Origin of the sequence: Acinetobacter sp. 197, assembly GCF_048148385.1 — a bacterium.
GTDB lineage: Bacteria > Pseudomonadota > Gammaproteobacteria > Pseudomonadales > Moraxellaceae > Acinetobacter > Acinetobacter pecorum.
Genome location: NZ_JAYWZK010000003.1, coordinates 1 through 57,671 on the forward strand (window position 1 = coordinate 1; position 57,671 = coordinate 57,671).

51 protein-coding genes and 1 tRNA gene (1 of these 52 running past the window's edge) are annotated in these 57,671 nt (G+C 44.8%); 29 read left to right on the forward strand and 23 right to left on the reverse strand.

What is annotated here, in order from left to right; translation table 11 throughout:
- Position 1: 1 nt before the first annotated feature.
- From VXQ11_RS04065 to VXQ11_RS04075, 3 genes are all read right to left on the reverse strand, one after another.
- Positions 2-77 (reverse strand) — tRNA-Lys (locus tag VXQ11_RS04065).
- A 195-nt stretch (positions 78-272) separates the two neighbouring features.
- Entirely contained in the window at positions 273-2,114 is a 1,842-nt protein-coding gene (locus VXQ11_RS04070) for a long-chain-acyl-CoA synthetase (RefSeq protein ID WP_416705490.1), read from the reverse strand.
- 173 nt (positions 2,115-2,287) lie between these two features.
- Positions 2,288-5,791 carry an Rne/Rng family ribonuclease gene (locus VXQ11_RS04075; RefSeq protein ID WP_064102214.1) on the reverse strand — a complete coding sequence of 1,168 codons (3,504 nt, stop codon included), beginning with the start codon at positions 5,789-5,791 and terminating at the stop codon, positions 2,288-2,290.
- A gap of 765 nt (positions 5,792-6,556) precedes the next feature.
- Here VXQ11_RS04075 and VXQ11_RS04080 point away from each other — a divergent pair.
- The 7 genes from VXQ11_RS04080 to VXQ11_RS04110 all read left to right on the forward strand — a co-directional run bounded on the left by VXQ11_RS04080 (position 6,557) and on the right by VXQ11_RS04110 (position 14,890).
- Positions 6,557-7,528 carry an RluA family pseudouridine synthase gene (locus tag VXQ11_RS04080; protein ID WP_064102215.1) on the forward strand — a complete coding sequence of 324 codons (972 nt, stop codon included), beginning with the start codon at positions 6,557-6,559 and terminating at the stop codon, positions 7,526-7,528.
- A 326-nt stretch (positions 7,529-7,854) separates the two neighbouring features.
- Complete coding sequence (locus VXQ11_RS04085) at positions 7,855-8,523, forward strand: HAD-IA family hydrolase (RefSeq protein WP_064102216.1); 669 nt, start codon at positions 7,855-7,857, stop codon at positions 8,521-8,523.
- 407 nt (positions 8,524-8,930) lie between these two features.
- Positions 8,931-9,728, forward strand: a complete 798-nt coding sequence (locus VXQ11_RS04090) for a 2-keto-4-pentenoate hydratase (protein ID WP_064102217.1) — start codon at positions 8,931-8,933, stop codon at positions 9,726-9,728.
- A gap of 21 nt (positions 9,729-9,749) precedes the next feature.
- Positions 9,750-10,646 carry an acetaldehyde dehydrogenase (acetylating) gene (locus tag VXQ11_RS04095; RefSeq protein WP_064102218.1) on the forward strand — a complete coding sequence of 299 codons (897 nt, stop codon included), beginning with the start codon at positions 9,750-9,752 and terminating at the stop codon, positions 10,644-10,646.
- A gap of 11 nt (positions 10,647-10,657) precedes the next feature.
- Entirely contained in the window at positions 10,658-11,677 is a 1,020-nt protein-coding gene (gene dmpG, locus VXQ11_RS04100; RefSeq protein WP_144724180.1) for a 4-hydroxy-2-oxovalerate aldolase, read from the forward strand.
- 802 nt (positions 11,678-12,479) lie between these two features.
- Positions 12,480-13,751, forward strand: coding sequence for an OprD family outer membrane porin (locus tag VXQ11_RS04105; protein WP_191730339.1), 1,272 nt, complete (start codon positions 12,480-12,482; stop codon positions 13,749-13,751).
- Positions 13,752-14,029: 278 nt separating this feature from the next.
- Positions 14,030-14,890, forward strand: a complete 861-nt coding sequence (locus tag VXQ11_RS04110) for an alpha/beta fold hydrolase (protein WP_144724178.1) — start codon at positions 14,030-14,032, stop codon at positions 14,888-14,890.
- A gap of 375 nt (positions 14,891-15,265) precedes the next feature.
- Here VXQ11_RS04110 and hcaR read toward each other — a convergent pair whose 3' ends face one another.
- Positions 15,266-16,174, reverse strand: a complete 909-nt coding sequence (gene hcaR / locus VXQ11_RS04115; protein ID WP_064094894.1) for a DNA-binding transcriptional regulator HcaR — start codon at positions 16,172-16,174, stop codon at positions 15,266-15,268.
- Between the two features lie 278 nt (positions 16,175-16,452).
- Between hcaR and hcaE the strand changes: the two genes are divergently transcribed.
- The 9 genes from hcaE to VXQ11_RS04160 all read left to right on the forward strand — a co-directional run bounded on the left by hcaE (position 16,453) and on the right by VXQ11_RS04160 (position 25,542).
- Positions 16,453-17,820 carry a 3-phenylpropionate/cinnamic acid dioxygenase subunit alpha gene (hcaE, locus tag VXQ11_RS04120; RefSeq protein WP_064094893.1) on the forward strand — a complete coding sequence of 456 codons (1,368 nt, stop codon included), beginning with the start codon at positions 16,453-16,455 and terminating at the stop codon, positions 17,818-17,820.
- The gene (gene hcaF, locus VXQ11_RS04125) at positions 17,817-18,335 is read left to right on the forward strand and encodes a 3-phenylpropionate/cinnamic acid dioxygenase subunit beta (RefSeq protein WP_064094892.1); all 519 of its coding nucleotides are present in this window, start codon (positions 17,817-17,819) and stop codon (positions 18,333-18,335) included. Before hcaE ends, hcaF begins: the two co-directional genes overlap by 4 nt.
- A complete protein-coding gene (gene hcaC / locus VXQ11_RS04130; protein ID WP_064094891.1) occupies positions 18,335-18,661 on the forward strand; it encodes a 3-phenylpropionate/cinnamic acid dioxygenase ferredoxin subunit in 327 nt (108 codons plus the stop codon). Before hcaF ends, hcaC begins: the two co-directional genes overlap by 1 nt.
- A 2-nt stretch (positions 18,662-18,663) precedes the next feature.
- Positions 18,664-19,479, forward strand: a complete 816-nt coding sequence (gene hcaB / locus VXQ11_RS04135; protein ID WP_064094890.1) for a 3-phenylpropionate-dihydrodiol/cinnamic acid-dihydrodiol dehydrogenase — start codon at positions 18,664-18,666, stop codon at positions 19,477-19,479.
- Positions 19,480-19,549: 70 nt separating this feature from the next.
- Positions 19,550-20,515 carry a 3-carboxyethylcatechol 2,3-dioxygenase gene (locus VXQ11_RS04140; RefSeq protein WP_416680487.1) on the forward strand — a complete coding sequence of 322 codons (966 nt, stop codon included), beginning with the start codon at positions 19,550-19,552 and terminating at the stop codon, positions 20,513-20,515.
- Positions 20,516-20,519: 4 nt separating this feature from the next.
- Positions 20,520-21,749: a 3-phenylpropionate/cinnamic acid dioxygenase ferredoxin--NAD(+) reductase subunit gene (hcaD, locus tag VXQ11_RS04145; RefSeq protein ID WP_416705491.1), complete on the forward strand. Its 1,230-nt coding sequence runs from the start codon at positions 20,520-20,522 to the stop codon at positions 21,747-21,749.
- Positions 21,750-22,039: 290 nt separating this feature from the next.
- Positions 22,040-22,948 carry a DMT family transporter gene (locus tag VXQ11_RS04150; RefSeq protein WP_064094887.1) on the forward strand — a complete coding sequence of 303 codons (909 nt, stop codon included), beginning with the start codon at positions 22,040-22,042 and terminating at the stop codon, positions 22,946-22,948.
- Positions 22,949-23,133: 185 nt separating this feature from the next.
- The gene (locus tag VXQ11_RS04155) at positions 23,134-24,069 is read left to right on the forward strand and encodes a cation diffusion facilitator family transporter (protein WP_416705492.1); all 936 of its coding nucleotides are present in this window, start codon (positions 23,134-23,136) and stop codon (positions 24,067-24,069) included.
- Positions 24,070-24,486: 417 nt separating this feature from the next.
- Complete coding sequence (locus VXQ11_RS04160; protein ID WP_064094885.1) at positions 24,487-25,542, forward strand: MBL fold metallo-hydrolase; 1,056 nt, start codon at positions 24,487-24,489, stop codon at positions 25,540-25,542.
- Between the two features lie 3 nt (positions 25,543-25,545).
- Here VXQ11_RS04160 and VXQ11_RS04165 read toward each other — a convergent pair whose 3' ends face one another.
- The 3 genes from VXQ11_RS04165 to VXQ11_RS04175 form a co-directional block, all read right to left on the reverse strand.
- Positions 25,546-25,950, reverse strand: a complete 405-nt coding sequence (locus VXQ11_RS04165; protein ID WP_416705493.1) for a DoxX-like family protein — start codon at positions 25,948-25,950, stop codon at positions 25,546-25,548.
- The gene (locus VXQ11_RS04170) at positions 25,931-26,374 is read right to left on the reverse strand and encodes a DCC1-like thiol-disulfide oxidoreductase family protein (protein ID WP_144724174.1); all 444 of its coding nucleotides are present in this window, start codon (positions 26,372-26,374) and stop codon (positions 25,931-25,933) included. Before VXQ11_RS04170 ends, VXQ11_RS04165 begins: the two co-directional genes overlap by 20 nt.
- Positions 26,375-26,471: 97 nt before the next feature.
- Positions 26,472-27,992, reverse strand: coding sequence for a catalase (locus VXQ11_RS04175; protein WP_416705494.1), 1,521 nt, complete (start codon positions 27,990-27,992; stop codon positions 26,472-26,474).
- Between the two features lie 622 nt (positions 27,993-28,614).
- On the opposite strand from VXQ11_RS04175, the gene VXQ11_RS04180 reads away from it, so the two are divergent.
- Positions 28,615-28,794, forward strand: a complete 180-nt coding sequence (locus VXQ11_RS04180; RefSeq protein ID WP_004729442.1) for a DUF7230 family protein — start codon at positions 28,615-28,617, stop codon at positions 28,792-28,794.
- Here VXQ11_RS04180 and VXQ11_RS04185 read toward each other — a convergent pair.
- The 3 genes from VXQ11_RS04185 to VXQ11_RS04195 form a co-directional block, all read right to left on the reverse strand.
- Positions 28,791-29,291, reverse strand: coding sequence for a hypothetical protein (locus tag VXQ11_RS04185; RefSeq protein ID WP_064094881.1), 501 nt, complete (start codon positions 29,289-29,291; stop codon positions 28,791-28,793). The two genes, VXQ11_RS04180 and VXQ11_RS04185, sit on opposite strands and share 4 nt — an antisense overlap.
- A gap of 48 nt (positions 29,292-29,339) precedes the next feature.
- On the reverse strand, positions 29,340-31,637 hold the full coding sequence (gene ptsP / locus VXQ11_RS04190; protein WP_416705495.1) for a phosphoenolpyruvate--protein phosphotransferase: 2,298 nt from the start codon (positions 31,635-31,637) through the stop codon (positions 29,340-29,342).
- Between the two features lie 89 nt (positions 31,638-31,726).
- Positions 31,727-32,209: an RNA pyrophosphohydrolase gene (locus VXQ11_RS04195; protein ID WP_064094879.1), complete on the reverse strand. Its 483-nt coding sequence runs from the start codon at positions 32,207-32,209 to the stop codon at positions 31,727-31,729.
- A 182-nt stretch (positions 32,210-32,391) separates the two neighbouring features.
- Here VXQ11_RS04195 and VXQ11_RS04200 point away from each other — a divergent pair, with 182 nt between their 5' ends.
- Entirely contained in the window at positions 32,392-33,042 is a 651-nt protein-coding gene (locus VXQ11_RS04200; protein ID WP_064094878.1) for an HAD family hydrolase, read from the forward strand.
- A gap of 161 nt (positions 33,043-33,203) precedes the next feature.
- A complete protein-coding gene (locus VXQ11_RS04205) occupies positions 33,204-33,452 on the forward strand; it encodes a DUF2789 family protein (RefSeq protein WP_064094877.1) in 249 nt (82 codons plus the stop codon).
- 43 nt (positions 33,453-33,495) lie between these two features.
- Here the strand turns inward: VXQ11_RS04205 and ovoA are convergent, their stop codons facing one another.
- The 3 genes from ovoA to VXQ11_RS04220 form a co-directional block, all read right to left on the reverse strand.
- On the reverse strand, positions 33,496-35,670 hold the full coding sequence (gene ovoA, locus VXQ11_RS04210; RefSeq protein ID WP_416705496.1) for a 5-histidylcysteine sulfoxide synthase: 2,175 nt from the start codon (positions 35,668-35,670) through the stop codon (positions 33,496-33,498).
- Positions 35,671-35,834: 164 nt separating this feature from the next.
- Positions 35,835-36,710 carry a LysR family transcriptional regulator gene (locus tag VXQ11_RS04215; protein ID WP_064094875.1) on the reverse strand — a complete coding sequence of 292 codons (876 nt, stop codon included), beginning with the start codon at positions 36,708-36,710 and terminating at the stop codon, positions 35,835-35,837.
- 193 nt (positions 36,711-36,903) lie between these two features.
- Positions 36,904-37,140, reverse strand: coding sequence for a DUF2061 domain-containing protein (locus tag VXQ11_RS04220; RefSeq protein ID WP_005107971.1), 237 nt, complete (start codon positions 37,138-37,140; stop codon positions 36,904-36,906).
- 272 nt (positions 37,141-37,412) lie between these two features.
- On the opposite strand from VXQ11_RS04220, the gene leuC reads away from it, so the two are divergent.
- The 4 genes from leuC to leuB all read left to right on the forward strand — a co-directional run bounded on the left by leuC (position 37,413) and on the right by leuB (position 41,306).
- Complete coding sequence (leuC, locus tag VXQ11_RS04225; protein WP_064094874.1) at positions 37,413-38,861, forward strand: 3-isopropylmalate dehydratase large subunit; 1,449 nt, start codon at positions 37,413-37,415, stop codon at positions 38,859-38,861.
- Positions 38,862-38,882: 21 nt separating this feature from the next.
- A complete protein-coding gene (gene leuD / locus VXQ11_RS04230; RefSeq protein ID WP_416680482.1) occupies positions 38,883-39,533 on the forward strand; it encodes a 3-isopropylmalate dehydratase small subunit in 651 nt (216 codons plus the stop codon).
- An 87-nt stretch (positions 39,534-39,620) separates the two neighbouring features.
- Positions 39,621-40,184 (forward strand): hypothetical protein, encoded by a 564-nt coding sequence (locus tag VXQ11_RS04235; protein WP_416680481.1) that lies wholly within the window; start codon positions 39,621-39,623, stop codon positions 40,182-40,184.
- Positions 40,185-40,226: 42 nt separating this feature from the next.
- Positions 40,227-41,306 (forward strand): 3-isopropylmalate dehydrogenase, encoded by a 1,080-nt coding sequence (leuB, locus tag VXQ11_RS04240; protein ID WP_311204565.1) that lies wholly within the window; start codon positions 40,227-40,229, stop codon positions 41,304-41,306.
- 71 nt (positions 41,307-41,377) lie between these two features.
- Here the strand turns inward: leuB and VXQ11_RS04245 are convergent, their stop codons facing one another.
- The 3 genes from VXQ11_RS04245 to infA all read right to left on the reverse strand — a co-directional run bounded on the left by VXQ11_RS04245 (position 41,378) and on the right by infA (position 42,652).
- The gene (locus VXQ11_RS04245) at positions 41,378-41,767 is read right to left on the reverse strand and encodes a hypothetical protein (protein WP_416680480.1); all 390 of its coding nucleotides are present in this window, start codon (positions 41,765-41,767) and stop codon (positions 41,378-41,380) included.
- Between the two features lie 152 nt (positions 41,768-41,919).
- Positions 41,920-42,300 carry a hypothetical protein gene (locus VXQ11_RS04250; protein WP_416705497.1) on the reverse strand — a complete coding sequence of 127 codons (381 nt, stop codon included), beginning with the start codon at positions 42,298-42,300 and terminating at the stop codon, positions 41,920-41,922.
- A gap of 130 nt (positions 42,301-42,430) precedes the next feature.
- Positions 42,431-42,652, reverse strand: coding sequence for a translation initiation factor IF-1 (infA, locus tag VXQ11_RS04255; protein WP_001284370.1), 222 nt, complete (start codon positions 42,650-42,652; stop codon positions 42,431-42,433).
- 230 nt (positions 42,653-42,882) lie between these two features.
- Between infA and VXQ11_RS04260 the strand changes: the two genes are divergently transcribed.
- Entirely contained in the window at positions 42,883-43,890 is a 1,008-nt protein-coding gene (locus VXQ11_RS04260) for an AraC family transcriptional regulator (RefSeq protein ID WP_064094868.1), read from the forward strand.
- A 91-nt stretch (positions 43,891-43,981) separates the two neighbouring features.
- On the opposite strand, the gene truA is transcribed toward VXQ11_RS04260, so the two are convergent.
- From truA to asd, 5 genes are all read right to left on the reverse strand, one after another.
- Positions 43,982-44,779, reverse strand: coding sequence for a tRNA pseudouridine(38-40) synthase TruA (gene truA / locus VXQ11_RS04265; protein WP_416680475.1), 798 nt, complete (start codon positions 44,777-44,779; stop codon positions 43,982-43,984).
- A 14-nt stretch (positions 44,780-44,793) separates the two neighbouring features.
- Positions 44,794-45,762, reverse strand: coding sequence for an asparaginase domain-containing protein (locus VXQ11_RS04270; protein WP_416705498.1), 969 nt, complete (start codon positions 45,760-45,762; stop codon positions 44,794-44,796).
- Positions 45,763-45,809: 47 nt separating this feature from the next.
- Positions 45,810-47,105: a fimbrial protein FimV gene (locus VXQ11_RS04275; protein ID WP_416680470.1), complete on the reverse strand. Its 1,296-nt coding sequence runs from the start codon at positions 47,103-47,105 to the stop codon at positions 45,810-45,812.
- 66 nt (positions 47,106-47,171) lie between these two features.
- On the reverse strand, positions 47,172-48,683 hold the full coding sequence (locus tag VXQ11_RS04280; protein ID WP_416705499.1) for a hypothetical protein: 1,512 nt from the start codon (positions 48,681-48,683) through the stop codon (positions 47,172-47,174).
- Positions 48,684-48,821: 138 nt separating this feature from the next.
- Positions 48,822-49,940: an aspartate-semialdehyde dehydrogenase gene (asd, locus tag VXQ11_RS04285; protein WP_144724520.1), complete on the reverse strand. Its 1,119-nt coding sequence runs from the start codon at positions 49,938-49,940 to the stop codon at positions 48,822-48,824.
- Between the two features lie 188 nt (positions 49,941-50,128).
- Here asd and VXQ11_RS04290 point away from each other — a divergent pair, with 188 nt between their 5' ends.
- Entirely contained in the window at positions 50,129-51,259 is a 1,131-nt protein-coding gene (locus VXQ11_RS04290; RefSeq protein WP_416680466.1) for an endonuclease/exonuclease/phosphatase family protein, read from the forward strand.
- Positions 51,260-51,748: 489 nt separating this feature from the next.
- Here the strand turns inward: VXQ11_RS04290 and VXQ11_RS04295 are convergent, their stop codons facing one another.
- The gene (locus VXQ11_RS04295) at positions 51,749-52,684 is read right to left on the reverse strand and encodes a lauroyl acyltransferase (RefSeq protein WP_416680465.1); all 936 of its coding nucleotides are present in this window, start codon (positions 52,682-52,684) and stop codon (positions 51,749-51,751) included.
- A 107-nt stretch (positions 52,685-52,791) separates the two neighbouring features.
- Positions 52,792-54,696, reverse strand: a complete 1,905-nt coding sequence (locus VXQ11_RS04300) for an ATP-binding cassette domain-containing protein (RefSeq protein ID WP_416705500.1) — start codon at positions 54,694-54,696, stop codon at positions 52,792-52,794.
- Positions 54,697-54,730: 34 nt separating this feature from the next.
- Between VXQ11_RS04300 and VXQ11_RS04305 the strand changes: the two genes are divergently transcribed.
- The 4 genes from VXQ11_RS04305 to topA all read left to right on the forward strand — a co-directional run.
- The gene (locus VXQ11_RS04305) at positions 54,731-54,976 is read left to right on the forward strand and encodes a SlyX family protein (protein ID WP_064094860.1); all 246 of its coding nucleotides are present in this window, start codon (positions 54,731-54,733) and stop codon (positions 54,974-54,976) included.
- Positions 54,977-55,359: 383 nt separating this feature from the next.
- Complete coding sequence (locus tag VXQ11_RS04310) at positions 55,360-56,364, forward strand: hypothetical protein (protein WP_416705501.1); 1,005 nt, start codon at positions 55,360-55,362, stop codon at positions 56,362-56,364.
- 70 nt (positions 56,365-56,434) lie between these two features.
- On the forward strand, positions 56,435-56,884 hold the full coding sequence (locus VXQ11_RS04315; RefSeq protein WP_144724526.1) for an ammonium transporter: 450 nt from the start codon (positions 56,435-56,437) through the stop codon (positions 56,882-56,884).
- A 30-nt stretch (positions 56,885-56,914) separates the two neighbouring features.
- Positions 56,915-57,671, forward strand: the 5' portion of a protein-coding gene (gene topA / locus VXQ11_RS04320; RefSeq protein WP_416705502.1) for a type I DNA topoisomerase. It continues 1,886 nt past the right edge of the window; the window shows 757 of its 2,643 coding nt (coding positions 1-757); it begins with the start codon at positions 56,915-56,917; the stop codon falls past the right edge of the window.

Consider the following 57,671-nt stretch of genomic DNA (forward strand, 5'->3'; position numbering starts at 1 on the left):
ATGGTGGGCCGTCCGCGACTCGAACGCGGGACCAATGGATTAAAAGTCCACTGCTCTACCAACTGAGCTAACGGCCCTGAACCAGTATTCAAACTAGGTTTGAATATGCAGTGCAAGTCAAGCTAAATAGCTCAAAGCACCACTTTGTTTGATGGAGCGTATTGTAGCAAGATCTCATTGCAGCGCAAGTAAAAAATAACAAAGTTGCCCATGTTTGATTATAAATACAACAATTATGCTTTATCTAAACAAAAAACAGGCAACTTCAGTACTTAGAAGCGATATTGATAGGCCTGGATATTGGAAAAAACCTCTGCTGTAAGCTCCGAATATGCAGTTGCACCTGGCAATAAAACCAGCAGGCGTTCATCGGTTTTACTTGGATCAAATGCTTGCTCTTTCAATTTATTTTTCTGGTATTTGAAGGTGCCTGTAGTTTCAACCTGCTGTTGTATACGCAGAAATACAGGTACCGCATAAGCCGGTAAGCATTTTTTAAAACAAGCAGCCATGGCGGCTAAATCTGCATCATTTAATTCTACATCGGGCTTCAGGGTAATCGCAGCCATACCGGCACGACCATTGGTATTTGGAATTTCTACACCATAAACTACGGCTTCAACGATTTTGTCATACTCAGTCAGCATGTTTTCCACTTCAGTTGTAGAAACATTTTCACCTTTCCAACGGAAAGTATCACCTAAACGATCGACAAACTGGGCATGACGGAAGCCGATATTGCGTACCAGATCTCCGGTATTGAAATAAGCATCACCTTTGCTAAATACATCCTGCATGATGACTGACTTGTTTTTTTCAGGGTCGGTATAACCATCAAAAGGTGAACGACGGGTAATTTTACCAATCAGTAAACCAGTTTCACCTTTTTTCACCCGCTTGCAGTGTCCTTTGGCATCCCGTACCGGCTCGTGTTTATCTTTATCAAAAGCAATAATGGCATAAGGTGTCGGGGAGAAACCGACGGTATTGTCAAAATTGAAAATATTGCTAAAACCGACATTGCCTTCACTGGACGCATACAGTTCCAGCACTTCCTGAATGCCAAAACGGGATTTAAATTTGTCCCAGATATTCGGACGCATCCCGTTACCAATCATCTTGGTCACGCGGTGGCCTTTCTCCAGTTCAGATGGGGGAGCGTCCATCAAATAGCGGCATAACTCACCGACATAGCCAATCGCAGAGGCATCAAATTTTTTCACATCCTTCCAGAAAGAGGAGGTTGAAAATTTACGCCGAATGGCCAGGGTGCTGCTCCCTGCAATGACACCACACCAGCACACGACCATGCCAGTAGCGTGATAAAGTGGCAGGGTACAGTACATGACATCATCTTTATGGAGATTCAGCACATGCCCATAGGTGCCATAAGCGAGGGTCCAGCGACCATTGGTAAAAATGACCGCTTTGGGCAGGCCGGTAGTGCCTGAGGTATAAATATAGAACAGCCCGTCTTTGCCTTGTACTGAATGGGTAGTCGGCGGATTGAATTTTGGAGCAAGATCAATTTTTTCAGCCAGGTTAACGAAGCCTTCCGGTGCCTGACCCGGATCGGTTTGAGTATTCTGATCTGCAAACCAGTGCAGGCGTTCACCACTAATATTCAGGTCATTACGAATTTCATTCACAGCCTCACCGCACTCTTCACCGACGATCAGGGCAATTGGTTTGACCAGATTAATACTATGTGCCAATACCTTGCCTACTTGTGAGGTATTGACCAAAGCGCTCGTCACACCCAGTTTAGCCAGACCAATCACACTGGCAATCAGTTCAGGTCGGTTCTCGATCATTACAGCTACGACATCACCTTTCTTGGCACCCAAAGACAGATAGAAATGTGCAATCTGGTTGGCCCAGGCATTGAGAGTGGCATAGCTGTAGCTTTGGTCTTCAAAATGCAAGGCGATGCCGTCCGGGTTGCGCTTGGTTGCTTTTTCAAAAGCCAGACCCAGCCCGGCCGGTGTATTCGGAGTACGTAAATACGCCTGTCTTAGACCGGTAAGTAAATGGGGTACTTTGGTCAAGAAAGTCGGGAGCTTGGCAGCAACATCTGCAATACCAATAAGATCATGTGGTTTCATTTGGGTCATGAGAATCCTATTTATTTTTCATATCCGATACGTTCGATTTATATACAGTAGGCGAGCTATCCATCTTTTAGCGTTAAAAAGCTAGTGCAATCAACCTATTCTGACTAAATCTAGCAAAAAAAACCTAGTCACCGAAATGACTAGGTTTTTTTATATGACTGCAATTGAGCAAATTATGATTCAGTTGCAGTATTTGCTTTTTTCGGTGGACGACCACGTGGACGACGTGGGCGAGCGGCCTGCTTCTCCACTTTTTCAGCTTCGCTGGTTTCAGTTTTCTCTGCCTCTACTTCGGCCTGGCCTTGGGTCTCTACCACAAGTGCTTCTGATTCAGATACTTCTGACTCAGTATTTGCTTCAACTGGGGTAGTATCTTCAGCCTGAGTTTCGGTAACTACCACTTCAGTTTCAGGAGCAGCCTCCACTTGTGCCGTGGTTTCAGTCGCCTGTTCAGCTGGCTGAGTATTTACGGTTTCTTCAGCAGTTACTTCCTGTACTGCAGCTTCAGTTACCACAGGTTGGGCAGGCTCTGCTTGCGCTTCAGTTGCTACAGGCGCAGTTTCAACCACCGGAGCTGTTTCTGTTTTAGCCTGTTTGGCTTGTTGTAAGGCTTGTTCAGCAGCCAGTTTAGCCAGACGGCGGCGCTCACGTGGATCATTTGCGACACGTTTGTCCGACACCGGTTTTGGTGGTGTCAGATCCAGAACTGGAGCTGGTTCTACTTCCACCTTGGCTACTGTCACCTGAACATCACGAGTGACTGGCTTTTTCTCTGCGGCAGGCGTTGCTGCCCGCACCAGACTCGCGTTGTACTCTTTTGTGAACTTATCTAAAGCGCGGTTGAACGTTGGCAACAAACCAAACTGCTCAATCAGCACCGAGCAGTCTTCACCATAGACATGGCGAATCAGGCTGCCAATGGTGAACTGGCCCAGAGTTGGCACTTGTGACGGGGTCAACTGCTGAACTGCCGGCTGTTGAGAGTGTCGTTCACGTTGCTGGCGACGACGCTGACGCGGATCGTTGCTGGCACGTGGTTTTTCAGCACTGATTTCAGCTGGCACAGCTTTCTCGTCGACTGCTGTTAGTGTAGCTTCCACCACATTTTCAGCAGCGGCTTCTTCAACTGGCGCATCTGCTGGAGCAGTAACTTCAACCGCTGGCGTTACAACTGCAGCATTGTCATTCAATGCCACGATTTCGCTTTTCGCCTGGTCAATATTTACCACCATGGCTGTTGGCATCACGTCTTGACGTGGCGCATCGACCAATTCAACACGAAGCTGTTTGTCATCGACTGCTGGAGCCTCAACAACAGCAGGTACAGTTTGTGATGCCTGCTCATTCAGCACGCTTGGATCGCGGTGGCGATTTGGACGTTCCTGACGTGGCTGGTTACGGCGATCGCGACGTGGTACAGCCTGTTGTGACTGTTCATTGTTCTGAACATCATTTTGCTGAGTTGGCTCGTTGTGATGCTGACGGCGAGAATTACGCTTGTTTTCACGTGCTTCATGACGTTGCTCTTGACGAGATACCTGAACGACTTCTTCATGCACCTGGTGTTGCTGAGGAGCAGAGGCTTCAGACTGAACCTGCTCACGCGGCTCTCTGTGCTTCGGATTGCGCGGCTTTTTATTGTTGTGACGAGGCGTTCTTTCCTCACGCTCTGCTGGTTTTTCTGTAGCATCACGTTCCTGCTTATGGGCTACTGTTGATGGTACCAAATAAGCATTGTTCGCAGGTGCTACAACTTGTTGTTGTACAGGTGGCTGTACATGGTTTTGTACCTGTTGTGCAGCGGGCTGTGCCACAGGTGCTGCGACGTGACCGAACTGACCACGACTTACTGCACCGCCATTGATCATCTGTTCAATCGCTGCTGCTGCATTGTTGGCGGTACGCGATTGATCAACAGTCGTAGCTTGCTTTTGTACAAACAGGTTTTCTAACCATGCACATGGGCTGGTTGCAGGTGCAGCAACTTGCGCTTGGACAGGAGCCGGTTGAACAACAGGTGCTTGCTGTACATTTGGATTTTGCTGATTATTACGGCGTTTATTGTTTCTGCCGTTATTTTGCTGTGGGGCAGGCGCTGGCGCAGCAGCATGCGTATGTTGTTCTTCTTCTAAATGCCATTCAGACGACTCATAACCCAGCTCTTTTTCACTTGAACGAGTTGCTTCAGTACGTTCATAGCTGGTTGGTGCAAAGCCTTCGGCATTATAGGTAATTTCATAATGCGGTGTTTCCAGATGCGGATGCGGCAACACAGTAACACGCACATTTGACGTCTGTTCCAAATATACCAGGGTATGACGCTTTTCATTCAATAAGAAAGCTGCGATTTCGACTGGAACTTCGACTTGAACTTCACCATGACGTTCACGCAGGGCAATCTCTTCCACTTTACGCATAATCGAAAGGGATAAAGAACGAAGATCACGTACCATACCGGTACCATGGCAGCGTGGGCAAACGTAGCCAGTCGCTTCTTCCAGAGAAGGACGCAGACGTTGACGGCTCATTTCCATTAAACCAAAACGTGATAATTGACCGAATTGGATACGGGCACGGTCACTTTGAGTGGCTTCACGAAGTTTCGCTTCAACCATGCGCTGGTTACGATCTTTGGTCATGTCGATAAAGTCGATCACTACCAGACCGCCGATATCGCGTAAACGCAACTGACGCGCGATTTCTTCTGCTGCTTCAATATTGGTGTTCAACGCAGTATCTTCAACGTCGCTACCGCGGGTCGATTTTGCTGAGTTAATGTCAATTGACACCAAAGCTTCAGTCTGGTCAATCACGATCGAACCACCAGAAGGAAGTTTCACCTCACGTTCATAAGCCGTTTGGATCTGGCTTTCGATACCGAAGTGAGCGAATAGAGGCTCATTTAAGGTATAAGTTTTTAATTTGTCTAATTGAAGTGGCATCACCGCTTTTACGAAGTTATAGGCTTCGTTATAAGCTTGCTCAGAGTCAATCAGGATTTCTGCAACGTCATCACGTAAGTAATCACGAATGGCACGTGTTACCACGCCCGCTTCCTGATGCACCAACATTGGAGAAGGGCCAGAACTTGCTGTTTTCTGGATTTGTGCCCAAAGGTCGAGCAAGTGTTGCAAGTCGAGTTGCAGTTCTTCCTGTGAACGACCGATCCCGGCTGTACGCACGATGACGCTCATGCCGCGTGGCACGTTTAAAGAAGCCAGCATTTCTTTCAGTTCTTCACGCACTGAACCCGAGATCTGACGGCTGATACCACCACCTTTCGGATTGTTTGGCATCAAGACCAAATAACGGCCGGCGAGAGAGATAAAGGTAGACAGGGCAGCGCCTTTGTTGCCACGCTCTTCTTTTTCCACCTGAACCAGAAGCTCGGTGCCTTCAGTGATCAGTTCACGGATATTTGAAGTCTGGCGAGGGTCGGCTTTGTAATAAGAATTTGCGATTTCACGCATTGACAGGAAGCCTTGACGACCTGCACCGTATTCAACGAATACAGCTTCTAAAGACGGTTCAACGCGAGTCACGTGACCTTTGTAAATATTGGATTTTTTTTGTTCACGGGTACGATTTTCTAAATCAAAATCGTAAAGACGCTGACCAGTGACAAGTGCAACGCGAATTTCTTCGGCATGTGTTGCATTAATCAACATACGTTTCATGGGTGTAACACCTTATAGTGATACACAGCAAAAAATCGCTATACACGTAGCAAACATCACACATCACGGATCAATGGCTCAAATCTGCAATGAATTTCATTGTGGTTTGAGTCTTTTATGACCGAGCTCTATTTAATATAGATGGGCTTCGGTTTTGATTCACGTATTGATGATGGCAATACGGCTTCAATCTTTAAACGGATTAAAGTCACCTGAACGCTTCACTGGCGGACGAGCGGTACATTGGATGTGTGTAACTTTCACTGTCACATTGCTCGAAGATCATCCCTTCTTTATAGAAAGTGTCTTGATACGGAATTGTCGTCGTATCTTTACAAACTGTGCAGATCCAATGCATCAACGCTGTAGCCTGAAGTCGTCTTCAGGTTGCGACTAATCTGATGTGTATCAGTTTACGTTTAAAAACCAACTAGGTTGGCGACATATTTTTTAAGACAAACTGATTTATGTACCTGAGGTACAATTAAACGCAACAGTTTGCTTTGTTTGCCGATATAATAAGCCTTCGGCGTGGCATAATTCTTTGGGGACCTTCTCGTATCATGTGAGTCTTTAATTGAACAATCAAGTTCAGAAAAATCTGAAATGATTTAATTTTTACTCACAAACGATGGTTTCCGTGCGCTGACTATATCAAACCTTGCATCATCTGCCTATGGGCTAAGCTTATGTTTCTTGTGTAAAGCATAACCTAAATGATCAGTTTTTAATCAATTTTAGTATTTTTTAGGTCATAGTAACTGTATGAATTCTACGCAACAATGGCAAAACGTCACTTGGTTTGAAGTGGATGAACATCAAGATGGACAACGTATCGATAATTTTCTGTTTAGTCGTCTGAAAGGTGTGCCAAAAAGTCGTATCTATCGTCTGATTCGTGAAGGCCAGGTTCGCGTCAATAAAAAACGCATTAAAGCAGAAACCAAACTCGCAATCGGCGATCAGATTCGCGTTGCACCGATCCGCTATGAGCAGAAAGACGAAACCGCGGCCCCTGTTTCGGACAAGGTCGCACAAGGCCTGCTTGCTCGCGTGATTTATGAAGATGAGGGCCTGATGGTCGTCAACAAACCATCAGGAATTGCCGTGCATGGCGGTAGCGGTGTAGCCTATGGCCTGATTGAAGGCTTGCGTGCCGCAACCGGTAAAAAATATCTGGAACTGATTCATCGGATTGACCGTGATACTTCCGGTCTGGTGATGATTTCCAAAAAGCGCAGTGTGCTTAAAACTCTGCAAGACATGCTGCGTGAACATAAGATCAAAAAAACCTATGCAGCGGTGGTAAAAGGGCAGGTCACTTTAGACAAGCAGCTGATTGATGCGCCTTTACATCGTTATGAGCTGGCCAACGGCGAGCGCCGGGTCTGCGTGTCACCGAAAGAAGGCAAGGAGTCTAAAACCCAGTGGAACGTGCAAGAACGTTTTATGCATGCCACATTGGTTTATGCATCTCCACTTTCTGGTCGTACCCATCAGATTCGTGTACACGGTTTGAGTATTGGTCATCCGTTGGTCGGTGATGAAAAGTATGGACATGAAACCGAATATCGTGGCCCAAAACCACGCCGTCTGTGTCTGCATGCCATGCGTTTAGAGATTCCGGGTTATCCGACCATTGAAGCGCCATTGCCAGAAGATATGCAAAGTCTGGTGGCGCAGTTAAGAGCGCAGAAGGCAGATAAGGTTGTCATTGCTACGGAAGATGATGAGTAATTTTTTAGCTTTTTAATGAATCCTCTTTGATGCCCTACTTTTTCAAGAGGAGTGAGGGGGATTTGAAAAGTTATCGCAATGTGAAATTAAGGTAATGCTGCAATAGGTATTTGTTTTATTCGAAGCATTGTGTGGGCGTTGGCTTACTTTTCAGAGATGAAAAGTAACAAAAATCTTTTGTAGATATGATGGCGCGTCCTTGCGCCACAGATCTACAGCGACATCCATGTCGCAATCGAGTAGCGAATACCTGTATGCCGTTCTCCCTCCTTTTTTAAAGGAGGATCGGGGTGGATTTAGACTGAATCAAATATTAGGAACCTTAGATGAACTCACCTGTAAAACTGGTCATTTTTGATTGGGATGGCACTTTATTTGATTCTGTCGGTCAGATTGTGGCAAGCCTGCAATTTGCCGCACAGCAATTTCAGCAACCTTTAACCGCTGCAGATGCGAAGAGTATTATTGGGCTGGGTTTACCTGAAGTTGCACAGCGACTTTTTCCAGGTGTGCCAGAACTACATAGCGATATTTTACAGGCCTATTCAGAACACTATGTCGCGAACTCGGTTGAGGATGCTTGGTTTGAGGGCGTATCTGAAATGTTATATGCATTAAAAGATCAAGGTATCAAGCTGGCAGTGGCCACAGGAAAAAGCCGTAAAGGTCTGGATCGTGTATTAAGACAGACCAACAGTGAGGCCCTGTTTATCAGCACGCGTGCTGCGAGTGAGACCCGTTCCAAACCTCATCCACTTATGCTGCAGGAAATTCTGGCTGAAACCGGTGTAGAGACACATGAAGCGATCATGGTTGGCGATACTTCCTATGATCTGGAAATGGCCATGAATATCGCCATGCCAAGTATCGGCGTAAGTTATGGCGTGCATCAGCCTGAACTTCTGGCGCAATTTAATCCGGCCAGTATCGTGGACGATGTGGCTGATTTACATAAAGAACTATTGGCTAAAGTCCAATGGAAACAGGCCGTTTAATTTATTATCTTAGTTACAGCAAAAAGGACTGATTTCCCGGGTTTAAATTGGCTGGGGGAACGCTGCAGATTTAAGCATTTATTCTTATCTTTTAGTCTAAGACCATAATTATACTGATTTTGTGGAATCAGGTTATGGTCACTATTCTGCTAAATAATGATTTAATCTAAGATTTAAGATTTTGTTTTATATTAATTTTTATAATTGGTCCTTATAGATAATAGCTATAGCAAAAAATAAAATAACTATTGGCACAAATGCCGGATTTTTCCCATCCTAAAACCGTTTACTCCTATGCTCACTCTGATAAAGGTAGGTCATGCACGTGATCGGCCTGATTATGTGCATATTTTCTGTCCTGTCAGATTCCAGCATAAGCCTAATTTTTGCAGTTTAAGGAAACATTGATGTCGAATTCTGCTGTCGTTGAATCAGTTGCACAAGCACTGCGTAGCGCTGAATTATCACAAACCGCGATCACACCAATTCGCCCGGAACTTGGCGGTGAAAGTGCTGACGTAGATATCGCCTATGCCGTTCAGGAAGTGAATACCGAACGTGCTTTGTCTGAAGGTCGCCGTCTGGTCGGTCGTAAAATTGGTTTGACTTCTAAAGTCGTTCAAGCACAACTGGGTGTAGATCAGCCTGATTTTGGTATGTTGTTCGCGGATATGGCATACGGTGACGGTGAAGCGATTCCGGCCGGCCTTCTGATTCAGCCGAAAGTTGAAGCAGAAATTGCATTGGTGATCAAAGCAGATCTAACCAAAGAAAAACACACTTATGCAGACATTATCAGTGCAACCGACTATGCACTTCCTGCAGTAGAAGTCGTGGATAGCCGTATTGAAAACTGGAAAATCAGTCTAATCGATACGGTTGCTGATAACGCATCTTCAGCGGCTTTCGTATTGGGTTCACGTCCTGTGAAACTTGACAATCTTGACCTTGTAAATTGCAAAATGACCATGACTCGCGGTGAAGAAGTCGTGTCTCAAGGTATAGGTAAAGCTTGTCTTGCAAACCCATTAAATGCCGCAGTTTGGTTGGCTGACGAAATGGTACGCCGTGGTCGTCCATTACTTGCAGGTGACATCATTTTGACTGGTGCGCTTGGTCCAATGGTTGTAGCCCACGCAGGCGACGAATTCGTTGTTGAGATTGAAGGCTTTGGTTCAGTAACAGCTGCATTTGCTGCTGAATAAGAAAATATTGAGAGTACATTCATGAAAAAGATTAAATGTGCAATGATCGGTCCAGGTAATATTGGTACGGATCTGCTTTACAAATTACAACGCAGCGAATGGTTAGAACCAGTATGGATGGTGGGGATTGACCCAACTTCTGAAGGTCTTGCGCGTGCAGCGAAAATGGGTTTAAAAACGACTGCTGAAGGTGTAGATGGTCTTCTTCCTCACGTTCTTGAAGATGACATTAAAATTGCATTTGATGCAACTTCTGCATACGTACATGCTGAAAACAGCCGCAAGTTAAATGAACTTGGCGTGTTAATGATTGACTTAACACCTGCTGCAATCGGTCCATTCTGCGTACCACCTGTAAACCTTGAAGCATTGCTTGAACAAGGTGAAGTGCCAAACGTAAACATGGTGACATGTGGTGGTCAGGCAACAATTCCGATGGTTGCTGCAATTTCACGTGTTCAACCTGTTGAATATGGTGAAATCATTGCAACTGTATCTACAAAATCTGTAGGTCCAGGTACACGTAAAAACATCGACGAATTCACACGTACAACTGCTGACGCAATTGAACAAGTGGGTGGCGCGAAACAAGGTAAAGCGATCATCATTATTAACCCGGCTGAGCCACCGTTAATGATGCGTGACACTGTTCACTGTCTCGTTGAAGGCGAGCCGGATCAAGCAGCGATTACTGAATCTGTTCACTCGATGATCCTCGAGGTTCAAAAATATGTACCAGGTTACAAACTTGTGAATGGTCCAGTATTTGATGGTAACCGTGTTTCTATCTTCCTAGAAGTAGAAGGTTTAGGTGACTTCTTACCTAAATATGCAGGTAACCTTGACATTATGACTGCAGCAGCTGCACGTACAGCAGAAATGTTTGCAGAACGTGTTTTAAACGCAGCTGAAGCTTAAGGAGTTACCACATGTCTAAAATTATTATTAATGATATGACTTTACGTGATGGTATGCATCCAATGCGCCATCAAACTACACCTGAGCAAATGGTTGCGATTGCAACTGCACTTGATGAAGCGGGTGTACCGTTAATCGAAGTGACACATGGTGATGGTCTTGGCGGTAACTCTGTAAACTACGGTTTTGCAGCAGCAACTGACGAAGAATACCTGAAAGCGGTGATTCCAAACCTTAAACAAGCGAAAGTATCTGCACTTTTACTTCCTGGTATTGGTACAGTTGATCATTTGAAAATGGCACATGACGTTGGTGTAGCAACGATTCGTGTTGCAACACATTCAACTGAAGCAGATGTATCTGAACAGCATATTACTGCTGCACGTAAATTGGGTATGGACACTGTGGGCTTCTTGATGATGGCGCACATGGCTTCTCCAGAAAAATTGCTTGAAGAAGCACAAAAAATGGTGTCATACGGTGCAAACTGTGTGTATGTAACTGACTCTGCAGGTTACATGTTGCCACAAGACGTGACTGATCGCGTTGGTATTCTACGTGAAAACCTTGGTTCTGATATCGAAATCGGTTTCCACGGTCACCATAACCTAGGTATGGGTGTTGCGAACTCTGTTTCAGCAGTACAAGCAGGTGCAACTCGTGTTGACTTGGCCTCAGCAGGTCTTGGCGCAGGTGCGGGTAACACGCCACTTGAATTGTTTGTTGCGGTAGCGAACCGTATGCAACTTGAAACAGGTGTTGACTTGTTTAAGGTGCAGGACGTTGCAGAAGACCTCATCATTCCAATGATGACGCATCAAATTCGTGCGGACCGTGATGCGGCGACTTTAGGTTATGCGGGTGTTTATTCTTCATTCCTATTGTTTGCAAAACGTGCTGAAGCGAAATATGGCGTATCTGCGCGTGAAATCCTGATGGAACTTGGTCGCCGTGGTACGGTTGGCGGTCAGGAAGACATGATTGAAGATTTAGCTTTGACGATGTCTAAAGCACGTGAATTACAAGCTTAATGGCTTGAAGTTGATGTGAAAAAAAGCGTCCGAAAGGGCGCTTTTTTATTGCTTCCAGCATTGCCATCCCTAAGAGTTGGATGATTATTGGAGAACTTTTTCTTCAATGAGCGGTGATGCCTATGCCGCGGTCAAATGAGATGGCCGGTCGAAGTTTAAGTAAATCCATACTGGTTCAGCAAGGCTCAATAATGCCATCAGTAAAGAATAGCCAGCCTTGAACTCAAAAGTAGGAATGCTATAGCCAGGACCACAACAGCTAAATGTCGTTTGAGATGCAATAAGGTAAGTCCTCATTCATGTTTTTATTATAAATTTTGAGCTGTATTGATATCTTTGTTGAACTTGGCATGAAGAAGAAACATTCGTAGATAAAATATTTATTTTTGGATATTTAAATCAAAATGTTGAGGAGTTGAAAGAGAGATCTAGCGAGTTATATTTGGATATTAGTAATATATTAAAACGATAGCATGAGATATTATTTTTATTAAACTTTATTTATTAAAAATAATTCTGATAATTTCCTTAAACATAAAAACGATAAATAAAAACTGATATTTTAAAGTTTTTTAAAAATTTGCTCTTATTAATAGAAGAAACAAAAAATTGAATTAAATGTCTGGTCAAATTTTTATTTTTATTAATCGCTTTAAAATCTAAGAGATTTATCGCTTAAATAGGACTCGGTAATATGAAGAGTCAAAGGGGGAAAACTTTAATACTGTGGTCGGATTTTTTATTGAAATTGACTTACGCATGATGGCGGCATGGATTTTATCTGCTGAATGGGGAACTCATCATGCATCGTCACAATTTATGGATAGCAATACTTGCTGCGACAGCAACTTTAGGGACAACTGCAACGAATGCAGATTTTATTGACGACAGCAATGTTCAACTGAAGTTTAAAAATTTCTATTTAGACCGCCAATATCAGGATAATTATTCGGCACGTAACTGGGGTTCATGGTCGCAAGGTATAACGCTGGATGCCAAGTCTGGCTATCATGATATCGGTGCGGGGGTGCAGGTCGGGGCTGACGTTCTGGTTCAGCATGCAGTCAAACTTAAAGCTCGTGATCGCAATCCAGACTGGGTTTTACCGCATGATGGCAAGAAATCAAAAGACCATTTCGGTAAAATTGGTGCAACGTTGAAAGCCAGAATTTCACAGACTGAATTAAAAGTAGGGGAGTTACTTCCGGTATCTCCTGTTCTGGTATTCGATCCATCGCGTCAGTTATTAACGACTTATAACGGTGCCTGGTTAGAATCCAAAGAGATTAAAGATACTAAACTGACTTTGGCGTATGTGGATAAAATCAATAACCGTTACGACAATCAGTTCCGTGATTTAACCTTGTTTGCGCCTGCTAGAGGCAAAAACTATTACGATAATGGTGAAGCTTCTGACGGTATGTGGATTGCAGGTGTAGACCATCAGCTCAGCAAAGAAGTGGGCGCAAGTTACTGGTATGCCGATGTTCAGGACATTTACCAGCAGCATTATCTGGGCCTGAGTTATAAAACCCAGTTGGGTGAAAAAACCAGATTAGACAGCAATGTCCGTTATTTCAATAACTCTGAATCTGGCGATAAGCTATATGGTGAGATCGACAATCAGGCCTTATCTGCAGCTGCAAAAGTGAATCATGGTGCACATACCGTCGGTGTGGGTTACCAGCAAATGTTTGGTAATAGCGCATTCCCGACGTTAGGTGGCTGGGTGCCACAGCCTTATCTGGCGAACTGGGGAGTAGCAACCTTTACTGCACCAGAAGAAAAATCATGGAACGTTTCTTATGGCTATGACTTCTCTGAAGTCGGTTTGAAGGGCCTGAATGCTACAGCGATTTATTTTAAAGGATACGATCAGAAAGGTACTGGGGCCTATCAAGGTCAGAACTTCAATACCGATGAGGTGAATGCGATCATCAACTACACTGTGCCAGAAGGTAAGTTAAAAGGTTTAGGCGTACAGGGGATGTATATTGATGTGAATTTTGCCAATCCGGCAAAACCAGATCTGCAGGAATACCGCGTGGCCACCACTTATACCTATAAATTCTAATATCAGCGTATTTTCAAGGCAGTCAGTTTTCTGGCTGCCTTTAATGTTTAAGAAACCAATTAAAGCCTTAAATTTAGTAGGGTTTATTTTAAATTAATAATTAAAACAATGACTTAAATTATATCTATTTTATAGGGTGCAATCGAAATTTTGTATCAGTTGATTGCAGTTGAGCGGTTAATATAAGGGTGTACACAAGTCATTTTAATGAGTCAACTTGACGTGGCGTTCTTGAAAATAGAGGGACACGCAAGCTAAAGACTGTAAGAGGAAGCAATATGAGCACTGTTCAAATCCCTGACTATCAAACAGATCCATTCTTTGGCTTAGAAGACAAATGGATTGAAACCGCTGAAGGTGAGTTGACCCATTACCACGAAATTGGTGAAGGTACACCAATTCTGTTTTTGCACGGTTCAGGTACAGGTGTATCGGCTGCAGCGAACTGGTGGTTGAACCTGCCTTCAATTGGTGAACAAGCACGTTGTATCGCAATTGACACGATTGGCTATGGTCAGACAGTGGTTGCTCCAGGTACACAATATGGTATCCGCGCATGGGTAGACCATGCGATCCGGACTTTAGATGCGTTAGGTATCGAAAAAACCTGGCTGGTGGGTAACTCTTTAGGTGGCTGGTTGGCATTCCAGTTGGCACTGGATTATCCAGAGCGTGTACTCGGTATCGTATCTATGGGTACGGGCGGCGCAAAACAGACTGCTGCATTGAAAGCACATGCAAACCCAGTTCTTACAGAAGAAGGGATCAAGAAAACCCTGTCTATGTTCGTAGTGAACAAAGACCTGATTACAGATGAACTGGTAAAAGTACGTTTTGCTTCAGCAGCAAATGACTATGCTTCAAACCGTTTGATGGATGTGGTAGGCGCACGTGACCGTGACCGTTTTGAATTCCCGCTCGACTTTGAGAAAATGAAAGACATCACTGTGCCAGTACTATTGATTCACGGTACGCAAGACGTAGTAATTCCAGTATCACGTACATGGGATATCTTGAATGTGGTACCAAATGCTGATGCGCACATCTTCAGCCAATGTGGTCACTGGTCTCAAGTTGAAAAAGCAGATGAGTTCAATACTGTAATCAAAAACTACCTGGCTGTTCACGGCGTAAAATAAGTTTGATACAGTTTTAAAAAAAGGATGGCTCGGCCATCCTTTTTTATACGTTATATATTCAACGCACCGTATATAAATGAATATGATTCTCATTCACCAAAGTGGGTTCGAAAAAATCATGATTTTTAGATACTTGTTGAATTTAAACCGAGAAAAACCTGAATTAAGTTTTATTAGACTTAAGTTGTAAACGGAGCACATTTAGAGTGAAAAAGATGCATGATTGGACGGGGCTAAACTATAAACTTAAGTACTCGCCAAGCAGTCCTTATCAAAAAATAGAATTAAAAATAAATCTTTAAGCAAAAAATAATAAAACGAAAAAAGCATATGTCTACCAAAATTCGAATGACATATGCTTAACCAGGAAGGAGTTTAATTCTGTTCGTTGCGGTTAATATCGAGATAGAACACCCGGGTCAGAAGCTCAAGAAATTTGCTGACTGCATAGGATTTATTGTTTTTGTGGTAACTGACATACAGGTCCAAATATGGCAGCTCTACGTCCAGAGGGCGAATCACAGTATTTTCCATAGTCAGCGGTGCGATATAACCAGGTAAAATCGTGCACCCCAATCCGATACCGATCGAGTTGATATTAAACAGGATATTGTCAGCTTTTTGGACAATATTAAGTTCAATGCCGTTAGCCTTGGCAAAATCCAAAATTGTATGGTGCAAGGTAAAAGACTGCTCTGCTGATGGAATGATAAAATCAATACCATTCAATGCCTTAACTGGAATACGGTCATATTTTGCCAGCGGATGGTCTTTGGGTAGCAGGAAAATCAGCGGTTCACGAATCACGAACTGACTTTCAATTTCATCGCTATTGAAATTATGACGGGTAAAGGTCAGATCCAGATCACCTTTTTTTAACAGGCGCATTTGCTCATTGTTGTTCAGACTGAGCAGTTCAATTTTTAAATCCGGATTCTGCACCCGCAGATTAGGCAAGATATACGGGAAAATTTTCATTTCGGCTACTGGAACAAAGCCAATCCGGAGCATTTGCTGCTTGGCCTGTGACACCTGACGCGCCATGGCAACGGCCTTGTCTGCTTGTGCCAGGGTCAGGCGAGCCTGTTCCAGGAATACGGCACCTTCTTCGGTCAGCTCCACTTTACGTTTGGTTCGGTTCAACAGCTTTACGCCGACGTCTTCTTCCAGGTCCTTGATTTGCTGGCTAAGAGAGGGTTGAGCCGTATAAAGTTTAAGTGCGGCCTTGCTAAAGTTCAGTTCTTCAGCAACGGTAATAAAGTAGCGGAGGTGTCGTAATTCCATGTCATCAACCCAAAGAGTAATCCAAAAAATGTCTTACTATAATTTCATCAAAGTATAATCTATAAATAACTATGTCGTGAAGATTATTTTGCCATTCATAAACTAAATGCTCTGAAAGGATTAATGGATGTTTTAATATAAAAATCCACGTCCTTAATAATTGCTTTAAGCTATTAATTGAAACAAAAAAAATATTTCCCCAAATCCCGCCTAAAATCCATTATCCATTCGAATTGAGTCTATTTACTTTGTGCCTTGATGGGTCACAGGAGATTTTCATGAGTGGAAAAATTGATGTGCGTGAAATCGACGCTTTAGTCGATGCACAAAATGGACGTATCACTCCATCTATTTATACAGATCCAGATATTTACGAATTAGAACTTGAACGCGTTTTCGGCCGTACCTGGTTGTTCCTTTGTCATGAGAGCCAGATTCCTAAGGCTGGTGACTTTTTCAACACCTACATGGGTGAAGATCCGATCATCGTGGCACGTCAAAAAGATGGCTCAATCAAAGCATTCTTAAACCAGTGCCGTCACCGCTCAATGCGTGTGAGCTTCGCAGACTGTGGGAATACACGTGCATTCACATGCCCGTACCACGGCTGGTCTTACGGTATTGACGGTTCTTTAAAAGACATCCCGCTTGAAGAGCGTGCTTACCCACAAGGCGCATGTAAAGAGCAATGGGGTCTGGTGGAAGTTAACCGTGTTAAATCATACAAAGGCCTGATATTCGGATGCTGGGATGAAACAACTCCAGATCTAGAAGAATACATGGGCGATATCGCCTGGTACCTAGATGGCGTTGTTGACCGTCGTCCAGGGGGTACAGAAATCATCGGTGGTGTCCACAAGTGGGAAATCGAGTGTAACTGGAAATTTGCAGCTGAACAGTTTGCATCTGACCAATACCACGCATTGTTCTCTCATGCATCTGCAATTCAAGTGCTTGGTGCGAAACCAGACGACGAATCATCTAAGAAATTAGGTGCTGCGCAAACTGCTCGTCCTGTTTGGGAAACTGCCAAAGATGCAATCCAGTACGGTTCACGTGGTCACGGTTCAGGCTTCTTCTTCACAGAGAAACCAGACGCAAACGTATGGGTTGACGGTGAAGTTGCCAACTACTTCCGTGAAACTTACGAAGAAGTAAAAGAGCGTCTAGGCGAGACTCGTGCACTGCGTCTTGCAGGTCACAACACCATGTTCCCAACATTGTCTTGGTTGAACGGTACTGCAACACTTCGCGTATGGCACCCACGTGGTCCAAACAAAACTGAAGTTTGGGCATTCTGTATTGCGGACGCTGAAGCATCTCAAGAAGTGAAGGAAGCATTTGAACGTTCTGCAACACGTGCTTTTGGTCCTGCTGGTTTCCTAGAGCAAGATGACTCTGAGAACTGGATCGAGATTCAAAAAGTTTTACGTGGTTACAAAGCGCGTCAAAACAAACTCATTATGGAAATGGGTAAAGGTAACGAGAAAGTACGTGAAGATGGTATCCCAGGTATCACCAACTACATTTTCTCTGAAACTGCAGCACGTGGTATGTACCGCCGCTGGGCAGATTTATTGATCCATGAAAAATGGGAAGACGTGGAAAAAGCGGCTGACGAATATGAGAAGGAGCTTATGAAATGAGTCAAATCAGCTTAGAACTTCATCATCAAATTAGCCAGTTCCTTTACCGTGAAGCAAAGCTGCTTGACGACTGGAAATTCCGCGAATGGTTGGACACGTTAGCTGAAGACATTTCTTACACGCTACGTACCACACCAAACGCACAAACCCGTGACCGTCGTCGTTCAGTTGAACCACCTACCACTTGGGTGTTCAACGATACGAAAGATCTTTTAGAGCGTCGTGTGGCTCGTCTTGAGACCGGTATGGCTTGGGCTGAAGAGCCTCCGTCACGTACAACTCATATGGTTTCTAACGTGATTGTTGAAGCCACTGAAGTTGAAGGCGAATATGACGTGTACGTAACGTACCTGTTGTACCGCACGCAAAAAGAGAAAGACGTCGTGATTTACTGTGGTAAACGTCATGACAAGATCCGTAAAGTTGAGGGTGGCCTAGGCTTCCAGATTTTCAACCGTAAGATCATGCTTGACCAAGTTACTTACAGTTCACATAACCTGAGTGTGTTCTTCTAATGAATAAGATTTTTGTATGCCAAGTTGACGAATTAGACGAAGGCGAAGCATTGAAAGTAGATTGTGGCGTAAACGGTATCGATGCGCTGGCAGTATTCAACAACGGTGGTGAGTTCTTTGCAATGAACGACCGTTGCTCACACGGTAACGCTTCAATGTCTGAAGGTTATCTGGAAGATGACGGTACTGTTGAATGTCCACTTCATGCAGCACGTTTCTGTTTAAAAACAGGTCAAGCACTTTGCTTACCAGCGACTGATCCAATCCAGACTTTCCCAGTGATTGTTGAAGATGGTCAATTGTTTGTAGAGATGGCAGGAGAGTAATCATGGGTTGGCTACAAGGCGAAGTTGCACTTATTACCGGTGGTGGTTCAGGCTTAGGCTGGGCATTGGTTGAACGTTTCCTGGAAGAGGGCGCACAAGTTGCCGTTCTTCAGCGTTCACAATCAAAAGTTGATGCACTGAAAGAACATTTTGGTGACCGCGTGCTTGCGATCGCAGGTGATGTGGCCAGCTATGAAGATAACGTTCGTGCAGTTCAGGCAACTGTGGAACGTTATGGCAAACTCGATTGCTTCGTAGGCAATGCCGGTATCTGGGATCATTATGCAGATATCGTCAATACCTCAGGCGAGCAGCTAGAGAAAGCCTTTGACGAGATTATGGGGATTAATACCAAATCTCTGATCCTCGGTGCGAAGGCTGCACTGGATGCATTGATCGCTTCTGAAGGTTCTATCATATTTACTTTGTCTAATTCAGCACTGTACTCCGCTGGCGGAGGCCCTGTATATACTGCATCTAAGCATGCCGGTGTCGGAATTATGAAAGAACTGGCCTACGAGCTTGCGCCTAAAGTACGAGTGAACGCTGTTGCACCATCAGGTATGAATGTGAATATCAAGGGTGCTGCATCTTTAGGCCAGGAAAATCTTGGTCTGCTGGATGCACGCGATCCTGAGAAAATCGCACGTGGCATGCCACTGAACTTCTTGCCTGAACCGGAAGATATGACAGGTTCATACGTGCTGTTGGCATCTCGTCAAAATAACCGTCCTCTGACCGGTGTTCTGATCAATGCAGAATGTGGTCTGGGTATCCGGGGCTTGCGTCAGCCACGTGCCGGTTTCTTTGACGAATAAAATCTAGTCTGAATCAAATGGACTTATCGGCAGCCTGTTCTAAGGCTGCTTTCCTTTTCAGGAGTCTCTCATGGCCGTTAAACTCATTTGTGCATCGCACAGCCCCTTAATGGAATTTGCTTCCCCACAAGAAAAACGTCAGGAAGTCGCAGTACGCGAAGCTTTTGACCAACTTGCAGCTGAAGTGAAAGCTTACGACCCAACCTTAATCATTACCTTCGGTCCTGACCATTTCAATGGTTTCTTCTATGACCTGATGCCAAGTTTCTGTGTGGGTATCCGTGCCAAAGCGGCAGGTGACTGGGATTATGGTAAAGACAATGACCATATCGATGTACCAGAAGACAAAGCCTTGGCGATGGTGCGTCGTGTACTGGACGAGGGTGTGGACGTGGCATACTCCTACCGTATGCAGGCCGACCATGGTGTGACTCAGCCACTGCATTTCTTGTGCGAAGGTCAGTTGGACCGTTATCCAACCATTCCTGTGTTTATTAATGGTGCTGCAGCTCCAATGCCAACCACCAAACGTACCATCGCTTTGGGTCGTGCAGTCGGTCAATACATCAAGTCTTTAAACCTTGAAAATGAGCGGGTACTGGTTTTAGGTACAGGTGGTCTGTCACATGATCCACCTACACCGCAAATGGGTTCAGTACCACCAGAAGTGGAAGAGTTTCTGATTGCCGGTCGTCATCCGACTCCGGAAGCACGTTCAGCACGTCAAGCGAAAATCATTGCTGTGGGCCAGAAACTGGCAGCAGGTGATACCTCTGTTGCAGTCCCTCTCAATGCAGAATGGGATATTGCACTGCTGGAAAAATTCAAGAATGCCGATTTTGCTGCACTCGAAGCGATGACTGAAGCTGAAATCCGCCGTGATGGTGGCCGTGGTGGTCAGGAAGTCCGTTCTTGGATGGCTGCTTTTGCTGCTTTAAGCGAGATGGGCGAATACGACATGACAACACATTGCTATGAAGAAATCAGTGAATGGATCGCGGGCTTTGGCATCGTATCTGCAGAGTTAAAAGGTTAATGACATGAGCAACATCGAAACCATCGTAATTGTAGGTGCTGGCCAGGCAGGTGCAAGTGCGATTTTAGAACTTCGTGGCAACAAGTACGAAGGCAACATCATTCTGATCGGTGATGAAACGCATCTGCCATATGAGCGTCCACCACTGTCTAAAGACGTGATTCTAAAACCTGAAGAAACCAAGATTGAAATTCTGTCAGAAGAAAAACTGGCTGAACTTGGCGTAACAACCATCCGTGGTAATGGCGTTGCAAAAATCAATGCTGAAGCCCACACGGTTGAACTTCAACATGGTGACGTTGTTGCTTATGACAAACTGTTACTTGCCACTGGTGGTGCAGCACGCCGTTTGCCAAACTTCGATGCACTAGGTAAGCATGTTTATACCCTGCGTAACCTGGAAGATTCACAGGCCTTGGTTCCTGTACTTCAAGCAGGCCGTCGTATTGTCCTGATTGGTGGCGGTGTGATCGGTCTGGAACTGGCTTCTTCTGCACGTTTCAAGGACTGTCAGGTGACTGTAATTGAAATGGGTCCTATGGTCATGGGTCGCTGCTCGCCGCGTATCCTGAGCGAGTTCCTGCTAGAGCAACAGCGTCTGGCCGGAATTGACGTTCGCCTGGAAACCAAGATTGCAGACTGCAAGCTGGATGGTGAAGAAGTTGTGATTACCCTTGAAGGTGGTGAAGAACTTCGGGCTGATGCTGTAGTGTACGGTATCGGTATTGTGCCAAATGCACAGCTGGCTGTAGAGGCCGGTCTGGATGTTGATTTTGCAATTAAAGTGAATGAAAACTGCCAGACTTCAAATGCAGACATTTACGCTGCGGGTGACGTAGCAACTCAGTTACGTGACTGTGGTAACCACCGTCGTGTAGAAACCTGGGAAAATGCCAACCTGCAAGCAGGCATCTTTGCACGTCATGTGATGGGTGTCGAGCATCCAGTGGCCAATCCAGCATGGTTCTGGACAGACCAACTGGATATCAACTACCAGTTTGTTGGCGATATGGCTGCAGCTGAATGGCAGGTTCGTGGTGAAATCAATCCAGAACTTCGCGCTGAATCCTCATTCGTGATGTTTGGTGTGACTGACGGTGTGATCGTTGGTGGTATCACGGTGAATGCTGCTAAAGAAATGCGTCATCTGAAAAAGCTGATCAGCAAGCAGGCTGCATTTGAAGCAGACAAATATCTGGATCTTAGCCAGGATCTTCGTAAGCTTGTGAAGTAATCTCGGTTTACAAAGGAGCAGACCTCGGGCAACCTGGGTCTGCTTTTTTATGGCTACTTTATTTATTGTTTGGGCATGACCACTATTTATATTGCGACGTTTAATTACTTTGTGCAGGTGTGTCTTACTTTTCAAAGATGAAAAGTAACAAAAATCTTTTGAGCGTTTGAGGATACTTCCTTGTATCCCAAACGCTCGAGCGGCATCCATGCCGCTTGTAATATTGCTAATCGTGGATTTGAACAGAACTTTTGGTTTAATTCTTTTTATTATATTTAATTGAGTTGTATATGAATTCAAACTCATCTCCCATGATTTTAACAGCCAGCATTTATGCCTTGTTGGTGCTCATTTGGGCCGCCACACCATTGGCCATTGTTTGGAGTGTGGCTGAAGTGCATCCGATGTGGGTGCTGGTGATTCGTTATTTTGGTGCCTGTGTCATTGCTTTGGTTTTATTGGCAATTATGCGTAACCCATTGCCATTTGATCAAACGTCATTAAAAAGTTATGTGGCAGGTAGTCTTAATTTAATTGGGGCACAACTGTTTATTTATCTGGCTGCCAACTATTTAACGTCAGGTCTGATGGCGCTGATTTTTGGATTCTCGCCATTGATTGCCGGTTTAATCGGTCATGTGATTTTAAAAACCCATAAACTGATCTGGGTACAGTGGCTCGGTATGGCAATTGCGGTAGGTGGCCTGTGTTTTGTGTTTGCCGACTCGGCAGACAGCAAGATTAACCCATGGGGTGTGGTACTGATGCTGATCAGTATGGTGTCCTATATCAGTTCGATCTTCTGGGTCAAACAGATCAATGCACCATTAAAGCCAATGTCGCAAGCCACGGGTTCGCTGCTAGTTTCTGCGCTGGGTTCTTTATTACTGATTCCATTTATCTGGCAGCACTTTCCAACCCAGATGCCAAGCAGCCATGCCATCATCGGATTTATATTTACCATGATTCTATCTTCGATTGTGGCGATGCTGTGCTATTTCTGGCTGATTCGCCGTTTGGCAGCTTCCACAGTCTCTCTCAGTAATGTCATGACACCAGTGATTGCCTTGGTACTGGGGGCTACACTGAATAATGAAATCATCAGCAGCCATGCTTTTGCGGGTGTTGCTGTGGTGATGTTCGGGATTATCCTGTATTTCTCTAAAGAATGGCGTGAGCAATATTTTTCCAGACACTAACCCTTCCCTGAAGGGAAAGGGCAAAATTTTTTATTAGGTCTAGATATTTTCCAAAAGCAGACTGGAAATGCTAGACCATCACGACGAAACAACAATTTGTAAAACAACTGGGTAGTCAAAACACTTTAAGATGCAAGACATAAGATCAATAAAGCTTGATCAAGCTTATTTGGGACAGTGTCAAGATGTCTGAATCCAATAAAATTGTCGTTTATGCAGCCATGTTCGGCAATTTGGCGATTGCCCTCGTTAAATTTGTCGCAGCCTATATTACCAACAGCTCTGCAATGCTGAGTGAGGCTGTTCATTCGGTAGTCGATACCTTGAATGAAATTCTGCTGTTATACGGAATGAAAAAAGCCAAAAAACCTGGAGACGTTAAACATCCGTTTGGTTATGGCCGTGAACTATATTTCTGGGCTTTTATTGTGGCATTGCTGGTATTTGCACTGGGTGCCATTGTCTCTATTCTTCAGGGTATTTATCACATTATCCAGCCTGAAGAAATGCAGAATCCTATGATCAACTATATCGTGCTTGGCATAGCCATTTTATGTGAAGGGTTTTCATGGTTAGTGGCACTAAAAACATTTCGTAAACAAAAAGGAAATATGGGATATTTTGAAGCCTTTCGACGGAGTAAGGACCCAACTACCTTTACCGTTTTATTTGAAGATACTGCTGCACTGATCGGCTTGGTGATTGCCTTGGTCGGTATCTTTCTTGCTCATCAGCTAAATATTCCCGAACTGGATGGGGTGGCCTCAATCTTAATTGGGGTGGTGCTTGCGGTGTCGGCCTGGTTTTTGGCACGTGAAACCAAGGGCCTGTTGCTCGGTGAGACTGCGGATCCTAAACTGCGGGAAAATGTATTAAATATTGCGCAACAGGATGCTGCAGTTTTTAGTGCCAACGGGGTATTAACGGAACAGATGGGCGCGCATCAAGTCATTGCATCCTTAAGTCTGGAATTTAAAGATGATTTAACATCCGATCAAATTGAAGCCTGTGTAAACAGGATCGAGACCCAGATTAAACAATTGCACCCGGAAATTATTGCCCTGTTTGTAAAGCCACAAACCAAGGCCGTATGGTTGGAGCGAACCTTAGGTCGTGTATAACCCATATAAAAAATCGCTTGAGCCCATTTTTTCTGATTTCAGCCTGTCTCTCCGGTATGCTTAAGCTGATGAAACTGATCCTCGTCTGGGGAGCAGATGCACTCTGTCAGAAAGTTACCCATAGGAGTCATGACTTTGTCAAAATGAGCCTAAAGGGGTTTGGCATCATTTTGTATGTTTAGGCAGAAGGCTGCGAGCAGTATTTTTCTTATAATCTGTGACTTTTATAAGCTGAAAGATTTTTACATGGTGTTTTTATTAAAAATAACAAAAACATACATGATTAACGATATTGGATTTCATACTATATTGCTACGCGCCTGTTTTAAGTTTGTATGCTCATTTAAACGCTGCTGCACTTGACGATTTCAAGCGGTAGCTAACTTGCATATAACGAATAATAAATAGTGGATATTTATGCAAGATTTTTTTAAAACTAAAAAATTTCAGTTACCCACACAGTCCAGCTGGAAACATGTCTGGTCTAAGCCGGTATTTGAGTATCTGCATTCCGATCATTTTGATGGTCAACGCTTTCATAATCTGGAATATTCCCCATTATCGCGTAGTCGTTTTGATTTATATAAATGGCTGGTTACCCGAAAGTCCAGCACCTGGCAAGTCAACCTCGATGAGGAGCGTGCCGAGTTTTTTGCACGTCCACGTGCTTTGCCGCAGCATCGTCCTGATGCTCCCCTAGATGACTGGCAAATCTGGTTTATTGGTCATGCCACCGTACTCATTCAGATTGGACCTTATAATTTCCTGACCGATCCGGTCTGGGGCGAATATGCTGGTCCTTCTGCATCTACCGGGCCACAGCGCGTCATTCCGGCAGGTATTGCCCTGGATGAACTACCCCATATTGATGCTGTGTTGCTGAGCCATAACCACTATGACCATATGGATCTGGCCAGTCTGGAGTGGCTGCATACGACGTTTCAGATGCCGATTTATACAGGGCTGGGCAATGCCTGGTATTTGCCAGAACATTATACCGTGCATGAAATGGACTGGTGGGAAAACGCCTTTTTTGAAGAGATCAGGATTGTCTATACACCGGCACAACATGCTTCTGGGCGCGGCATACGCGATCAGAACTGTGCCCTCTGGGGAGGTTTTTCTTTATTGCATGGCAAGGAGCATTGTTTCTTTGCCGGAGATAGTGGCTATGCTTCCCATTTTAAAGAAATCCGCAAACGTTTAGGTGCACCGCGGATCGCCTTGCTGCCGATTGGTGCGTATGAGCCGCGTGAACTGATGCGCGCGATTCACATGAATCCGGAAGATGCTTATCATGCCCATCACGATTTGCAGGCCAAATGCTCGCTGGCCATTCATTACCGCACTTTTCAGCTGACTGATGAAGACCGCGATGCACCAGAGCATGACTTGCATGAGATTATCAAGCATTCCTCCAAGTTAATTAATCCGTTTTACTGCATACGTGAAGGCAAACGGATTATTGTCTAAACGCTATGCTTGTTCTTGCCAAATGAGTTGAATAGCCACTACAGAAAGCATAAGCATGGCGATATTCATCACCACGGGATTGAATGCCGCAGTGAGTTGTAAAGGTGCGGTAAGTGCAATCAGCAGTAGTAATCCTGCAAGTCCCATGATATTTAATCCATGCAATAGAATTGATCTGTTCCATTTCAGAAAGCATACACCCCACAGCATTTCACATCCCCCAGAAAAGCCCACCAAGGTCTGGGCAAATGCCAGCTCAAAACCCATATTTTGCCAGATTGTGATTTCAGCAGGGGACTGGAACAGAATTTTTGGAATCAGTCCTTGATAGAACCAGAGCATTGCCAAACTTAGCCCAATGCTACACAGTACCTGATTGAAAACGGGCTTAGGATTCACGAAGCGCATTTTCCAGAAAATGGCGTTTATTTTCGCCGGAGGGGATCAGGCAATATTCAGTTTTGCCGAATAGCGTGTAGCGATTTAAAGCGATCACACGATACAGAAAATCCCGGATAAAACGCGGAACCAAATAACCTGCGCTCATTAAATTAAATGGAAAACCGAGATGCTGCAGCGCCTTCAGTAATGCAGTCGATTCGGTATACAGTGTGCCATCTCGGATGACAAGCATGGTGGTGTAATGTTCAGTGGACATCTGATAGTGCTCAAGCAGGGCAATACCTAAAGGAGATTGGGCAGAGACCAGTTTAAACTGTATTTTTTTATCGTATTGAATTAAAAATCGTGCCCAGCCATTACAGATCACGCAAACGGCATCAAACACAATGATGTCGTGCTGTTGAATGATGTCTTCAATATTTGGATGCATTCTGGTATTTCTTTTTGTATGAGCTTGCTTCTATAGTGCTGGATACCGCAATAAAAAACCACCCGAAGGTGGTTTTTCTATACATATCTAAAGTGGCTTAGATGAAACTAGGTAGCCCTTTGGCTGGGTCGCTTTCACGAGCCGCTTGAGCATCTGCTACAGTCATCCCCAGTGCTTGTGCTACGCCTTCACCGTAAGCGGGATCACAATGATAACAGTTGCGGATGTGACGGTATTTGATGAAATCCAGGGCATCGCCCATTGCTCTAGCCGTATTATTGAACAGCGCCTGTTTCTGCTGGTCATTCATTAGATTGAACAGGGCACGAGGTTGGCTGAAGTAATCACTGTCATCTTCACGAAAATCCCAGAAATCGGCATCTCCGGTAATTTTTAGTGGCGGTTCCCTGAATTCCGGCTGCTCCTGCCACTGGCTAAAACTGTTTGGCTCGTAATGCGGCAATGAACCATAGTTGCCATCCATGCGGCCTTGACCATCACGGCGGTTCGAATGTACAGGACAACGTGCCGCATTGACTGGAACCTGTGAATGATTTATTCCTACACGGTAGCGCGCTGCATCGGCATAGTTCACTAAACGTGCCTGTAACATACGGTCTGGTGAATAGCTGATACCTGGTACCAGATTGCTTGGTGCAAAGGTGGCCTGTTCCACATCCTGGAAATAGTTCTCCGGATTGCGGTTCAGCTCGAATTCACCGACTTCAATCAGTGGATAATCGCCTTTCGGCCAGACTTTGGTCAGGTCAAACGGATGATAAGGCACTGTTTCAGCTTCCAGTTCCGGCATGACCTGAACGTACATTTTCCATTTTGGATAGTCACCACGTTCGATGGCATCAAACAGGTCAGTCTGGCTGCTTTCACGGTCTTTGGCGATTAAGGCTTCAGCTTCAGCATCGGTCAGGTTCTGGATACCTTGCTGGGTACGCATATGGAATTTTACCCAGAAACGTTCATTCTTGGCATTGATAAAACTGAAGGTATGACTGCCAAAACCATGCATATGACGGTAGCCGGCCGGAATCCCGCGGTCTGACATGACAATAGTCACTTGATGTAAGGCTTCAGGCAGTAATGTCCAGAAATCCCAATTATTGGTGGCACTGCGCTTGTTGGTTTTCGGATCACGTTTGACTGCTTTATTCAGGTCCGGGAACTTGCGGGCATCACGCAGGAAAAATACCGGAGTATTGTTGCCGACCAGATCCCAATTGCCTTCTTCAGTATAGAATTTCAGGGCAAAACCACGAATATCGCGTTCTGCATCGGCCGCGCCACGTTCACCTGCCACCGTTGAGAAACGTGCAAACATTTCGGTTTTTTTGCCGACTTCCGAGAAAATTTTAGCGCGGGTATATTGGGTAATATCGTTGGTCACAGTAAAGGTCCCAAAAGCACCGGAACCTTTGGCATGCATACGACGTTCTGGAATCACTTCGCGGACAAAGTTGGCCAGTTTTTCATTCAGCCATAAATCCTGGGCAAGTAAAGGTCCACGCGCACCTGCCGTCATACTGTTCTGGTTGTCGACTACAGGTGCCCCAGCCTCAGTAGTCAGGTGGGTAACAGGACATTTTTTAAAATCTTGGCTCATCTTTCTCTCCAAGTTTTGAATATTTTGTAGCCTCTCTCCAGTATTCACAAAATATTGAGTAATTTGCCAAGGGCATGAGGTGTTACTCTATTTTCAATATTTTTATATAAATACTGTTAAGGCCCAAAATGGGATTCACAGGATATGATTGAGTAAAGTTACTCAAAAAATATTTTAAAGGTCAATAAAGACTAATATATTGAAAATTAAAAGTTTACTTTTTGAAAAGTAACGAATTTTCCATACTCTGACAATATCAAATTCTATTTATTTTGCATAACTCGAATAATGAATGGGATTAAACGAAAATAACAATATTCAAGTCCATAATATATTTTTAACCAAAGATTAAGATAATAATTGCAGAGCATTATTTAAAATAAATTTTATAACTATTTTATTTTAAAGGGTTTTTGACAGGGTTTTGCTCGGCTGAAAGAAAGCATAAAAATGATGAATAAAATAATAAGGTGTTCTGGCTATAGCCCTCATTTTTGCCTCATGGAAAATTCTGTCTAAATGAACTTTTTTTTAAAAAAAAGCATTGGCAGATATGCTTGAAAATTAATCAGGCAGCCTTATAATTATCTCACTCCTTCCTCCAAATGATATAGAGAGCAAGATGGCCAAGAAGAAAACAGCCGAGCAGGTGGTGATCCATAATTTTGTGGCAAAACACATGCATGAAGTCAACAAAAGCCAGGTCTTTGTAGATCGAAAGAAAAATGCAAAACGAGGCTACAACAAGCACAGACAAGGGCGATATTCCATGGAAGATCGCCCTTTTTTAATGGCAGCTTAAGGTTTATAAGGTGGTTGGGGGCGATGTGGTGGCTGTTTGGGGTTGGATTTGAGTGGAGAAAGCGGGGCGACTGGCCGGGTACGACGGGTTTGTGAATATTGATTTGGACGACGGGACTGGGTTGAAGATTCATCCGTGATTAAATCACTGAAAAGTTTATGTAGTCTGGTGTGAACAGGCGCTTCAGGGTGAGGGGAATGAGGCTGCGGCCTGGCCTGTTGAAAACTGGCAAATTGATGTTTTTGTTGCTGATAAAGTTTGGCGGCCATCACGGACGGGTCATGTCGGCCTAAACGCCGTCGTTGCGATGCCGAAATTTCAATGCCCAGTAGTGGCGACATTTTAGGCCGTTCGGTAGAGTTGCTGGTCCGATTGCTGGCAGGGCGGGAGCGAGATGAATACGAATCATCAGTATTTTTTCGGGCTTTTAAGGCAGGTGCAATAATAACAATATAGAACACTACACCTACCATGAACAGAATGACCAGAAATTCCATAACCACCTCCACCAATGTCGAGAGTGAGGGGGCTGGAAAAGCCCCGTATTAAGCACCTACCATACGCGTGGCTGATTTCACTATATCTCCCAGACCATGAGTTCTGAAATAATATTCTAACCAGCTTTTTACCATGAGTGGATTGTCCATTTTTAACACATGTTGTAGCAATTCCTGTGCATCACTCATCGGAACATGACAAATGGTTTTACGAACCCGCAGAATATTACTTGAACTCATCGACAGGGTATTAAAGCCCATGGCCATGAGTAAAACGGCAGACAGCGGATCACCCGCCATTTCCCCGCAGATACTGACCGGTTTTTCATTGCGATGACAGTCCTGGACCAGACGGGTCAGGGCACGCATTACTGCAGGGTGCAGGTGTGAATAGACATTGGCCACCCGTGGATTATTACGGTCGACGGCCAACAGATATTGGGTCAGATCGTTGGAGCCGACCGAGAAGAAATCGACCAGTTCGGAAAATTCATCAATCTGATATAGCACGCTGGGAACTTCCACCATAATACCGAGTTTAGGCTTGTTTACCTTGACCTGTTCCTCTTCCTGAATCGCCGCATGATCACGTTCCAGCAGGTAGAGCGCTTCTTCGACTTCACTGACACTGGTCACCATCGGCAGCAGAATATGCAGGTTATTCAGTCCGATACTGGCTTTGAGCATGGCGCGAATCTGTGAAGAAAAAATTTCCGGATGGTCCAGGGTAAAACGGATGCCACGCCAGCCGAGTGCCGAATTTTCTTCTTCAATCGAGAAATACGGCAGGTCTTTGTCTGCACCAATGTCCAGAGTCCGCATCACTACCGGTTTATTGGCAAAGTGACTGAGCTGCTGACGATAAATCGCACGTTGTTCTTCCTCGCCCGGGAAGCGGTCACGTAACATAAACGGAATTTCAGAACGGTATAAACCGACACCTTTGGCACCACGCTGCACACCACGCACCACATCAATCATCAGACCGGTGTTGACGTATAGTTTGACCGCCACGCCATCCGGGGTAATCGCATCTTTGGTTTCGTACTGGCGCAGATCTTTAGCAATCTGTTCTTCTTCTTTTTGAATTTCTTTATAGCGACTGCGCAGGCGACGTGGCGGATTAATAAAGACCCGGCCCTGATGCGCATCGACAATCATTTCCACATCATCGAGGGTATTGATTGGCAGTTCGGTTACGCCGACCACAGTCGGAATACCGAGAGCACGCGCTACAATCACCATATGTGAGTTCATGGCACCTTCAGTGGTGACAATTGCGGCAATTTTATCTACCGGTAATTCAACTAGTGCTGCCGTCGAAATTTCTTCACCAATCAGGATGCTTTCATCGGTCAGTTCACGGTGACTGGCATCTGCTTCCTGTAAACGGGCCAGAATACGGCGGCCCAGATCTTTCAGGTCTGCCACCCGCTCACGTAAATAATCATCTTCCATCTGGGAAAATTGTGCCACATGATTGTCAATGACAATCCGCACCGCGCCTTGTGCCCAGTGGCCTTCACGGATAAAAGCCTTGATTTCTGCAGGCAGTGCATTTTCATCCAGCATCCGCAAGAACACACTAAACAGTGCGCGCTCTTCAGCCATGAGTGCATCCTGCATCTTGTCATCCAGCCACTGAATTTCTTCACGGACTGAATTCAGCGCGCTATCCAATAACATCAGTTCTTCACTGATATCGTCGGCTTCACGTTCCGGTACGGCAGTCAGATCCGCTGGCGGATAAAGAATCACTGCACGGCCTAAGGCAATACCCCCTGAACCGGAAACCCCCTGAAAGGTTTTATAGGCAGGCAGGTTACTCGGTTTACGGAATACATCAATATTGCCGACCGCATGGGCATGCGCAATTACGCCTGAAAGCTGGGCACAGAGCGTAACCAGAAAAGATTCGGCAGCTTCGGAAAAATCCTGTGGCTCCTTGTTTTGAACAACCAGTACGCCCATGACCTTGCGACGGTACATGACTGGAACGCCAAGAAAAGAGTTATAAAGCTCTTCACCGGTTTCTGGCAAAAACAGGAACCGTTCATGTTTAGGAGCATTGTCCAGATTGACAATTTCTTCACGCTGGCCTACCAGCCCTACCAGCCCTTCCCCTGTCTGCAAGGATACATGGCCGACGGATTCCGCATTCAGGCCCTTAGATGCCATGAGTAGATAGCGCTGATTGCGTTCATCGAGGAGATAAATCGAGCAGACATCAACCTGCATGGCTTCGGCTACATGATTGACCATGATGTCAAGTGATTCATGCAAACTGGTGGACGCATTGATCTCCTGAACAATACGTCTCAAGGTGTCCAGCTGCATATTCGACATAAGGTCTGCTCCATCAATTCAGAATTTCAGTAATTAAGTTTATTTATAACAATAGCCAAGTAAAAAATCTGCATTATTTATGCGATTTTTTAAGGTTTTTGCTGTGGAAGTTGCTGACACAATTCCACCAAGGCTTTACGATAAACATCACGTTTGAAATTCACGACTTGACCAAGTGGATACCAGTAACTGACCCATTGCCATTGATCAAATTCGGGCGGATCAGACAGATTCAACTGAATATTCTGTGCCGGGGCCGTCAGTTTGAGTAAAAACCACTTTTGTTTTTGACCAATACAGACCGGATCGGAATCCGTACGAATGTATCGATGCGGCAAACGATAGCGCAACCAGCCTTTGGTTTGCGCAATAATCTGGACGTGTTCGGGCAGTAAGCCAATTTCTTCTCTCAGCTCACGATAGAGTGCCTGTTCAGGGGTTTCTCCATACTGGATACCTCCTTGTGGAAATTGCCATGCATTATGACCAATGCGTTTTGCCCATAAAACCTGTCCAGCATCGTTTGCCAAAATGATCCCGACATTCGGTCGGAAACCTTCAGAGTCGATCATTTGGCTACCTAAAAATTGTTTAATTTATGCCTTTGCCATCGGGGAGCATTATTTCGTTATCCAACTCGAAAAAAGCAAAGTTTAAAAATGTTAAAATTGCTATGATCTTAACGAATTTCTATCGACTAGCGGAGATAGATTTACAATTTTTTTCTTAAATTTCAGTTTTAACGAGTATTTTCATGAAATTGGCGCTATTTGATCTCGATCACACCTTGTTAAACACGGATTCGGATCATTCCTGGGGAGAGTTTTTGGTCAGCGAGGGCCTGGTCGATCCAGTTCAGCACCGTGCCATGAATGACAAGTTCTATGATGATTATAAAAAAGGCCAGCTGGATCCTTATGCCTATAATGAATTTGTATTCCAGTTTCTAACCCAACATGACAATGATTATCTGGTTGAATTACATCAACTGTTCATGCAAAAAGTCATTCGTCCACAAATGCGTCCTGAAGGTTTTAAAGCCATTGAGCGCCACCGTGAAGCAGGGCATGCCTTAGTGGGGATTACCGCGACTTCAGACTTTATTACCGCACCGATTTTTCGTGAATTCGGAATTACTGAAATTATTGCCACCAATGCTGAAGTCATTGATGGGAAATATACCGGTAAAGTTATCAATACGGCGTGCTATCAGCAAGGCAAGCTGGTGCGACTGGAACAGTGGCTGGAAGGCCGTGACGTAACCGAGTCTTGGGCCTATTCAGATTCGATTAATGACCGTTTCTTGCTGGAATATGCGGATCATGCCATTGCCGTCAATCCGGATGATCGTCTGGAAACTCTGGCAAAGGAGCAGGGTTGGGAAATACAGGACTGGTCAATCTAAACAGCCCAATCTCAGTGATATAGTCAATCTAGCACAACTCCGGTTGTGCTTTTTATGTGCCTCACTTGAATATTAATGTTTTTTCACAGTCCGGCCCAATCAGGCATGCTATGCTCAAACAACAGGACATGATAACAATAGTAAACTCTGAGGTATAAGATATGACTCACGTTCGACCGCGTATGACACATCTGTTCCAGCAGCTTGGCCTGGATGCCAGTGCAGAAGGTATTGCAACATTTATTCACGAGCATCAATTGCATAAAGACCTGACTTTACTGGATGCGCCGTATTGGTCAGAAGCACAACGTCAATTTTTAAGCGAGAAAATAGCCTCTGATGGCGAATGGGCGATTGTGGTAGATCAACTCAATGAATCCTTACATGAAAACTCAACCATTGAAGGATAATTAAAAAGCCAATCCTATGATTGGCTTTTTTAGGTCATCACTTTTAGCGAATCTTTCTCCAGATGGTGACTTGTGACAGCGTGTGTTGATACTTTCTGGCCGTTTCCCGAATCACAAAAGGCACATCCTGTGGCTCGGCCACCAATTCAAAGTGCTGGGTTAAGATATTGGTTATACCTGCCAAGGTCGTAATATTTTCCCCATCCTGCTGAAAACCACCCAGCCATTCACTACGCGCCGTATGTTCTTCCAGCCAGGTATAGGGCGAGCTCAACATTAAAATACCCCCCATATTGATACGCTCATGAATCTGCGCCAAAAAGTCTTTCGGATGATGTAACCGGTCAATCAGATTTGCTGCCAGAATAAAATCATAGCCGCTAAAATGTGCTTTAAGATTGCAGGCATCAGCCTGAAAAAATTCCGTTTTAGATGCAAACTGATCCAAAGCGACATCTTCAAGTGAACAGCTTTTTTCTTCGCTTAATTCACCTTCTAGTGGCAGTTGATAACGTACTCTGTCGCCTTGGGCCAAATAAACTGCCTGCTGAATAAAGCGTGCAGAAAAGTCCAGACCGGTCACCTGATCAAAATAGCGTGCCAGTTCAAAGCTGGCGCGGCCGGTGGCACAGCCAATATCTAAGGCACGATGACATGGGGTTTGCTGAAAATAAGGTTGCGCCAGATGGACCAGTGTTTTGGCAAAATTGGTGACACCAAAATATTCAGTGCCATACTGAAACTCCAGATATTGGGAGACCAGCTGGTCGCTTTCATAGTTCGAAGGGAAATGTTGCAGTGCCTGATCAGAGGCGACGTAGCGAAAACCGGCATGCTGGAAGAAATGCCGTCTGAAGGCGTAGCGGGAACTATATAAAGCTTCATTGCCCGCCGAAATCCAGGAGCCACCTTTCATCAGGTTATGGCGACCGTCAAAGGTCGGTGTACTGAAATCATCATAAAACGGATGCACCTGAAAACCCTGAAATGGATAGATCGGGGTTTCAGTCCACTGCCAGACATTGCCCTGAATATCGTAAAAATCACCCTGCTTGAAATGATCCACCGGACAGGAGCTGGTGCCGTATTTCAACTCGATATTGGCCTGTTCAGGACTTGGTAAATGTGGATCCAGGTCTGAAATCGCATACAGGCGATACCATTCGTCTTCGGTCGGCAAGCGAATATTTTTCCCCAGCTGTTGCGATTTCCACTGGCAAAAGGCCTTGGCTTCATGATAATTCACTTCTACAGGCCAATCCCAAGGCATCGGTACCTCTTCCAGCATCAGTCGCAGTGACCAGCCCGATTCAGTTCTGCGCCAAAAACAGGGGTAAGCAGCTTGGGAAAATTGCAGCCAGCCTAGACCTTCTTCATTCCAGTAGTGTTCGATCTGATAGCCACCAGCTTCGACAAAAGCCAGAAATTCCTGATTGGATACCAGATATTTGGAAGTTGCAAAAGCCGCTACCTGCGCTTTATGCTGGCCGTATTCATTGTCCCAGCCATAAAATGGATCGTTAAAATCTTTCTTTAGATGGATCTCACCTTCAGGCACAGGCAGCAAGCTGTTATCCGGAGCCATGCCGGTAATGATATTGGCACGCCACTGCGGATGCTGGCGTACATGTTCCAGAGCATGCTGGCGGATCAGTACGGAAGAAGTTTCCAGATGAATCCGTTCATGCTCAATGCCCATGATGATGGTCCACCAGGGATTTTGCCAGTTTAAGGGCAGAGTCAATGGGGCATGTTCAAGAATGTTCAAGATCAGGGCACGCACCTGATGACGATAATTGCGGACTTCCTGCACACTGGGCCAGTCATAATGTACTTTATCCAGATCATCCCAGCTCATCTCGTCCACACCGATTGCAAAAATACTTTCAAAATGCGGATTCAGGCGTTCGCTGATCAGTTTGCTGAGCAGCAGTTTGTTGACAAAAAAAGTGGCAGTATGCGCAAAATAAAAAATCAGCGGATGACGTAAGGTAATCGGTTTAATGAAAAAAGCATCTTCATGCTTGAGACATTCAAACAGTTGCTCATAGGTGTCAAAAGTATTCAGAAAATATTCACGTAAGTGCTGTCGGGCGGTCTGTTCATCGGCAAAATCAAGCGCCGGCGTGGGTAGCAGCATCGGTTTAGCCGAAAGCCATGGGCTGCTGGTACTTTTTTTATCTTTAGAATGGGGTTTTAAGGCAAAATCGAGCTGCATCCGTCAGGCTCCATGGAATAGTTTTAAGCATCCTTCTGCATCGCAAAAGAATGGAATTGTCTTAAAAATACTCGAAAGATATCGCCAAATGGGGGGTATTTAGGTAACAAAATGCTGCATCGTGCTTGATGCAGCATGTTCAGCTACAGCTTAACTTAAATAGGCTAAATAGGCAGAGCACTGTCTTGCATGAGCTGAACCAGAGCCTGTGCCGCTTTGGACTGCGTACGACCAGGATGCCAGACCATGCCCAAACGGCGGTTCATTTCCAGATTAATGTCTAGTTGGTGCAGGTCATGATTTACTAAAGTTTTTGGTAGCACAGACCAGCCCAAACCAATCGATACCAGCATCCGGATCGATTCCAGCGGATTGTTACTCATGCTGACTTTCGGTTTAATACCCTGTTTTTCAAACTCTGCCAAGGTGATCTGCGAGGTATAAGTTTGTGAAGAGGGCAACAGGCTGGGATATTCGAGCAAATCTTCCAGAGACAGATTTTTTTGCTGTGCCAGCGGATGAAACGGTGCCACCACAAAGACCAGAGGATCATTCCAGATGGTCACGTAATTCAGGCGTGCATCACCCCGTGGCGGCAGGGTTAAAAATGCCAGTTCCAGATCACCGGCAATCACCTGTTCATGTGCCTGTTCGGAATCGACAAAATGCACATCCAGGGTCACGTCCGGATAGGCTTGGACATAACGGCGCAAATGGCTCGGAAGATGATGCAGGCCAATATGATGACTGGTACCAATTTTCAGTTTACCCTGTACCAGAGCCTGTTCATGGCTCAAGGTATAATGAATATCACCGAGCTCGTTCAGCCAGTTTTTCACTTTAGGCAACAGGGAATGTGCCGCATGGGTGGCCTGTACGCCACGTCCGGCAGATTCAAACAGTTTGACTCCAAAGTATTCTTCCAGACTGTGAATACGTTTGGTGACGGCAGGCTGGGTAATAAAAAGCTGATCTGCAGCCAGAGATATCGAACCGGTTTCCATGACTTTTACAAAGGCTTCAAAGGCTGCGAGATTCATCTTAATCACCTATAAAGAATTTTTATGCTTAAGGTTATTATTGTTATATTTTAAGAATAAATCAAAGTAAAATTAGTTTATTTATATTAGGTTGCTGAATTACTAAACGTTTTCAACGTATTGTATTTTTAAGAAGTTAAAAAAAAGACCGCCTCTGCAGATGGTCTTTCATCAGGAATCCCGACAGAAGATCTTAGACGGTAATGTCCTCATTCTGCTGTTGGTTATTACGCTCCCAGATTTTTTCATGAAAGAAGAAAGCAACTGCTTGTACGGTGGGTTCTAACAAACTCAAGGCAATGGCCATGGTTAAACTGCCGGTCACCAAGTAGCCCACAATCATCGCCACAGTAATGTGCATGATGTAATAGCTGAAAGTCTTTTTAAACATGCGCTGATTGTTGTCTACAAAACGTTGAATATGTGCCATGTCGAAGTTCCTCGAAATAAGTTATCTCTGCCGATGAATAAATAATAATAATTCTCATTTAATTTGTAAAAACGAATATTTTTTATAAAATGATCGGAAAATTAGATTTATAGAAGTAAATAGAAATAATCTGAAAGTCTGATTTAATTCACTTTTTAAAATATTCCAAAAAGTTTTTTAACTAATAAAAATGATAAATTAGATTTATGTGATTGCAGCGATATAATCAAAATCAGAGAAAGAATTTACCCAGTCCAGTGGAGTATATCGACATGGCAGGCGAGACCCAAACAGTACAAAAGCAAAATGCAAAAACACTATATGACAAGTTGTGGGATGACCATTTAGTAACGCAACGTGACGATGGTTCTGCCTTACTCTATATCGACCGTCACCTGTTGCATGAAGTAACCTCGCCACAGGCATTTGAAGGGTTGCAATTGGCCGGGCGCAAGCCATGGCGTTTAAGTGCCAACATTGCTACACCGGATCATAACGTACCGACCTCGAAAAAAGAGCGTGAGCAGGGCGTAGCCGGAATTGAGGATGAAACCTCGCGCATCCAGGTGCAAACCTTGGATGACAACTGCAAGACCTTTAATATTGTTGAATTTGATATTAACGATATCCGTCAGGGCATTGCGCATGTGGTCGGGCCGGAGCAGGGCTTGACCTTACCGGGCATGACCGTGGTGTGTGGTGACTCGCATACTGCAACCCATGGTGCTTTTGGCTGTTTGGCGCATGGTATCGGGACATCCGAAGTTGAACATGTATTGGCGACCCAATGCCTGGTTCAAAAGAAAATGAAAAACATGCTGGTGCGTGTTGATGGCAAATTAGGTCAGGGTGTAACACCAAAAGATGTGGTCTTGGCGATTATTGGCAAGATTGGTACAGCAGGCGGTACTGGTCACGCGATTGAATTTGGCGGTCAGGTCTTCCGTGACATGTCTATTGAAGGTCGTATGACTGTGTGCAACATGGCGATTGAAGCCGGTGCCCGTGTCGGCATGGTGGCTGTCGATGAAAAAACCATTGAGTATGTTAAAGGCCGTCCGTATGCGCCGACTGCAGAGCAGTGGGATCAGGCAGTTGCTTACTGGAATACTTTACATTCAGATGATGACGCATACTTTGACACGGTTGTTGTATTGCAAGGTGAGGAAATCGAGCCACAAGTGTCTTGGGGTACTTCCCCTGAGATGGTGATTCCGGTCTCTCAAGCAGTACCGACTTTAGAACAAGCCAAAGATGATGTACAACGCAATGACTGGAACCGTGCTTATCAATATATGGGCTTAAATGCAGGTCAGGCATTAGCAGACATCCAGTTAGATCGTGTATTTATCGGTTCGTGCACCAACTCGCGTATTGAAGATATCCGTGCTGCAGCCGAAGTGATTAAAGGTCGCAAAGTCGCATCTTCAATCAAACAGGCGATGGTGGTTCCTGGTTCTGGACTGGTCAAAGCCCAGGCAGAAGCGGAAGGTCTGGACAAAGTATTTGTCGAAGCGGGCTTCGAATGGCGTGAACCCGGCTGTTCAATGTGTCTGGCGATGAATGCCGACAAGTTACAACCAGGCGAGCATTGTGCGTCGACTTCGAACCGTAACTTTGAAGGTCGTCAGGGCAATGGCGGTCGTACTCATCTGGTGAGTCCAGCCATGGCAGCCGCTGCTGCGATTGCAGGTCACTTTGTTGATGTTCGTTCATTTTAATTGGTACGTAGGAGCACAGACATGAAAGCTTATACCGTTGAACAAGGTATCGTTGCACCTTTAGACCGTGCCAATGTCGATACAGATTTAATTATTCCAAAACAGTTTTTGAAATCGATCAAACGTACCGGTTTCGGTGAAAATTTATTTGATGAATTGCGTTATCTGGATGAAGGTCATCCAGGTCAGGACAATTCAGTTCGTCCGATCAATCCGGACTTTGTCTTGAACCAGCCACGTTATCAGGGTGCGTCTATTTTAATTTCACGTGCCAACTTTGGATGTGGTTCTAGCCGTGAACATGCGCCGTGGGCTTTGAGCGAATATGGTTTCCGTACCGTAATTGCGCCAAGCTTTGCTGATATTTTCTTTAATAACTGTTTTAAAAACGGTATGTTGCCTGTGATTTTGGCTGAAGATATTGTTGAGCAGTTATTTAAGGAGTGTGCAGCAGCTGAAGGCTATCAGTTGACCATTGACTTGCAGGCACAAGAAGTTCGTACCCCTACGGGCGAAAGCTTTAAGTTTGAAGTGGATCCATTTCGCAAGCATTGCCTGTTGAATGGTCTTGATGATATTGGCTTAACTTTGCAGGTAGCGGATGATATCCGTGCCTATGAGGAAAAAACCAAACAATCACGCCCTTGGGTATTTGCCGAAATTCACGAATAAATCAGCAAAAATTGTCATAGCGTGACTGCGAGGCTCTTGCTAATATCGAAAGATTATTAGGTTTTTTGATTGGGTAAGACAGACATTATGGCGAATTATTGGAAACAGTGGCTTGCTTTAAGTACGGTATCGGTGATGTTGGCTGCATGTCAAAGCATTGACACGATGAAACTCAAGCATGCCAAAGCAAGTACTGAGAGCAAAAATAATGTCCTGATTTACTGTACAGGGACAGCTGATTGCCAGTTTGAGCGTTTCAACCAGACCATTATCGTCCATGCCGACAATGGCCGCATTGGTGCTGAAGCATTGAAGCAGAAACTGGTACGCTTGCAGGCTAAAAACTTAAATCAGGCCAATCCAGTTTATCTATCCGTGCCAGCAGGACAGCATGAACTGGTCGTGCGTTTTTATCCAATCAGTAAGGATAAAGCAGAAACCTTGCATGTATTCCATCGCTTTCATGCCAATAACCGCTATAGCTTAAAGATGTTCCGTAACCGTAGTGCGCGTAGCAGCAGTTTATTAAATGCTTCGGCACCGGATCCGCTCTGCGTAGATCTGGTACAAGAGCAAAAAACCATTCGTCGTTTTTGCAAACCCTATAATGCAGTCACCGGGATTGCAGAGTTTGTAGAAAAGAAAATTTAACCTCTGTCAGGTCTGAATCTGACGTTTTAAACGGAAAATCTCATGTCTAAACAAATTTTGATTTTAGCTGGTGACGGTATCGGTCCTGAAATTGTCAAAGCGGCAGAGCAGGTGCTGACTCGTGTAAATGAAAAATTTAATCTTGATTTGACATGGGAACAGGGCTTGCTCGGTGGTGCAGCTATTGATGCGCATGGTTCACCGTATCCAGACGTAACGTCTGAGCAGGCTAAAAAAGCTGATGCGATTCTACTGGGTGCCGTGGGCGGTCCAAAATGGGATACGATTGAGCGTTCAATCCGTCCGGAACGTGGTTTATTGAAATTGCGTAGTGAACTGAACCTGTTTGCCAACTTGCGCCCAGCGATTCTTTATCCGCAACTGGCTGATGCTTCAAGCTTAAAACCTGAAATCGTCGCAGGTCTGGATATTCTGATTGTGCGTGAATTAACAGGTGGAATTTACTTCGGTCAGCCACGTGGTATCCGTGAACTGGAAAATGGCGAGAAGCAAGGCTATAACACCGACGTCTATTCAGAGTCTGAAATCAAGCGTATCGCCAAAGTCGCCTTTGAAATGGCCAATTTGCGCGGTGGTAAAGTATGTTCAGTGGATAAAGCCAACGTGCTTGAAGTAACTGAACTGTGGAAACAGACAGTGACTGCGCTAAAAGATGCTGAATATCCTGAAATTAATTTATCGCATATGTATGTCGATAATGCGGCGATGCAGCTGGTACGTGCACCGAAGCAGTTTGACGTGATTGTAACCTCGAATCTGTTCGGTGATATCTTGTCGGATGAAGCAGCGATGCTCACAGGTTCAATCGGTATGTTGCCATCGGCATCTCTGGATGAAAATGGCAAAGGCATGTATGAGCCTTGTCATGGTTCTGCACCAGATATCGCCGGTCAAAACTTGGCAAATCCATTAGCGACGATTCTTTCCGTCGCAATGATGCTACGTTATACCTTCCGTGAAGAAGCAGCTGCAAAAGCGATTGAAGATGCAGTTGGTCAGGTCTTGGATCAAGGCTTGCGTACGGCAGATATCATGTCTGAAGGCATGCAAAAAGTCGGTACGGTTGAAATGGGTCAAGCGGTAGTGGCTGCATTAAGTTAAGGCAGTTTTGATTAAAAAACGCAGCTCAAGGCTGCGTTTTTTAATGGCTGGAATTTCGAATCTGAAAATAATTAACAGGTTCGACCTGAAGTACGGACAGCTGTTGCAATATTATTTTTTAGTAAAAAAGTAATTTTACATTGCAGATCAACATCATAACTGTCTGCAGGGCTGATAGGGATAGGGACGGGTCCATTCCCTGCTGAAGGCAGAGGAATAGAAATAGGACGTTGTACCACATAGCTTAATTGCCGGGCGCTGAGTATGGGGCCACTGACCTGTTGATAACCCAGGCGTTTCAGATCCAGATTTTGATCGATAAACTGACTGCTTTGACCAATAAACTGCTGCAAGTAAGCTTCCCGTTCAGTCGGGGTGGTAGTTGGAGAGTGTGTACAACCGGTCATGCCGATGCATACACCCAGGAGAATCACGGATAGTCGATGAGAAGATAACAACATAATTCACTCCTGCACAGGACTGACTGAAGACTAGTTTAGGCAGAAAATGGCAGGGTGATTGTTGTAATTTGACACACGGTAAAGGGGTAGCGTAAAGAGTTTGGATGTCTTCATTTAATCCGATACAGGCCCTGAACTTAACTGGAGAAAAATCAGCAAGCTCTGCCGGTATAGCGAATCTCCTGAACAATGTCATTTTTCAAGTCAAACCAGATTTGGCATTTCATCTCGATGTTATAACCGCCGTTTGAGGGGGTTGGCATGGGTGCACCGATTGAGATACTTTGACTGATATTAGGTGTGCCCATTGGAATATTCATATCCCGAAAAATAGTGTAGCTGAGAGATTCTGTGGTTTGAATCGGTTTCTGCGAGGTTTTGAATCCCATGGCACGAAGATCAAGTTGACTGCGAACCTGTGTTGCAGTTTGACCGACATAGGGTTGGAGGGACTGATGCAGATGCTGATTGCCGCCAGTGGCACAGGCAACGAGAAACAAGCTGGAAAGCAGGATTAAGCACTTCATATTCATTGTTTTTATGCATGTATTTTAATTAAATGAATAATCCAGAAATTATTAGCCCGTGTCAAATTGATTTATTCGTGGGTAAATTAAAGTCATAAAAAAAGCCACTAACAGTGGCTTTTGCTTGCGCTAAAACTTAGCGTGCACGATAGGTGATACGACCTTTAGTCAAATCATAAGGTGTCATTTCAACCTTCACACTGTCGCCAGTTAAAATACGGATATAGTGTTTACGCATTTTACCAGAGATGTGGGCAATCACTTCGTGACCGTTCTCTAAACGTACACGGAACATAGTATTAGGAAGCGTCTCGGTGACAACGCCTTCGAACTCGATGAGTTCCTCTTTATTGGCCATAGCCTACCTGAATGAATAAATTGGGAAGGCGCAAATTATAGTCAATTTTTTTGTAAAAAACAAGATGAAACGGGCGTTAGACTGATCATCTGCCAGTAAAATAAGCGAACTGTCACGATAATTTTTTAACTAAAAAGACACCAGTTTCTGTTGTCAGTTTGGTCAATCACAGTTAATCTAAAATTAATCTTTTTAAGTATAAATGAAGTACATACAAGGAAGGCTTTTGAGTGAGTCAGCTAACGGATGCATCAGTCGTATTACGTTTGGGCTATCAGGCGATTCGTCGTGCAGGGTTGCCAACAGAAGAACTTTTGACCAAAGCAGGAGTTGCTTTAAATCAGGTCGAGGCCAACGACCGGACGCCGCTAAGCGCCCAGTATGCCTTCTGGGTAGCCGCAGAGGAAGTTAGCAAGGACCCGGACATTGGATTGCATCTGGGTGAGCACTTGCCACTTTATCGTGGTCAGGTCATTGAACACCTGTTTGTTTCATCTGAAAACTTTGGTGAAGGACTGAAACGTGCTTTGGCCTATCAGCGACTGATCAGTGATGCATTTGCTGCCAAGTTAGTGATCGAAGATGATCGCTGCTATTTAACCAATGGTGAACAGCCTTTTGCTGAAAGTCTGGTGAATCGTCATTTTACTGAATGCGCCATGTCAGGTGTACTCCGGTTTTTTAAGTTTATTACTGAAGGGCGTTTTGAACCGATTTATATTGATTTCAATTTTTCCAAAGGAGCTCCTGATGAGGAATACTTCCGGGTTTACGAGTGTCCCGTGAGTCTGGGCCAGAAAGAAACCCGTCTGTATTTTGACCCAAGTATTCTGGAATATCCGTTATGGCAGGCTGAACCTGAGCTATTACAGCTGCATGAGCAACTGGCCATTGAAAAGCTGCAGGAACTGGCACGATATGACCTGGTTGGTGAAGTGCGCCGTGCGATTGGCTCTACTTTGGAAAGTGGGGACACCACGCTGGAAACTGTAGCTGCACAACTAAATATCACGCCACGGCGGTTGAGAACGCAACTGAGTGAGGCATGTACCAGTTTTCAGCAGATTCTGTCGGATTATCGCTGTCGTTTGGCCAAGCGTTTACTGGCAAATACCAATGAAAGTGTTGAACGAATTGTGTATCTGACCGGTTTTTCCGAGCCAAGCACCTTCTACCGGGCTTTTAAGCGCTGGACCAATGAAACACCGGTGGAATATAGAAAGCGCAAGCAGCGTTAAAAATCCCTCCTAACCTCCCTTTAAAAAAGGGAGGAATTCCCCTCCTTTCAGGAGGGGTTAGGGGAGGTAAATATTCTAAAAAATTTAAAAACTATTCCGGCATATTCAGCCAATGTGGCCCTAAGGGTAATTCCGGTAATTCAAACTGCGCCGGATAGTCGGCATGAATAAAATATAAACCATCTGCTGGTGCGGTCACGCCAGCAGCTTTACGGTCTTCTGCCGCGAAAATAGTATCAATATGCTCGGCAGCATACATCCCCTGACCAATTTCCAGTAAGCAGCCCATAATGTTTCGCACCATATGGTGCAGGAAACCATCGGCTTGAATATCGAGCACCAGATATTGACCATGCCGGATCAGACGGCAATGACTGACATGGCGGACTGGCTGATTGGACTGACAGGCGGCAGCGCGGAAGCTTTCAAAATTATGTGTGCCTTCAAACTTTTTTGCGGCCCGTATCATCTGTTCGACATCGAGCGGTGCATAGACATGGGTGACCTGTTTATGCAGCAAGGCAGGACGGACAGGATGATTATAGACCACATAACGATAACGGCGCGCCTGTGCCTTAAATCGGGCATGGAAACTCTGATCCATTTCCTTGATCCACTGGATCGAGATATCTTTAGGTAGCTGGCTATTGCAGCCCATCAGCCAGCCACGTTCTGAACGCAGGGCATCGGTATCAAAATGCGCCACCATATTGGTGGCATGTACACCCGCATCCGTACGGCCGGCACCATGCAGGCTAATGGGTTGATCGGCAACTTTGCTCAGGACCTTTTCAATGGTTTCCTGTACGCTTGCAACTCCCGGCTGTTGAGTCTGCCATCCCCGATAATGCATTCCACAAAACTCAATTCCCACCGCAAAACGCTGCATAATGACCTCAAACCTTATTGATCGTACCAATGACGATGCCATTGCTCTACAGTGTCGTATTGTAAATACATTTTCAGGGCTTTTGCATACAGATCCGCATGTCCATAACTTTCATTCAGTAAAATTTTGCAGTGATTGACCCATTCTGCAATGGCATAGCGCTGATCTGTCGCACCAAAAGGAACCTGGGTGGTCAAGACAGAAATACAACCCCGATCATACAGCTGATCAAGGAGCGCAATCAGGGCATCATTGACTGCAAGATTGCCAGTACCGAAACCTTGCAGAAATAAAAAATGGGGTGGTCGCGCCAATAAGGTATTTAGATTATTCAGCTGCTGAGCCAGATCGATCGGCTGCATCATGATACTCATGCAGTTAAATCCAGCCGCTTTTGCAATATCTTCTGCCCTGACCTGATAGCATGTCTGACCGGTTGGGATGGCAATGCTGGCATCAAGACCGGAGAAGGCATTGAGCTCGGTAGTATGCTGTTTGAGGGCAGTTTGTGCATGTAGCAACCGATGATGGAATGCCAGGTAGACCCCGGCGCTACAGCTGCTGAACGAATCTAATGCAAATCTAAGGTTATCCAGAGCATCACTAAATTCGCGCTGTTGATCCCCTTGAGCAGTCAGCAGCGGGTACTGGCTACCGGTCAGCACCACGTGTGCTGAGTCTGCAATCAGGTGTGCGAGAACTGCACTGGCATAACTCAGGGTATCTGTACCGTGAATAATCACAAAATGCTGGATCTGCCGGGATTGCAGTTGCTGAATAAACTGTACCAGTTGCAGCCAATCAGTTGCCGTACAGGCACTGCTGTCCTTAATGACGGGTGCCTGATGGTATTCGACGAAATGCTGCTCTGGAAGCACCTCTTCGAGTTTAGGAATAAATAAATCAGCAGGCATTGGTGCGAGAGGATCTCCCACGCAGCCGAATGTGCCGCCCATATAAATTAATGCAATATTTTTTATCATAAAAAAAGCAGCCAACTTTTGACTGCTTTAGTTTAAATCGAAATGCATCAGGATGCGATTTGATTCAGTAATTGCTCGGCTCGTTGTTTCTGATCAGCTGTATATTCGGCTTCTCGTTCTGCAATAATTTCACGTGCAGCAACATAGGCACCGAGCTGAATATATTGCTGGGCAAGGTCCAGGTTAAGACTTGCTTCATTAACATCCAGTAATTCCGGGAAAGATTGCACCAGCGGATCATGCTGGTTGACCGCTGCAGAACTCTCGAAATTCATTGCTGGGGCAGCAGGTGATTCTGATGTGGTTTCTAAATGATCTAATTTAAAATCCATTCCTGACAGATCTGGCTGTGCAGCCGGTTCTGCTACAGGAGTTGTCGCTGTCAAACTGGACAGGTCCAACTCAGTCGCTGGTACCGCAGTTTTTTCAGCTGTTGGAGCTGGCGTGTCAAGCGAAAAAGAAAAATCTAGAGGTTTGATGTCTTCTGTTACTGCTTCAACCTGCGCAGGCGGTTCCAAATCCAGTTTAAAGTCCAGAACAGGTGCTGTTTCTGTTACAGCTGTAGGCGTAGTTTGAGAGAGGGTGGTGGAAATATCCTGAACTTCAAAATCTACAGAAGGTACAGCAGTTACAGGCGTATCGTCAGTTTTTGCTGTTTCTACTGGCGTGGTCTTTGGTTCAAAATTGAATTCAAGCGGCTGAATATCTGCTACAGGTTCTGCAACAGGAGCTGGCTGGCTTGATTGAAAGTCCTGCTGCAATTGTTCAAATGCCAGTTCATTTGAAGGCGCCGGTGCAACCAGGTTATCAAAGGCATCTGAAGCGGCTTCTGGTGTAGAGGAAGTTTTAGGCTGGGCACTTGGAAAATCAATCGTTTCTTGAACAGCAGATAACGATTTCTCAAATTCACGCTGTTTCGCTTCAGCCTGAGCCAGAATATCTTCTAGTCCCAGAGAGCGGACATGGTTAATCAGCTGTGAAATCGCAAACTCGTCTTTTTGCAGGATATGGATATCCAGTAGCAGCAGATATAATTCGTGTTGAGAGTTATCCCGGTTCAATGCCTGATTGATCTGCGCTTCAGCTGCAAAAAAATTACGTTCCTGAATCAGGCCTTCAATTTTCTTGCGTGTTTCTGCTGATAATGGTGTTGCTGATTTTTTTGCGACCGCGACTGGCTCAACCACTTTGGTTTTTTGTGGGGCTGCTTTTGATGCAGAGCCAGTTTTTTTCGCTTTTACCGTTTTAGTTTTTGCTTTATCTGATTCTTGAGCATCTTGTCTTTTTTTAAAGACAATTAATACGATGATCAATATCACTAATGGAATCACATAAATCAGCATGTTTTACCCCTTGGGGATAGAGTAGTTTAAGTTCGCCTATCCCAATAAATCGTCATGTGTAACTTTTTAATTAATTGGCTTTTTATCTGCTTGTTGGGCTTTGAGCTGTTGTTGTAGCTGGGCCAGACGCGCATTTAATAACTGAATTCTGTGATCCTTCTGATTGAGTGCCAATTCTAATTCAGTTACGTTTCTCTGTAATTTAACGGTTTTTTCTCGGGCTGTCATAACTTTTAATGACAATTCCTTTGAAGTTTGATTGTGTTCTGTGTTCTGGTTTGCAGAAAGCTGTCCAGAATTGTGCTGGTTCTCAGCCACCAGACTCATTTCTGCCTGATTTAAACGGTATTTTGTTTTGGCAGCGGGCGTGGAAGGTCGCTCTGTCTGAGATGCTGCAGAGACTTTAATGGGTGCAGGTGTGGTATGGGCCGAGTTTAAGTTGAGTGCTGCACCCTTACGTAGACGATTGGCATTTCCACCAATAAAGGCATGCTCATTGTCTTTTTTAATTTGCTGCATGACTTCATTGACCGGACGCTGCTGCTGTTCGGCAATTCTTGAAGCAATCCCCCACAATGACTCATTAGATTGAACCACATAAGTCGGTTTAACCTGGTTTGAAGTTGCTTGGACTGGTTTAGCCTTGGCAGTTGCTGGAGGTGGAGTTTTCACCGGATGGGCAGAAGCAGCAGCTTTTCTGGCTTGCTCCTCAGCAAACTTCTTGACCAAAGGATCACTGGAGGCTGTCTGGTGATCAGAACCGGATTCTGCAGCTTTCTGTACAGCTCCTTTATTTTGCCCTGACGTGGTTTGATTTTCTGGCACCATACTGGCCGATTTGCTTGGAGTTGATGCTGCAGGAGCGGGCTTTGGTACGGCATCTGAAGCTTGGGTCTGGGATGCAGTGACAGATTCGTTTTTAAGCACGGGAGCGACCGTCTGAGCATGAATTGCTGTCGTGACAGTTGACGCAGACGATGCAGTTTTAGGAATCGAAGTGTTCGATAAGGCAGGGGGTGTTGTCGATTGTAATGCCAGCGGCTTTTCTAAAACCGGTTGCTTGTTTAGGGATGTGGAGGCTGCCGTATTGTAATGGCTGCTTACGGGTAAGTTCAGCGCAATATCTTTTTCACTGACCACTACAACTGGCGCAAGCGGACGTTCATTCTGTTTCAGGCTCGCCTGTAACAAATCAGTTTTAGGTCTTAAAGTGGTACGCACATGTTGCAGGCGTGCAGCATTACCTTCCTTGATTTTGACAATAATATTAAGTTCCCGATCCGTCATTGGTCGTGAAGAGGTAATGGTAATGACACCTGTGCCATTATTGCTGCGTCGGGTAAAAAAGTTCAGATGACCCGGTGGCTGATGCGATGCACCAATGGACATTAAATCTTCAGGCGAAGCCAGACTGACCTCAATGGGTAAATTGATATCAGACTGCCGGAAGGTCATTTCTGCATAAAGTAATTCCCCAGGTGCAGACTGGATTTGTACTGGATCTACATTTATCGCATGAATATTTTGTGAAGCAACAATGGCTAAAATGGCAAGCTTTAATTTGTTATATACAGTCATCTGTGAGCTCAGTCATTATCGCATAGCGAAAATTATAGATTAACGGGATGTTTGTTTTTTGTAAAATACTTACTTAATAGTTACACAAAAAAGCCGATCAATAAAGATCGGCTTAAGGCTTTATTTCCTGACGGAAACTTAAGCGTTCTTATAGTCAATCAGAATACGCAGCATACGGCGTAATGGTTCAGCCGCACCCCAAAGTAACTGGTCACCTACAGTGAACGCACCCAGATATTCTTTACCCATATTCAGCTTGCGCAGACGGCCGACTGGAACGCTTAAAGTACCTGTTACAGCAACAGGAGTCAGATCTGTCATGGATGCTTCGCGAGTATTTGGAATCACTTTAGACCAGTCATTGGCACCTGCAATGATGTCTTCGATCTCATCCAAAGGTACATCTTTTTTCAGTTTCAACGTCAATGCCTGAGAGTGACAACGCATAGCACCAATACGCACACAGTGACCGTCAATCGGTACGATCTGCTGGTTGCCCAGAATCTTGTTGGTTTCAACCTGGCCTTTCCATTCTTCTTTCGACTGGCCGCTTTCCAGCTGCTTGTCGATATAAGGAATCAATGAACCTGCCAAAGGTACGCCGAAGTTTGCAGACGGGAAGCCTTCACCACGTTGTAGTTCAGCAATTCTGGAGTCGATATCCAGAATTGGAGAACGTGGATCATCCAGCAACTCTTTGGTATTGTTATATAAATAACCCATACCATTGATCAGCTCACGCATGTTTTGCGCACCAGCACCGGAAGCTGCCTGATAAGTCATAGAAGTTGCCCATTCCACCAGATTGTTCTGGAACAGACCGCCTAAGCCCATCAACATCAGGGAAACCGTACAGTTACCACCGACAAAAGTCTTGGTGCCTTTGACCAGACCATCTTTGATCACGTTCATGTTGACCGGATCAAGTACGATAATCGCTTCATCATCCATGCGTAAGGTGGATGCTGCATCAATCCAGTAACCGTTCCAGCCTTCCGCTTTCAGTTTCGGGAAAACTTCAGAGGTATAGTCGCCACCTTGACAGGTAATAATGACATCCATTTGCTTCAGACTATTGATGTCTGTCGCATCCATAAGTGCTGGGGCAGTCTTACCGCCAAATGCCGGTGCTTCACCACCCGCATTACTGGTAGAGAAATAGAAGGGCTCAAAATGAGCAAAATCATTCTCTTCAACCATACGTTGCATAAGGACGGAACCAACCATCCCGCGCCAACCGACCAGACCTACTTTCATGTCACTTTGCCTCGGTGCGTTAAAAAAATCAAAAGGGATTCGAGTGTATCAAAAAGGGAGGTGACTGCAAGTGCTACACAATCAAAACATCAATATTCTTGAGAAAAATATCTACTTTATGATACATACAAAATTGATAACGTCACTTTTCTTTTAGAAAAAATAACAACTTATTAAAGAGCGCACTTATGATATGGGTTATCCAAATTATGGCAATCATTGTCATTTGGTTAAGTTTCTGGTCACTGATCCCGAGTGACCAATGGTGGATTCGAGGTGCGGATTTTCCAAGGTTACAAATTCTGGTCGTGGGCTTTATCACCTTTGTGCTGTTTTTAGTGCTTGAGCATCCCTGGACCTGGTTTAACCAGCTACTTTTTATTGGTCTGATTGCTGCCTTGGCCTATCAGCTAAAAATGGTATTGCCCTATACCTTTGTCTGGAAAAACCAGGTCAAACAGGTCAAACAGGATCAGCTGGATCCGCAGCGACAAATCTCCCTGATTGTTTCAAATGTGCTGACCACCAATAACCAATATCATCTGCTGATTAAACAGATCCAGACCCATCAGCCAGACCTGGTCTTAACGCTGGAAACGGATCAAACCTGGCAAAATGAACTGGCGGTGATTGAAGCAGATTATCCTTATCGTGTAGCCGTGCCTTTGGATAACTTGTATGGCATGCACCTGTATAGCAAACTCAAACTCAGCAATACTCAAGTCAAGTTTATTTTAAGTGACGAGATTCCTTCAATTCATACCACTGTGATCTTACGCTCGGGACAGCCGGTACGACTTTACTGTCTGCATCCAAAACCACCGAGCCCGACCGAGGCCAAGGATTCCACCTTGCGTGATGCCGAATTGTTGATTGTGGGTGATCAGATTAAAGATCTGGATGAAAGCTGTATTGTCATGGGTGATCTGAATGATGTGGCCTGGTCACGGACCACACGGCTGTTTCAACGTATCAGCGGACTATTGGACCCCCGGGTGGGACGTCATTATGTAAATACTTTTCATGCCGATTATCCTTTTTTCCGCTGGTCGCTCGATCATGTTTTTCATAGTACCGATTTTGCCCTGGTACATATGGAGCGTCTCCCCCATGTAGGCTCTGATCATTTTCCGGTGTTTCTGATTTTACAAACTGGTCGGGTGTTCGAGCATATTCAGGAAGAATTAGAGCAGACCGAAGATGATGAAGAAGAAGCCCAAGAAGCTATCAAAGAGGGGATTCAGAAAGCAGAGAAAGAGGAAAAAACAGTGACTGATGAAATTGCTATGGCTTATAAAGAAGGCGGTAAAATTTCTTAGGTTTTTAGAAGAAAAGTGTACGATATTGCTTACAGCAGTTTGCGTTTCTTGCGAATGGGAAAAGCCGTGGAATCTGGGTATTCTAGGTTTATCAGCACAAGGAGTCGAGAAAGGATATTCTCATAAGGAAGACGAAGCTGAATGAAAACATCATGGACATGATGATGAAAGGGAAATCACAAATAAGCAGAACTAATTATAATATGTGGAAGCACAACCTCATTAACCCGAGTTTTACAGGATGTAGAGCTCGGGTTAAGTTATTTTAAGTGCCTATTTTTATAATATATTCTTGATGATAAGAATAATTTGTTTAATTTAATGCCGTATTTTGAGAGTAATGGGTATTAATCCCTAATTACTCATGAAAACGCAGTCAATGAAACAGCGTATTTCAGCACTACTTTTTGAATCAGTGGCCTGCCACTGAAAACTGTAAAGTGATCCAGGATTTTAAGTTACGGTTTAAAACCTTGGGATTAAACCGAATCAGTAAATTGATTTATAGCCTTCAGGGCGGGTCTTAAAGCGGCGGTGGAACCACATATACTGGGTTGGTGCGATGCGTAACTGCTGCTCGATCACCCGATTCACGCGAGTCGCATCCTCGATTTCATTTTCACCAGGAAAATTCTCCAGTGCCGGTTCAATCAGCACATGGTAACGAGGATTTTTGATATCGCCATGACGATAAAAATATAAAGGAATGGCAGCCGCTTTAGTCATTTTCAGTAAACGACGATGTGCGGTGACAGTTGCTGCCGGGACGCCAAAGAATGGTGCCATCACCCCTTGTTTTAACCCGTAATCCTGATCCGGACTGTACCAGATGGCATGGCCATTTTTCAGGTTGCGTACCAGACCACGCATATCGTCATGATCAATCTGATGAGCATAAATTGTGGCACGACAACGATAAATCAGCATGTCCAAAAGAGGATTGTTCTGCGGACGATAAACCACATCTGGTTCAAAATACTGTGCGCAAAGATAACCGCCAGCATCCAGCAAGGTGGAATGTGTACCTAAGAGCAGCATGCCTTGGCCTTTAGCTTGTGCCTGCTGAATATGTTCCAGGCCTTCGATACTGACACGTCCCTGAAACCATTTCGGGCTATACCAGGCATTTAAGGTCTCAAACAAACCCAGCATTTGGTCAATAAAGACCTGACGTGCATTGTCCTGTACCTGCTCTGCAGACCATTCCGGAAAACAAACCTGCAGATTGCGAAGTGTGGTTTCACGGCGCGATTTAAGGTATTTAAAGGAAAGCTTGCCTAGCCAGACAGCCAGACGGTGCTGAATGGCCCAGGGTAAGATTGCCAGAATCATCAGGAAAATAATGCCTAGCCAATTACCCCAGTATTGAGGTAACAGGAATGACCATTGAAATTCACCGGGTTGATATGCAGGCTGGGTACTCATAGAACAACATAGGGCTAAAAGATTAGCAGCAGTCTAACAGAGAAGATTCTTGAAATAAAAAAGCATCTGTCCGAATACAGATGCTTTAATAAAGACTAGTAGAATATTTAGCCGTTATTCATATTGTCCAGCTCTTCCCAGCGCTCTAATTTTTCCAGTAATAGCTCATCAATTTCTGACAAACGGTTAGAAAGTTTCAGAGCTTTATCAGAATCGGTTACGAATAAAGCGCCATCAGCCAGTTGAACATTGATCTCGGTCTGCTCTTTTTCCAGCGCTTCTATTTCAGCCGGAAGTTGCTCAAGTGCGCGCTGGTCCTTGTAGCTAAGCTTAACTTTCTTAGCAGCAACTGGCGCCGCCTCGGCTTCCGCTTTGGCCATGGCCTTTTTCACGGCACTTTTTTGGTCAACTACAGTTTGGTCTGGACGCTGTTCCAGATAATCCTGATAACCGCCAACATATTCGTCAATATTGCCCTTACCATCAAAGACCCAAGTGGATGTCACCACATTGTCCATGAAGGCCCGGTCATGCGAGATCAACAGTAAGGTGCCTGTATAGCCACTGAGCATTTCTTCAAGTAACTCTAGTGTTACCATATCCAGGTCATTGGTTGGCTCATCCATCACAATCAGATTTGATGGTTTGAGTAACAGTTTCGCCAACAGGATACGGTTACGCTCACCACCCGACAAAGCTTTGACTGGTGTACGGGCACGTTCTGGCGAAAACAGGAAATCTTGTAAATAACTATAGATATGACGGCGGTTACCATTCACATCCACATGGTCAGAACCTTCTGACACGTTATCTTTCACTGATTTTTCCAGGTCCAGCGCATTACGTAACTGGTCAAAATAGGCCACTTCAAGCTGCGTACCGGTCTTCACCGTGCCGCCGTGTTCTATCTCACCCAGAATGGCTTTAATGAGTGTAGTTTTACCCACACCGTTATCGCCGACCAGACCGATACGATCGCCACGCAGTACAAGTGCAGAGAAGTTATTGATGATTGGTGTGTTGTCACCGAATTTCACACTCAGGTTCTCAATTTCAAACACCAGTTTGCCTGAACGGTTGGCATCCTGAGTTGCCATCGTCACTTTACCTTGCTGTGAACGACGTGCCTTAGATTCTTCACGCAATGCTTTCAGGGCACGCACACGGCCTTCATTACGGGTACGACGGGCTTTAATGCCCTGACGGATCCAGACTTCTTCTTCAGCAAGCTTTTTATCGAATAGCGCATTTTGTTTTTCTTCAGCTTCCATTTGCTGCGCTTTCAGGTCTAGATAACGTGAATAGTTACCCTCATAACTGCGCAGTTGACCACGATCCAGCTCCACAATACGGGTGGCAATGCTATCGACAAAGGCACGGTCATGTGAAATAAATAGTAAGGTTAAATTATTCTGATCGAGCAGAAATTTTTCCAGCCATTCGATACTTTCTACATCCAGATGGTTCGTCGGTTCATCCAGTAACAGGACATCGGGTTGGGTAAGTAAAGCACGTGCTAGCAGGACACGACGTTTCCGGCCCCCAGACAAATCGGCAAGATCTGCCTCCGGGTCCAGTCCCATTTTACTTAAAATCGAATTGACCTTGGTTTCCAGTGCCCAGCCATCCAGCTGATCCATTTTGTGTTGCAGGTTCCCCATACGCTCACAGGCGTCCATGTCACCTAGCACACAGGCTTCACTGGCTTCATGATAGGCACGCAACACTTCGGCAGCTTCACCGGCACCGTCTGCCACGATATCCGCCACTTTACCTGAATCCATCGGCACATCTTGTGCCAGCATGGAAATAGTAATGCCATTTTGTAAGGAAACTTCACCGCTATCCGGCAGCAAGCTTCCTTCAATCAGCTTAAGTAAGGTAGACTTACCCTCACCATTACGGCCAATCAAACACACTCGTTCGCCGCGTTCCAAGTTAAAATTCGCGCCGTTGAGCAGGGCAGGTCCACCAAACGCAAGTTGGACATCCCTAAGGGTAATATAGGCCATAATGTTTCCTGAAATCCCCCAGTGAGGACTTTAAATGACTAAACAACAAAATCTAAATGATCAGGCGTCATTTTCCGCACCCATTGAAGATTTGCAAGTGCGAATTGCATTTTTAGACGATTTAGTTGAACAGTTGAATGATCAGGTGGCCAAACAGACTCTGGAAATTGCTGACCTGAAACAGCAAATGCAGCTGTTATATCAACGTGTTGAGTCCTCCGATCTGTCTAAAGGTATTGCAGAATTTGATCCAGTTGCAGATCGGCCACCGCATTATTAATTTGCAAGCAATGATTTAATTACAAGAATGACCCTTAGCTGATCTAAGGGTTTTTTTAATCAAAAATAAAGATAGACCAATTTATAAGTCTCAGAAAAGAGGAATATTTTTTTGAATCAGACTTTAAGTCGTTTTGCATGAGTATATAAAATTAGTAAAGCGCAGTGTAATCATCAGACGCAAAAGAAATTTTCCTGTTAGCCACCCATATTCCCGTTGGTAAAAAAAAGCTTGCTTGCAGGCATTTCCTATCCTGAGGGTGGAGACTCTGTCAAAATAGGTCTATAGCAGTGCCATCGGCAGATTATCCGTAAAATTATTTGACCTTTCACTCACTTCCTACTCTAATAATGGCTCTCAGGTACATTCCGGAATTGCGTCCCATGCACCCAAAAGTTGTTCTACTCGATCTCGAAAATAATTTCCCCACAGCCAAGTTAATGCGTGAGATTGTGGCGCATTACTCGACTTTATACCTGTTTAGCTGTGCCGGAAAATTTGAATTCTCCTTAAAGGATTTAACCGAGCTGGCTGGCTGGGTGAGTAGTGGTCAGGTTGTAGTACTGGACACGCCTGAGTCACCTCAGAAAGAATATGAATATGCCGTGATCGTCGGACAGCTCATGGCGCTATTAGAGCCGGAATCCGAGGTTGAGCTGATTTCGGCGATGGACAGCAGCGAGATGTTGCAGCAGATGCTACAGGCTTCTGATATTCCGTGTCACCTGATTCAGATCCAGCCTGATGAGATAAGCATTCCAACAGATCAACCTAAGAATCATCTTCCTAGTCTGGACGCCATCAAGAACAAACCCGCCTTGCAACTGGTGAAAAAATACTGTGATGCATTAGGGAAAATGAGCGGCAAGCCCCATACAGTGGAAAGCCTGAAAAATTCAGTAGCGAATATTCTGCAAGTGATGCCGCTAAAAGCCCAGCATGTGGTCGGCATGTTGATTAACCTGAAAATCGTCAAACGTTATGACGAGCAAATCAGCTTCCGGAAAAAAGTCCTGAAACAATGGCTGCAACTCGATTTAGATGAACAAAGTCCGGTTGAAAATCCAAAACTGGATCAGGTCATTTCCCAGCTAAAAGTTGATGAGGTTCCTGTTGAATCTGAATCGCTCAAGTCATCGATCCAGTCGGCCCAGCAGGACCTGTTCAAGAACTTTGGCCGGATTGATCCGGTACAACTCGAAGTGGCGCGTAAACTGCGTGAACTCCAGGGTAATAAACCCAAAGATATTTATGAATTACGTGATTTACTGGAGCAGTTATTTCCCAAATCGGATATCCGCTTGCTGCTTAAGGAGCTGATCGAGAAAGGTTATATTTACTGGAATGGTCATGAAATTTTATATAGTCATGAAATGTTCCTGAATTAATTTCATCGTGCAAACTTGCGTTTTATATTCTGCTTATGCAACTCTAATAATAGAACATAAAGGTTGAACTATGGAAAACACTGGAATCTGGGTGACGGTGGTCATCATCATTTTCGTTATAGGGTCGATTTTCGGGTTGCGTGTAAGTCCTCGGGAAAAAGCTCTGGGACTGATGCGTGACAAAGCCCGTAAAATGGGTCTGCATCCACGTTTGGTAGTGGCACCAGACTGGACCAAAATCCCGAAGGCGACTGAAAGCCGTGCCAGTATGGTTGCGTACTACAGTGTGTTGATGCCGGAAGCCCGTTTGCCCCTGATGCGCGCCCGTGTTGTCGATAATAAACTCGAAATTGTGCAGGGTGATGAGAAATTTAAAGATTTTCCCATTGCATTAAAAGGCATTTATGCTATTGATATGCAGGCCAACTGTGTCGGCATGTATTGGGATGAAGAATCTGACCTTAGAGCAACACAACTTGATGACATCAAGGCACTGTTACATGCTTTGGCTGAACTTTAATTTAGAAATAAACAGGATTAACGGTTAATTATGGCGAACGCTCCTCGGTCCACATCAAAAAGCAGCACAGCGAAGTCTCCCGACGCTGGAAGTAAGCGTGCCCTAGTGATTGTGGAGTCGCCTGCAAAAGCGAAAACAATCAATAAGTACCTTGGTCCGAACTACATCGTAAAATCATCGGTGGGTCATGTACGTGACTTGCCGACAGGCGGTTCTGTAAAATCGACAGAGAAAAAGCCGACGACACGTACCAAACTGACAGATGCAGAAAAAGCTGAAAAATCACAACTGGCCCTGATTAACCGCATGGGGGTTGATCCGGAACATGACTGGAAAGCCAAATATGAAGTCCTTCCGGGCAAAGAACATGTGGTAGCCGAACTTAAGAAACTGGCATCGCAAGTCGATGAAGTCTATCTGGCAACGGATATGGATAGGGAAGGGGAAGCGATTGCCTGGCATTTAAAAGAAGTCATCGGTGGTGATGATTCGCGTTATCAGCGTGTAGTGTTTAACGAAATCACCAAAAATGCCATTCAGGATGCCTTCAAGCATCCTGCACGTCTGGATACCAACAAAGTCAATGCTCAGCAGGCACGCCGCTTCCTCGACCGCGTGGTAGGTTTTATGATTTCGCCATTGCTGTGGGAAAAAATTGCCCGGGGGCTGTCCGCAGGTCGGGTACAGTCGGTTGCAGTAAAGCTGGTGGTTGAGCGTGAACGTGAAATTCGTGCTTTTATTCCTGAAGAATACTGGCAGGTATTTGCCGATACCAAGACGAAAAAAG

Excerpts from the sequence above, each read along its gene's own strand:
- VXQ11_RS04300 (WP_416705500.1), bottom strand. The coding sequence starts at position 54,696 with ATGGCCTATATTACCCTTAGGGATGTCCAACTTGCGTTTGGTGGACCT.
- VXQ11_RS04070 (WP_416705490.1), bottom strand. The coding sequence starts at position 2,114 with ATGACCCAAATGAAACCACATGATCTTATTGGTATTGCAGATGTTGCT.
- VXQ11_RS04105 (WP_191730339.1), top strand. The coding sequence starts at position 12,480 with ATGCATCGTCACAATTTATGGATAGCAATACTTGCTGCGACAGCAACT.
- VXQ11_RS04245 (WP_416680480.1), bottom strand. The coding sequence starts at position 41,767 with ATGTTGTTATCTTCTCATCGACTATCCGTGATTCTCCTGGGTGTATGC.
- VXQ11_RS04155 (WP_416705492.1), top strand. The coding sequence starts at position 23,134 with ATGTCTGAATCCAATAAAATTGTCGTTTATGCAGCCATGTTCGGCAAT.
- VXQ11_RS04235 (WP_416680481.1), top strand. The coding sequence starts at position 39,621 with ATGGCGAATTATTGGAAACAGTGGCTTGCTTTAAGTACGGTATCGGTG.
- VXQ11_RS04275 (WP_416680470.1), bottom strand. The coding sequence starts at position 47,105 with ATGCTGATTTATGTGATTCCATTAGTGATATTGATCATCGTATTAATT.
- VXQ11_RS04295 (WP_416680465.1), bottom strand. The coding sequence starts at position 52,684 with ATGAGTACCCAGCCTGCATATCAACCCGGTGAATTTCAATGGTCATTC.
- VXQ11_RS04185 (WP_064094881.1), bottom strand. The coding sequence starts at position 29,291 with ATGGAATTTCTGGTCATTCTGTTCATGGTAGGTGTAGTGTTCTATATT.
- hcaR (WP_064094894.1), bottom strand. The coding sequence starts at position 16,174 with ATGGAATTACGACACCTCCGCTACTTTATTACCGTTGCTGAAGAACTG.
- truA (WP_416680475.1), bottom strand. The coding sequence starts at position 44,779 with ATGCAGCGTTTTGCGGTGGGAATTGAGTTTTGTGGAATGCATTATCGG.
- VXQ11_RS04090 (WP_064102217.1), top strand. The coding sequence starts at position 8,931 with ATGTCGAATTCTGCTGTCGTTGAATCAGTTGCACAAGCACTGCGTAGC.
- VXQ11_RS04200 (WP_064094878.1), top strand. The coding sequence starts at position 32,392 with ATGAAATTGGCGCTATTTGATCTCGATCACACCTTGTTAAACACGGAT.
- asd (WP_144724520.1), bottom strand. The coding sequence starts at position 49,940 with ATGAAAGTAGGTCTGGTCGGTTGGCGCGGGATGGTTGGTTCCGTCCTT.
- hcaF (WP_064094892.1), top strand. The coding sequence starts at position 17,817 with ATGAGTCAAATCAGCTTAGAACTTCATCATCAAATTAGCCAGTTCCTT.
- VXQ11_RS04205 (WP_064094877.1), top strand. The coding sequence starts at position 33,204 with ATGACTCACGTTCGACCGCGTATGACACATCTGTTCCAGCAGCTTGGC.
- VXQ11_RS04250 (WP_416705497.1), bottom strand. The coding sequence starts at position 42,300 with ATGAATATGAAGTGCTTAATCCTGCTTTCCAGCTTGTTTCTCGTTGCC.
- VXQ11_RS04080 (WP_064102215.1), top strand. The coding sequence starts at position 6,557 with ATGAATTCTACGCAACAATGGCAAAACGTCACTTGGTTTGAAGTGGAT.
- VXQ11_RS04110 (WP_144724178.1), top strand. The coding sequence starts at position 14,030 with ATGAGCACTGTTCAAATCCCTGACTATCAAACAGATCCATTCTTTGGC.
- VXQ11_RS04270 (WP_416705498.1), bottom strand. The coding sequence starts at position 45,762 with ATGATAAAAAATATTGCATTAATTTATATGGGCGGCACATTCGGCTGC.
- hcaC (WP_064094891.1), top strand. The coding sequence starts at position 18,335 with ATGAATAAGATTTTTGTATGCCAAGTTGACGAATTAGACGAAGGCGAA.
- VXQ11_RS04140 (WP_416680487.1), top strand. The coding sequence starts at position 19,550 with ATGGCCGTTAAACTCATTTGTGCATCGCACAGCCCCTTAATGGAATTT.
- VXQ11_RS04085 (WP_064102216.1), top strand. The coding sequence starts at position 7,855 with ATGAACTCACCTGTAAAACTGGTCATTTTTGATTGGGATGGCACTTTA.
- VXQ11_RS04170 (WP_144724174.1), bottom strand. The coding sequence starts at position 26,374 with ATGCATCCAAATATTGAAGACATCATTCAACAGCACGACATCATTGTG.
- ovoA (WP_416705496.1), bottom strand. The coding sequence starts at position 35,670 with ATGCAGCTCGATTTTGCCTTAAAACCCCATTCTAAAGATAAAAAAAGT.
- leuD (WP_416680482.1), top strand. The coding sequence starts at position 38,883 with ATGAAAGCTTATACCGTTGAACAAGGTATCGTTGCACCTTTAGACCGT.
- VXQ11_RS04305 (WP_064094860.1), top strand. The coding sequence starts at position 54,731 with ATGACTAAACAACAAAATCTAAATGATCAGGCGTCATTTTCCGCACCC.
- leuB (WP_311204565.1), top strand. The coding sequence starts at position 40,227 with ATGTCTAAACAAATTTTGATTTTAGCTGGTGACGGTATCGGTCCTGAA.
- leuC (WP_064094874.1), top strand. The coding sequence starts at position 37,413 with ATGGCAGGCGAGACCCAAACAGTACAAAAGCAAAATGCAAAAACACTA.
- VXQ11_RS04220 (WP_005107971.1), bottom strand. The coding sequence starts at position 37,140 with ATGGCACATATTCAACGTTTTGTAGACAACAATCAGCGCATGTTTAAA.
- infA (WP_001284370.1), bottom strand. The coding sequence starts at position 42,652 with ATGGCCAATAAAGAGGAACTCATCGAGTTCGAAGGCGTTGTCACCGAG.
- VXQ11_RS04150 (WP_064094887.1), top strand. The coding sequence starts at position 22,040 with ATGAATTCAAACTCATCTCCCATGATTTTAACAGCCAGCATTTATGCC.
- hcaD (WP_416705491.1), top strand. The coding sequence starts at position 20,520 with ATGAGCAACATCGAAACCATCGTAATTGTAGGTGCTGGCCAGGCAGGT.
- VXQ11_RS04290 (WP_416680466.1), top strand. The coding sequence starts at position 50,129 with ATGATATGGGTTATCCAAATTATGGCAATCATTGTCATTTGGTTAAGT.
- VXQ11_RS04280 (WP_416705499.1), bottom strand. The coding sequence starts at position 48,683 with ATGACTGTATATAACAAATTAAAGCTTGCCATTTTAGCCATTGTTGCT.
- VXQ11_RS04160 (WP_064094885.1), top strand. The coding sequence starts at position 24,487 with ATGCAAGATTTTTTTAAAACTAAAAAATTTCAGTTACCCACACAGTCC.
- VXQ11_RS04310 (WP_416705501.1), top strand. The coding sequence starts at position 55,360 with ATGCACCCAAAAGTTGTTCTACTCGATCTCGAAAATAATTTCCCCACA.
- VXQ11_RS04175 (WP_416705494.1), bottom strand. The coding sequence starts at position 27,992 with ATGAGCCAAGATTTTAAAAAATGTCCTGTTACCCACCTGACTACTGAG.
- ptsP (WP_416705495.1), bottom strand. The coding sequence starts at position 31,637 with ATGTCGAATATGCAGCTGGACACCTTGAGACGTATTGTTCAGGAGATC.
- hcaE (WP_064094893.1), top strand. The coding sequence starts at position 16,453 with ATGAGTGGAAAAATTGATGTGCGTGAAATCGACGCTTTAGTCGATGCA.
- hcaB (WP_064094890.1), top strand. The coding sequence starts at position 18,664 with ATGGGTTGGCTACAAGGCGAAGTTGCACTTATTACCGGTGGTGGTTCA.
- VXQ11_RS04315 (WP_144724526.1), top strand. The coding sequence starts at position 56,435 with ATGGAAAACACTGGAATCTGGGTGACGGTGGTCATCATCATTTTCGTT.
- dmpG (WP_144724180.1), top strand. The coding sequence starts at position 10,658 with ATGTCTAAAATTATTATTAATGATATGACTTTACGTGATGGTATGCAT.
- VXQ11_RS04095 (WP_064102218.1), top strand. The coding sequence starts at position 9,750 with ATGAAAAAGATTAAATGTGCAATGATCGGTCCAGGTAATATTGGTACG.
- VXQ11_RS04215 (WP_064094875.1), bottom strand. The coding sequence starts at position 36,710 with ATGAATCTCGCAGCCTTTGAAGCCTTTGTAAAAGTCATGGAAACCGGT.
- VXQ11_RS04165 (WP_416705493.1), bottom strand. The coding sequence starts at position 25,950 with ATGCGCTTCGTGAATCCTAAGCCCGTTTTCAATCAGGTACTGTGTAGC.
- VXQ11_RS04075 (WP_064102214.1), bottom strand. The coding sequence starts at position 5,791 with ATGAAACGTATGTTGATTAATGCAACACATGCCGAAGAAATTCGCGTT.
- VXQ11_RS04195 (WP_064094879.1), bottom strand. The coding sequence starts at position 32,209 with ATGATCGACTCTGAAGGTTTCCGACCGAATGTCGGGATCATTTTGGCA.
- VXQ11_RS04180 (WP_004729442.1), top strand. The coding sequence starts at position 28,615 with ATGGCCAAGAAGAAAACAGCCGAGCAGGTGGTGATCCATAATTTTGTG.